The following is a 55,076-nucleotide window of genomic DNA, read 5'->3' as shown; positions in this document are numbered from 1 at the left end:
TGCTTGTACAGGTTGCGGTTGTCGTACAGCACCTCGCCCTCGTTGGCCGGGCGGTAGCCGGTCAGCGCCTTGAGCAGGGTCGACTTGCCGGATCCGGACGGGCCGATGACCGCGATCACGGACTTCTCCGGGACACCGAAGGAGACGTCCTTGAGGATCTGCTTGCCGCCGTCGACCGTGACGGTCAAGTGACGTGCGGAGAAGGAGACTTCACCGGTGTCGACGAACTCCTCGAGCCGGTCGCCGACGATCCGGAAGGTGGAGTGGCCGACGCCCACGATGTCGTCCGCGTCGAGCAGCGCGCTGCCGCCCTTGGCGATCGGCATGCCGTTGACGTACGTGCCGTTGTGCGAGCCGAGGTCGCGGATCTCCATGCGGCCGTCGGGCATGGAGTGGAACTCGGCGTGATGCCGCGAGACCTGCAGGTCGGAGACGACCAGCTCGTTGTCCAGGGCACGGCCGATGCGCATCACGCGGCCGATCGAGAACTGGTGGAACGTGGTCGGGCTGCGGTCGCCGTAGACCGGCGGCGCCCCCGCGCCACCACCGGAGGCCATGGCCGGAGCGCCCTGCTGCTGCGGGATCACCGACGGGGCCTGCTGCCAGCCCTGGTGCGGAGCCGGCTGCTGCACGGCCGACGGCTGCGGCGCGGGCGGCTGGGACCAGCCGGCGCCGCCCGCACCCTGCGCGGCGAACGGCTGCTGCCGGGGCTGCGGTTGGGCGACGGCGGCCGCGGCGCCGGAGAGGCCCAGGCGCGGTCCGTCGTTCGCGTTGCCGAGATGGACGGCCGAGCCCGGGCCGATCTCCGAGCGCTGGACCCGGCTGCTCTGCACGAAGGTGCCGTTGGTACTGCCGTGGTCCTCGATGACCCAACTACGGCCGTCGAAGCTGATCGTGGCATGCCGCCAGGAGACCCTGGCGTCGTCGAACACGATGTCCCCCTGCGGATCCCGTCCGAGGGTGTATGACCTGGACGGATCGAGCGTCCAGGTACGTCCGTTTGATTCCAGTACGAGTTCCGGCACTCCAAGCCCCATGAGTAGTCCCCCGAGTTACCCCCATCACGGGGAGTCTAGGGATGTCGAACATCGTCGGGAACTATTTCAGGCTCGGCCCTCTGACCGAAAGCCGGACCTTGTGGCGGCCTCGGTCGAGCGCTTCAACTCTTTCCGTTGACGGGGTTGAAACCGGGCCGGAGAGTGGTAATCCACGCGAGGGGGACAAGCGCGGCGGAGTGGTCCGGCGCGGCTGCGGATCGGGGGGCTGCCATGAGTACGGGTGCGTCCGGTACGGGAATCGAGCACGGGAGGCACGGCGGGCGGCTGCCGTGGGCCGACATCCTGCTGTCCTCGACAGCCGCCGTGAGCTGGGCGCTGATCGGTATGGCGGGTACGGCGGCGCTGGGCCTGCATCTGCTGCGGGCCGACGCGGCGGGCTCACTGGGCCCGATGACCGCGGCCGTTGTGGCGCTCGGGGCGGGTGGTTCGGTCACCCCTGACGGAGATCTGTCCGCTTTCGGCCTGAAGGGGGCCGAGGCCACCACCGCCATCGAGATCACGCCACTCGGGGTGAGCCTGGTCGGTGCGCTCCTTTTGTCATGGTTCTTCCTACGGTCCCTGCGCACGGCCGGAGTTGTGATCTCCCCGGCCGAACTGCTGGCCCGCGCGGGCTCGGTGGTGGTGCTGTTCGTGGCGGTCCTGGGCGGACTGGCCTGGGCGGGGCACTCCGTCGTGACGATCGACGGCGGTGCGCTCGGCCTGGACAGGCTGACGGGCGGCGGGAGCGGCGGCGGTGGCGGTAGCGGCGGCGGGCTGAAGATCCCCGGCATCGGTGACATCGGCGGGCTGCTGCCGGACCGCCTCGGCGACCTCGTGCACGCGAACGCGGCGGTCGGCTTCAGCGTGGACACGACGGCGACCCTGCTCGGTGGACTCGGCTGGTCGGTGGGCATCCTGCTGATCGCCCTGCTGGCCTCGCGCCGCACTCCGCTGCCACCCGGCTGGACGGCGGTGCACCGGGTGGTGCGGCCGGCGGCCTCGGCGCTGGTGACGGTGCTGCTGGTGGCCGTGGCGGCCGGCTGGGCGGCGGCGGCCTACGCGGCGATCGGCGATCCGCACCCGGCCCGGATCATGGGCGCGGCCCTGCTCGGCGCCCCGAACGGCGTCTGGCTCGGCATACCGATCGGGCTCTTCGTCCCCTTCGACGGCAGGGCCACGGGCGTCCTGACCATGTTCCTGCCGCACCCCCTGGACGAGCTCCTGAACTCCGGGTCCGACCAGTCGGTGACGCTGGGCCACCTGGCCGGCCTGGACGGACGGGTGTGGCTGCTGGGGGTCGCGGCGGCCCTGCTCATGCTGCTGGCCGGGGTGTTCACGGCGGTCCGGACGCCGGTGGGGCGGACTGCGCCCGGTTTCGCCGGGCGGTGTGCCGTGCGGCTGGGCATCGCCACCGCGCTCACGCTGCCGCTGCTGGCCTGGCTGACGGACGTGTCGGTGGACGCCTCGCTGTCGGTGCTGGGCTTCGACGCGTTCGGGGCGGGGATCCAGCTGCACGGGGAGCTGGGCATGGCGCTGCTGCTCGGCGCGGTCTGGGGTGCGGCGGCGGGAGCCCTTGGGGCGCTGCTGGCGTGGGTGACCGGGGCGGCGGGGTCACGGGCGGCTCCGTTGGCACTGGGTCACGGCGCGGCGGGCGGCGGGCCTGCCCGTCAGGGGGCCGACCGGGCTCCGGGGCTGGTCGGGAGCCGGACGGCGGGGCCGTACGTGCCGGGTACGCCGTACCGGCCGCCGAATCCGAACACGAACCCCTATCTCCGGGTGCCGGAGGAGCTGCGGGAGTCGGGGGGCGGCCGAGGGGCCCGGCCTGGCGAAGTGCCGGGGGCGGGGACGGCGCCGCCGGGCGGTTCCGCGGTCCCGGGCCGTCGTGCGCCGGGCACACCGCCCCCGGCGGACGACGGCCGCCGGGCCCCGGAGGAGAGCCGGGCGGGCGGCGGCCCCTCCGACGCGCCGCCGTCCGGCTCGGGCGATGTGTACGGCGCCCCCACCGTGGCGCGCCCCTTCGATCCGCCACCCCGCTCCGCGCGGCCCCGGCCGGGAACACGGCGGCCCGACGGCCCCCAGAGCGGTCCGGGCGCCGGACCCCCGCCGCCGCCCCCTCCCCCGCCGCCACCACCACCGCCCGGACGGCCCCGGAGGTGAGGCCGGCGCCTGGTTCGCGTCCTCCCCGCGGAACACGGAGTGTCCGCCGCGTGCGTGTCGGGGCGCTGAACCGTGCGTGAAGGCTCGGCGGGGTATGCCGCGGTCCCGGCCGCGGACATCGCACGCACGTGCGCTCGTAGGGCGGCGGCAAGGCGTCCGACACCGGCCCGACATCTATTGTTCCGTGTCCGTCAGGCGGACCACCTGCGCCGTAGGCACTGGGTGCCGGTTACCTTGGTTACACCATGAGCGATCCGCAGACCTCCGAGGTCCCCACTCTCCTCGTCAAGATTTTCGGCAAGGACAGGCCGGGCATCACGGCCGGCCTCTTCGACACTCTTGCCGCCTACATGGTCGACGTGGTCGACATCGAGCAGGTCGTCACGCGTGGCCGCCTGGTGCTGTGCGCGCTCGTGACCCAGCCCCCGGCGGGGCTCGAGGGCGACCTCAGGGCTACCGTGCACAGCTGGGCCGAGTCGATGAAGATGCAGGCGGAGATCATCTCCGGCCACGGCGACAACCGCCCGCGCGGCCTCGGCCGTTCCCTGGTCACCGTCCTCGGGCACCCGCTGACCGCCGAGTCGACGGCCGCCATCGCCGCCCGGATCGCCAAGACCGGCGGCAACATCGACCGTATCTTCCGGCTCGCCAAGTACCCGGTGACCGCCGTCGAGTTCGCGGTGTCCGGCGTGGAGACCGAACCACTGCGCACCGCCCTGGCCTCCGACGCGGCCGAGCTCGGCGTGGACATCGCGGTGGTCTCGGCGGGCCTGCACCGACGGGCCCAGCGGCTGGTCGTCATGGACGTGGACTCGACGCTGATCCAGGACGAGGTGATCGAGCTCTTCGCGGCGCACGCCGGCTGCGAGGACCAGGTCGCCGCGGTGACGGCGGCCGCGATGCGCGGTGAGCTGGACTTCGAGCAGTCGCTGCACGCGCGCGTGGCACTGCTGAAGGGGCTGGACGAGTCGGTCGTGCAGAAGGTGCGCGCGGAGGTCCGGCTGACGCCGGGCGCGCGGACCCTGATCCGTACGCTGAAGCGGCTCGGCTACCAAGTCGGCGTCGTCTCGGGCGGTTTCACCCAGGTCACCGACGACCTGAAGGAGCGGCTGGGCCTTGACTTCGCCCAGGCCAACACGCTGGAGATCGTCGACGGGAAGCTGACCGGCCGGGTGACCGGCGAGATCGTGGACCGGGCGGGCAAGGCGCGACTGCTGCGCCGGTTCGCCGCCGAGGCGGGCGTGCCGCTGGTGCAGACGGTGGCCGTCGGTGACGGGGCCAACGACCTCGACATGCTGAACGCGGCCGGTCTCGGGGTCGCCTTCAACGCCAAGCCGGTGGTCCGCGAGGCCGCGCACACGGCGGTGAACTTCCCGTTCCTGGACACGGTCCTGTATCTGCTGGGCGTCACCCGCGAAGAGGTCGAGGCGGCGGACACCCACGACGAGAGCTGAGCGCCGTCCGGCCGGTCCGGACATGCGGGCCCGGCACCGGTCTCCACGGTGCCGGGCCCGCGTCGTCTCACGGTGGCGGTGCGGTGGTCCGAGGTCTCACTCGGACGGTGCCCAGTAGTCCGCGAGCGTGGCCACACCGGGTTCCAGGGCCTTCCAGGAGCCCTCGTACGTCAGGACGGCGAAGGCGGCGGCGGGAAAGCCCCGGCGGTCCATCCGCTCACGGGCGTCGGCATCCGCGCCGCCGGCGAGGATCTCGGCCAGGCCGTGCACGCCGGGGTTGTGGCCGATGAGGATGACGGTCTGTACGTCGTCCGGCACCTCGTTGAGCACAGCGATCAGCTCGCCCGGCGAGGCCTCGTACACCCGCTCCTCGTAGACGGTTTTCGGCCGGTGCGCGAGCTCGTGGACCGCGAGCTTCCAGGTCTCCCGGGTACGCACGGAGGTGGAGCACAGTGCCAGGTCGAAGGTGATGCCGCTGTCCGCGAGCTTGCGTCCGGCGACGGCGGCGTCCATTCGGCCCCGCTCAGCGAGCGGTCGCTCGTGATCGGTCACCTGTGGCCAGTCGGCTTTCGCATGGCGGAAGAGGACAATCCTGCGGGGTTCTGCGACGCTCATGGCACCCAGCTTCGCATGAAACAGGCCATCGGGCTCAGGGAGTTGACATGCTCCTTCGCCCGGTCCGCGGAGGCCGCGCCGCCGGCCGGGCCAGTGCGTGCACGGCGTCGCGGGGCAGACGGGAATGTGACGGCAGGGCCTAGCGGGAGACGAGCTGCTGGGCCCGCTCGAAGAGGTGGGTGACGGCGGGGTCCCCGCCGGCCGCCTGGGCGTCCGCCGGGTTGAGTATCAGGATCAGCAGGGCGACGAAAGCGAGCGCCGGAAGGGCCAGCGCCCACCACGGGAGCCGGATGTCGACGCTGCCCGGGGTCGCCGGGTGGGACCGGGTGTGCGCTGGGGCCGGCATGATCGCCTCCGATGGATCCGGGGTCTGTCGGCCGCCCTCGCGGCCACACCTCGAAACTACGGAATCCGCGGTCGCCGCCCCATCCGGTGACCCACCCACTTGACCCTGACCCTCACCCCCTAGGGGATGGTGGTGCTAGCCCCACCATGCCCGCCGCGGGGGCGGTGGCCGGCCGTGGTCAGGGGGACGCGAGGGTCGCGATGACGGCGATGACGATGAAGATGGCGAAGAACGAGCCGAAGACGATCAGCATCTTCTTCTGACCGTTCTGGGGGTTCGGGTCGAGCACTGGCATGGGGTCAGTCTGGCACCTCCGGGAGGGGACGGACCGCGCGGGGTGGCCAGGACACGGCCGCCATCGGCCGACAGGGGCCGTCAGGGGCCGTCAGGCGGACGCGGCCGCCTCGTCCTCCACGATGCGGTCACGGCCGGCCAGGACGCCGACGGCCATCTGCGGGATCATCAGGCCGACCATGAGGGCGATCGGCAGGCCCCAGCCGCCGCTGTGCTGGTAGAGCACGCCCACCAGCAGCGGGCCGGGGATGGAGATCAGGTAGCCGGTGCTCTGGGCGAAGGCGGAGAGCTGGGCGACGCCCGCGCCGGTCCTGGCCCGCATCCCGACCATGGTGAGTGCCAGCGGAAAGGCGCAGTTCGAGACGCCCAGCAGGACGGCCCAGGCCCAGGCGCCGCCGGCGGGCGCGAGGTACAGGCCGGCGTATCCGGCAAGGCCGCAGACACCGAGTGCGATCACGATCGGGCCCTGGTGCGGCAGCCGGGTGGCCACCCGCGGGATGACGAAGGCCAGCGGCACGCCCATCACCATGGTGACGGCCAGCAGCAGTCCGGCCGTGCTCGCGGAGACGCCGGCGTCCCGGAAGATCTGCGCCATCCAGCCCATCGTGATGTAGGCGGCCGTGGCCTGGAGCCCGAAGAACACGGCGAGCGCCCAGGCGGTACGGCTGCGGGTGATCCGCAGGGCGGGCTGCTGCCGCTCCGTACGCGCGGGTGCCTCGGCCTCGGGTGCCGGTGCCGTTCCGCGGTCGCGGACCAGCGGAACCCACGGCAGCACCGCGACCGCCGCGAGCCCGGCCCAGACCGCCAGCCCGGTCTGCCAGCTGCCGCCGAGGGCGTCGGCCAGGGGCACGGTCACCGCGGCGGCCACCGAGGTGCCGGCGGCGAGGGCCATCGAGTACAGGCCGGTCATGGAGCCGACCCGGTCGGGGAACCAGCGCTTGACGATGACCGGCATCAGCACGTTGCTGACCGCGATGCCCATGAGCGCGAGCGCGCTGCCGGCCAGGAAACCGGCGGTGCTCCCGGCGTACGGCCGTATCAGCAGGCCGGCCGTGACGGCCGCCATGCCCGCGCAGACCACGGCCGCCGGGCCGAAGCGGCGGGCGAGGCGGGGGGCCATGACACCGAAGACGGCGAAGCAGAGCGGGGGCACGGAGGTGAGCAGTCCGGCCACGCTGCCGCTCATGCCGAGGCCGTCGCGGACCTCCGCCAGGAGCGCGCCGAGGCTGGTGATGGCGGGCCGGAGGTTGACGGCGGACAGCACGATGCCGACGACGACCAGCCGGGCCGCCCACGCGCGCGTGGCGGTCACGGGGCTCCTTTCGGGTGCCGCCGTCCGTGCTGTCGTCGGGGTCGCGGTCTCGGTTTCCTTGCCTGCCATGAGGCTCATCATAGAATCATGGGATGAATGGTTGTCCATCCCCGGGCGGACCCGGCCGCTCCCGCCGGGCCCTCGCGTGCGAAGGTGTGTCATGCCTCTGAGCCATCCGCGTCGCTCGGCGCTGTCCGAGCAGGTCATCGCCGCGCTGCGGAACCAGATCACCTCGGGTGAGTGGCCGGTCGGCTCCCGCATCCCCACCGAGCCGGAGCTGGTCGAGCAGCTCGGGGTGGCCCGCAACACCGTCCGGGAGGCCGTCCGGGCGCTGGCGCACAACGGCCTGCTGGACATCCGCCAGGGCTCGGGAACGTACGTCTCGGCCACCAGTGAGCTGGCCGGAGTGATGCACCGCCGGTTCGCCGGCGCCGACCCCCGGCACATCGCCGAGCTGCGCTCCACGCTGGAGTCGTCGGCCGCCCGGCTGGCCGCGGCCCGCCGCACGGAGAAGGACCTCAGGCAGCTCGACGCCCTCCTGGCGCGCCGCGAGCAGGCCTGGCGGTCGGGCGACGCGGAGGCCTTCGTGACGGCGGACGCGACCCTGCACCTGGCCGTGGTGGCCGCCTCGCACAACGACGTGCTGACGGCGATGTACGCCGACCTGGGCGAGGTGCTGCGGGAGTGGCTGCGCGCGGACGTCGGCGCCGAGCTGACGCCACAGTCGTACATGGACCACACCCGGCTGGTCGAGGCGATCCGCGCGGGTGACGCGGACGCGGCCGCCAAGGAGGCGGCGAGCTACCCGTTCCTGTGCCGTCCGGACCGGTTCAGCTCACCTTCTGGTGACTGATCCACACCGCGCGGACGTCCTTCCAGCAGCGGCCGGAGAGCCGTACGGTCATCGCCGGGCCGGTGTCGGCCGGGGAGCCGTCGGTGTCGATGTCCCACCACTGGGCGCACTCGATGTGCAGCCGGACCCGGTCGGTGTCGACGTAGGGGTTGTGGCAGTAGGCCACCACGTGCGAGCCGCGGACGGTGGTCCGGCACGAGGCGCCGAACAGCTGCGGGGCCGGCTCGTGTCCGTTCGGCACGCGCGCGTGGGACTCCGCGGCGCAGGGCAGCGACACCACGAGGGCGAGGGCCAGTGTCACCGGGGCCAGGCTGCGGGAAAGGCGCACAAGGGGGACCTCCTCGGCCGGGCTGGGGAGGGACATCGCGCGGTGCACGCGCAACCAGGGTGTGCCGCCGCGTCTCCAGGGTGCGCCGCCCGGCGGGTGATCACCCGGCCGGTGGGCCGAACGGGTGAGGCCCGTACCCCTCGCGGGACACGGGCCTCGACGCGCCTGTGCGGGTCAGGCGCCGATGGCGTGCAGACCGCCGTCCACGTGGACGATCTCGCCGGTGGTCTTCGGGAACCAGTCGCTCAGCAGGGCGACGATGCCCTTGCCGGCCGGCTCCGGGTCCTTGAGGTCCCACTCCAGCGGGGAGCGGTGGTCCCAGACGGAGGCCAGCTCGCCGAAGCCCGGGATGGACTTGGCGGCCATGGAGCCGATGGGGCCGGCGGCGATGAGGTTGCAGCGGATGTTCTGCTTGCCCAGGTCGCGCGCGAGGTAGCGGCTGGTGGCCTCCAGGGCGGCCTTGGCCGGGCCCATCCAGTCGTACTGCGGCCAGGCGTACCGGGCGTCGAACGTGAGGCCGACGACCGAGCCGCCGTTCTGCATCAGCGGCAGGCAGGCCATGGTCAGCGACTTCAGGGAGTAAGCCGAGACGTGCATGGCGGTGGCGACGGACTCGAACGGCGTGTTGAGGAAGTTGCCGCCGAGGGCGTCCTGGGGGGCGAAGCCGATGGAGTGGACGACGCCGTCGAGACCGCCGAGCTCCTCGCCGACGACGTCGGCAAGCCGCCCGAGGTGCTCGTCGTTGGTGACGTCGAGCTCGATGACCTTGGTGGGCTTCGGCAGCTTCTTGGCGATGCGCTCGGTCAGCGTGGGCCGCGGGAACGCGGTGAGGATGATCTCGGCACCCTGCTCCTGGGCCAGCTTGGCCGCGTGGAAGGCGATGGAGGACTCCATCAGCACACCCGTGATCAGGATGCGCTTGCCCTCAAGGATTCCACTCATGGTGATCAGTGACCCATTCCCAGTCCGCCGTCAACAGGGATGACGGCTCCAGTGATGTACGAGGCGTCGTCCGAGGCGAGGAACCGCACCGTCGCGGCGACCTCCTCGGGCTCCGCGTACCGGCCGAGCGGCACCTGAGACACGATGGTGGCGCGCTGCTCGTCGGTGAGCACCTTGGTCATGTCGGTGTCGACGAAGCCGGGCGCCACGACGTTGAAGGTGATGTTGCGCGAGCCCAGCTCACGGGCGAGGGACCGCGCGAAGCCGACCAGGGCGGCCTTGGAGGCGGCGTAGTTGGCCTGGCCGGGGCCGCCGTAGAGGCCGACGACCGACGAGATGAGGACGACCCGGCCCTTCTTGGCGCGCAGCATGCCGCGGTTGGCACGCTTGACGACCCGGAAGGTGCCGGTGAGGTTGGTGTCGACGACCGAGGTGAAGTCCTCCTCGGACATGCGCATCAGGAGGGTGTCCTTGGTGATGCCGGCGTTGGCGATCAGGACCTCGACCGGGCCGTGCGCGTCCTCGATCTCCTTGTAGGCCTGCTCCACCTGCTCGGAGTCGGTGATGTCGCACTTGACGGCCAGGACGCCCAGTTCCTTGAGCAGGGCCGGCGGCTCACCGGAGCGGTACGTGACGGCAACCTTGTCGCCGTTGTCGGCGAAAGCGCGGGCGATGGCGAGGCCGATGCCCCGGTTGCCTCCAGTGACGAGAACCGAGCGGCTCAACGGATCACCCTTTCGATCGGTGTGACAACCCGCCCGAACAGCTGGCATGACAGGCGGCTTCATCGAAAACCTATCGGTCCCGCCATCGCCGCGGGCAAGCGGGCACCGACAGTGGCTCGGGGGTGTCGCTGTCGGGTCCCTACAGAAAGGCCCGGTGCCGGGCCGAAACCTGTGGTCCACGGGCACGCGGGCGCGACATGATCGGACGGACAGGCCACGACAGCAGGGAGACCTCCGTGCCTCATTCCATCGACGAAGCCTTCACGGCGCTTCCGCTACGGGCCCTGGCCGACGCCGCGCTGGCACGCGCGCGTGCGCTGGGGGCCGAGCACGCGGACTTCCGGTTCGAGCGGGTGCGCAGCGCGTCCTGGCGGCTGCGGGACGCCAAGCCCGCCGGATCCTCGGACACCACCGACCTCGGATACGCGGTCCGGGTCGTGCACGGCGGTACCTGGGGCTTCGCTTCCGGGGTGGACCTGACCCTGGACGCGGCCGCCAAGGTCGCCTCCCAGGCGGTGGCGATGGCCAAGCTCTCGGCGCAGGTCATCAAGGCCGCCGGGTCCGACGAGCGGGTGGAGCTGGCCGGCGAGCCGGTGCACGCGGAGAAGACGTGGGTCTCGGCGTACGAGATCGACCCGTTCACCGTGCCGGACGAGGAGAAGTCGGCGCTGCTCGCGGAGTGGAGCGCGCGGCTGCTGGCGGCGAACGGCGTCAACCACGTCGACGCCTCGTTGCTCACCGTCCACGAGAACAAGTTCTACGCGGACACGGCCGGGACCGTGACCACCCAGCAGCGGGTGCGGCTGCATCCGCAGCTGACGGCCGTGTCGGTCGACGAGTCCAGCGGCGAGTTCGACTCGATGCGGACCATCGCGCCGCCGGTCGGCCGCGGCTGGGAGTACCTCACCGGCACCGGCTGGGACTGGGACGCCGAGCTGGAGCAGATCCCGGAGCTGCTGGCCGAGAAGATGCGGGCGCCGAGCGTCGAGGCGGGTCTGTACGACCTGGTGGTCGATCCCTCCAACCTGTGGCTGACCATCCACGAGTCCATCGGCCACGCCACCGAGCTGGACCGCGCGCTCGGCTACGAGGCCGCCTACGCCGGCACCTCCTTCGCCACCTTCGACCAGCTCGGCAAGCTGAAGTACGGCTCCGAAATGATGAACGTCACCGGCGACCGCACCGCCGAGCACGGCCTGGCGACCATCGGGTACGACGACGAGGGCGTCGCGGCCCAGTCCTGGGACCTGGTCAAGGACGGCACGCTGGTCGGCTACCAGCTGGACCGCAGGATCGCGCGGCTGACCGGCTTCGACCGCTCCAACGGGTGCGCGTACGCCGACTCCCCCGGGCACGTCCCCGTGCAGCGCATGGCCAACGTGTCCCTGCAGCCGGACCCGGCCGGGCTGGCGACGGAGGACCTGATCGGCGGGGTCGACCGCGGGATCTACGTGGTCGGCGACCGCTCCTGGTCGATCGACATGCAGCGCTACAACTTCCAGTTCACCGGACAGCGGTTCTTCAGGATCGAGAACGGCCGGATCACCGGGCAGTTGCGCGACGTCGCCTACCAGGCGACGACCACCGACTTCTGGGGCTCCATGACGGCCGTCGGCGGCCCCCAGACGTACGTCCTCGGCGGCGCCTTCAACTGCGGCAAGGCCCAGCCGGGACAGGTCGCCGCGGTGTCGCACGGCTGCCCCGCGGCCCTCTTCAAGGGCGTCAACATCCTCAACACCACGCAGGAGGCCGGTCGATGAGCGCCCGCAACAACAAGCCGCACGAGATCGTCGAGCGCGCTCTGGAGCTGTCCCGGGCCGACGGCTGCGTGGTCATCGCCGACGAGCACTCCACCGCCAACCTGCGCTGGGCCGGCAACGCGCTCACCACCAACGGCGTCACCCGCGGCCGTTCGCTCACCGTCGTCGCCACCGTGGACGGCAAGGAGGGCACGGCCTCGGGCGTCGTCTCCCGGTCGGCCGTGACCGCCGACGACCTGGAGCCGCTGGTGCGGGCCGCCGAGGCCGCCGCGCGCGGTGCCGGGCCCGCCGAGGACGCCCAGCCGCTGGTCACCGGCGTACCGGAGGCGCCGGACTTCACCGACGCGCCCGCCGAGACCTCATCCGCCGTGTTCGCCGACTTCGCCCCGGCGCTCGGCGAGGCCTTCGCACGCGCGCGTGCGGGCGGCCGCGAGCTGTACGGCTTCGCCAACCACGAGCTGGTGTCGACGTACGTGGGCACCTCGACCGGGCTGCGCCTCAGGCACGACCAGCCCACCGGCACGCTGGAGCTGAACGCCAAGTCGCCGGACCGTACCCGCTCGGCCTGGGCCGGACGCTCCACGCGGGACTTCAAGGACGTCGACCCCGGCGCGCTCGACGCCGAGCTCGCGGTACGGCTCGGCTGGGCCGAGCGGCGGGTGGACCTGCCGGCCGGCCGGTACGAGACGCTGCTGCCGCCGACCGCCGTCGCCGACCTGCTGATCTACCAGCTGTGGTCGGCGTCCGGGCGGGACGCGGCCGAGGGCCGGACGGTGTTCTCCAAGCCGGGCGGCGGCACCCGCGTCGGCGAGAAGCTGACCGACCTGCCGCTCACCCTGCGCAGCGACCCGAACGAGCCGGGCCTGGAGTCCGCGCCCTTCGTCGTCGCGCACTCCTCCGGCGGCGACCAGTCCGTCTTCGACAACGGGCTGCCCGTCGGTGCCACCGAGTGGGTGTCGGAGGGCGAGCTGAAGCACCTGACGACCACCCGGCACACCGCCGGACTGACGGGGCTCCCGGTCGCCCCGGCGGGCGGGAACCTGATCCTGGACGGCGGCCGGGACCGGTCCCTGGAGGACATGGTCGCCGCCACCGAGCGCGGGCTGCTGCTGACCTGCCTCTGGTACATCCGCGAGGTCGACCCGGCGACGCTGCTGCTCACGGGCCTGACCAGGGACGGCGTCTACCTGGTGGAGAACGGCCAGGTCACCGGGCAGGTGAACAACTTCAGGTTCAACGAGTCGCCGGTGGACCTGCTGGGGCGGGCGACCGAGGCCGGGCGCACGGAAAAGACGCTGCCGCGGGAGTGGAGCGACTGGTTCACTAGGGCTGCGATGCCCGCGCTGCGGGTGCCCGACTTCAATATGAGCTCTGTCAGCCAGGGCGTATAACCTCGTACCTGCTGACAAGACCACCCAAGGAGATACGAGAACCGTGACGGACATCGTCGACGAGCTGAAGTGGCGGGGGCTCATCGCCCTCTCCACGGACGAGGACGCATTGCGCAAGGCGTTCGCGGACGGTCCCGTCACGTTCTATTGCGGTTTCGACCCGACCGCGCCCAGCCTGCACCTCGGCAACCTCGTGCAGATCCTGACGATGCGCCGGATCCAGCAGGCGGGGAACCGCCCGCTGGGCCTGGTCGGGGGTGCCACCGGCCTGATCGGTGACCCGAAGCCGAACTCCGAGCGCACGCTCAACGCGCCCGAGGTCGTCGCCCAGTGGGTGGAGCGGCTGCGCGCCCAGATCGCTCCGCTGCTGGACTTCGAGGGTCCGAACGCGGCGGTCATGGTCAACAACCTGGACTGGACGCAGGGCCTGTCGGCCATCGAGTTCCTGCGTGACATCGGCAAGCACTTCCGCGTGAACAAGATGATCGCGAAGGAGGCCGTGGCCCGGCGCCTGGAGTCCCAGGAGGGCATCAGCTACACGGAGTTCAGCTACCAGATCCTCCAGGGCATGGACTTCCTCCAGCTGTACCGGCGCTACGGCTGCACGCTGCAGACCGGCGGCAGCGACCAGTGGGGCAACCTCACCTCGGGCACCGACCTGATCCACAAGGTCGAGCCCGACGCCGTGGTGCACGCGCTGGGCACACCGCTGATCACCAAGGCCGACGGCACCAAGTTCGGCAAGACGGAGTCCGGCACGGTCTGGCTCGACCCGGAGATGACCACTCCGTACGCCTTCTACCAGTTCTGGCTGAACGCCGACGACCGGGACGTCTCCAAGTTCCTGCGGATCTTCAGCTTCAGGTCCCACGAGGAGATCGAGGAGCTGGAGAAGCAGACCGAGGAGCGTCCGCAGGCGCGGGCGGCGCAGCGGGCGCTGGCCGAGGAGCTGACGACGCTCGTCCACGGAGCCGACCAGACCGCGGCGGTGATCGCCGCGTCCAAGGCGCTGTTCGGGCAGGGCGAGCTGGCGGAGCTGGACGACCGGACGCTGGCGGCGGCGCTGTCCGAGGTGCCGCACGTCAAGGTCGCCGAGCTGGGTCCGGTGGTCGACCTGTTCGCCGAGGTCGGGCTGGTGGCGTCCAAGTCCGCCGCGCGGCGGACCGTGAAGGAGGGCGGGGCCTACGTGAACAACGTGAAGGTGACCGCCGAGGACGCGGTGCCGGCCGCGGACGAGCTGCTGCACGGGCGGTGGCTGGTGCTGCGACGGGGCAAGAAGAATCTGGCGGCCGTGGAGGTCGCCGGTTCGTAGGCGCCGTAGGGGTGCGGGGCGCGTTGTCGGCCGCGGGTTCGATGTGGCTGGTCGCGCAGTTCCCCGCGCCCCTTTCGGGGCGCGTCAGATGCGCTGTTTGCGCTTTCCCAAGGTCGCCGTGTACGCCATGTCGCCCAGGAAGACGATGATGATCGCCGCCACCAGCTGGAACAGGTGACGGGTCCAGTCGATGCCCGGTGTCGCCGCCACGCCGACCGCGCGGGCGACCGCGTTGCCTGCGATGGCGCCGAGGATGCCGAAGATGGTCGTCAGCCACAGAGGGCTGTGCTGCTTGCCCGGGATGACCGCCTTCGCGATGAGGCCCAGCACGAAACCCACGATGATCGCCCACAACCAGCCCATGACTGCCTCCTCGTACGGCTCGACGTGAGCATTACGCCAAGTCTCGGCCCGTACGCCGTACGGCGCATGTCGGTACCGCCGTACGCGCTACGGCGCAGGCCGTTCGCGCAGGCGGGAGGGCGACCCGGTCTCGAAGGCGGCGCAGGCGCGGCGTAACGTGGGAAGGGTCCTGACCCGGTTCCCCGAGCGGGTGCGGACCGGGTACGGGCCGGGGAGAGTCCGATGCGGGCGGATGGTGGAATGTGATGCGGAAGCAGCGCGGTGACGGCAACGTCCAGGTGTTCCGGATCACCGGAGCCCGTACCGGCCTGGCGGAGGACGTACGCGGCCGGCAGCGGCGGTACGTCATCTCGATGGGCATCCGGACCATGTCGGTGATCCTCGCGGTGACGTTGTGGAACGTCGAACGGTACGTCGCCGTCGTGGCCCTGGTGCTGGGGGCGCTGCTCCCCTACGTCGCCGTCGTCATCGCCAACGCCGGCCGGGAGCAGCCGAAGTCCCTCCCGTCGACCTTCGGGATCGCGCCGACGCGGCTGATGATCGCGCCGCCGCGGGCGGAGGGGACGCAGCCGGAACCCGTCCCGGAGGACGTGGTGGCGGACCCGGCGGCGGGGACCGTGAGCGGCGAGCAGGCGGAGCCGGTCTGAGCTCGGGGAGGCGGCGCGGACGGGCGGCGACGCCGCCCGAAGCTCAAGAAATGCTCAGATCTATCGTGCTGTTCCAGTGCCGGGCCAAGGGTGACCCGTGACATACTGCGTACGCGCTCCGCATCCCCCGTCGGAGCGACGGACCGACGCCGGGCAGCTCCCCCCGTGGCTGCTCGGCGTCGCCTTGTTTACGGGGCTTTTTTGCGAGACGAAGCAGTGCGAGACGAAGCAATGAGTGACGTTGTCTGTTCAGCGAAGGGCTGTCGCGCCGCCGCGGTGTGGGTGCTGGCGTGGAACAACCCGAAGATCCACACGCCGGAGCGGCGCAAGACCTGGCTCGCCTGTGAGGAGCACCGGGAACATCTCTCCCAATTCCTGGGCGTGCGCGGGTTCCTGAAGGACGTCGTGCTGCTGCGGGAGTGGGAATCGCCCGAGCAGGAAGGGTAGGCCGGGTACGCCGGGCTAGCCGCCGATCGCCGACATCGGCCGGTCCGGCTGCACGAATTTCGGATCGTCCAGTCCCGCACCCGCCTTCTTTCCCCACATCGCCAGCCGCCACCTGCGGGCGATCTCCTCGTCCGGCGCGCCCGAGCGGAGCGCGCCGCGCAGGTCCGTCTCCTCGCGTGCGAACAGGCAGGTCCGTATCTGGCCGTCGGCCGTGAGGCGGGTGCGGTCGCAGGCCGCGCAGAACGGGCGGGTGACCGAGGCGATGACGCCGACGCGGTGCGGGCCACCGTCGACCAGCCAGCGCTCCGCCGGGGCCGAGCCGCGGTCGTCGGCGCCCTCGGGGGTGAGATCGAAGCGGCTGCGGAGGGAGGCGAGGATGTCCCCGGCCGTCACCATGCTGTCGCGTTTCCAGCCGTGCTGGGCGTCGAGCGGCATCTGCTCGATGAAGCGCAGCTCGTAGCCGTGGGCCACCGCCCAGGCGAGGAGGTCGGGGGCCTCGTCCTCGTTCAGGCCGGGCATCAGGACCGTGTTGACCTTGACCGGGGTGAGGCCGGCGTCGTGGGCGGCCCGGAGGCCGTCCAGGACGTCCTGGTGGCGGTCGCGGCGGGTGAGGGTCTTGAAGACCTCCGGGCGGAGGGTGTCCAGGGAGACGTTGACCCGGTCAAGGCCGGCCGCCTTGAGGGCCGTCGCGGTGCGGCGCAGGCCGATGCCGTTGGTCGTCAGGGACATCCGGGGGCGGGGGGCCAGGTCCGCCACGCGCTCGACGATGCCGACCAGGCCCGGGCGCAGCAGCGGCTCGCCGCCGGTGAAGCGGACCTCCTCGACACCCAGCAGCCGGACGGCGATGTCGACCAGCCGGACGATCTCGTCGTCCGTGAGCAGGTCGGGCTTGGCCAGCCACTGCAGGCCCTCCTCGGGCATGCAGTACGTACAGCGCAGGTTGCACCGGTCGGTCAGCGAGACTCTCAGGTCGGTGGCCACCCGGCCATAGGTGTCGATGAGCACGTGGGCCCCCTCCCTCGTCGCGGATCGGATCTCTGCCGTCACTTGTGAGCCTACGTGACGGCACTGACATCGGGAGAGGCCTGATACCACGAGGAACGACGCGGCCGCGCCGTAGGATCCTACGGTCCCGTCGACGCGGCCAGTCGTACGAAGCTCAGTGCGCTCCGGTGCCGGTCAGGGACCGCACCTCCAGTTCCGCGTACTTTGCGGCGTCCGGGGCCTCCTTGGAGAGGAGAGTGCCCACGACGCCGAGGAGGAATCCGACCGGGATCGAGATGATGCCCGGGTTCTCCAGCGGGAACCAGTGGAAGTCGACGCCCGGGAACATCGACGTCTCCTTTCCGGACACCACCGGTGAGAACAGGACCAGGCCGACCGCGGTGACCAGGCCGCCGTAGATCGACCAGAGGGCTCCGGCGGTGGTGAACCGCTTCCAGAAGAGGCTGTAGAGGATGGTCGGCAGGTTGGCGGAGGCGGCGACCGCGAAGGCGAGCGCGACCAGGCCGGCGACGTTGAGGTCGCGGGCCAGGGCGCCGAGCACGATCGACACCGCGCCGATGCCGACGGTGGCGTAGCGGGCCGCGTTGATCTCCTGCTTCTCGGTGGCCTGGCCCTTCTTGATGACGTTGGCGTAGATGTCGTGCGCGAAGGACGACGAGGATGCCAGGGTGAGGCCCGCGACCACGGCGAGGATGGTCGCGAAGGCCACCGCGGAGATGGTGGCCAGCAGGATCGCGCCCCAGTTGGAGTCGACGCCGCCCAGGTGGAGGGCGAGGAGGGGGGCCGCGGTGTTGCCCGACTTGTTGGAGGCGATGATCTCGTCGGGTTTGATCAGTGCGGCCGCGCCGAAGCCGAGGGCGAGGGTCATCAGGTAGAAGGCGCCGATCAGGCCGATCGCCCAGAGGACGGACTTCCGGGCGGCCTTGGCGGTGGGCACGGTGTAGAACCGGATCAGGATGTGCGGCAGTCCGGCGGTGCCGAGGACCAGGGCGATGCCGAGGGAGAGGAAGTCCAGCTTGCTGGTGCCGGTGGCACCGTACTTCAGGCCGGGCTCCAGGAAGGCGGCACCCTTGCCGCTGTTGTCGGCGGCCTTGCCGAGCAGGTCGGAGACGTTGAAGTGGAACTTGGCCAGGACCATGAAGGTCAGCAGCAGGGCGCCCGCGATGAGCAGCACGGCCTTGACCATCTGGACCCAGGTGGTGCCCTTCATGCCGCCGATGGTGACGTAGACGATCATCAGGACGCCGACCAGGGCGACGATGCCGATCTTGCCGCCGTCGCTGGTGATGCCGAGGAGCAGGGAGACGAGGACGCCCGCTCCCGCCATCTGGGCCAGCAGGTAGAAGATCGAGACGACGATCGTGGAGGTGCCGGCGGCGGTGCGGACCGGGCGCTGGCGCATGCGGTAGGCCAGCACGTCGCCCATGGTGTAGCGGCCGGAGTTGCGCAGCGGCTCGGCGACCAGGAGCAGGGCGACCAGCCAGGCGACCAGGAAGCCGATGGAGTAGAGGAAGCCGTCGTAGCCGAACAGGGCGATGGCGCCGGCGATGCCCAGGAAGGACGCGGCGGACATGTAGTCGCCGGAGACGGCGAGGCCGTTCTGGAAGCCGGTGAACTGGCGGCCGCCCGCGTAGAAGTCGGCGGCGTCCTTGGTCTGGCGGCCCGCCCAGACGGTGATGACGAGGGTCGCGGCGACGAACACCGCGAACAGGGTGATGATCAGCGTCCGGTGCTCACTGGCCTCGCCGGCCGCCATCGTGATCGCGGGGTTCATGCGCCGCCCTCCATCCGGGACTTGATGGCCTCGGCCTTGGGGTCGAGCTTGGCGGCGGCGTGCCGGGCGTACCACCAGGCGATGAGGAACGTGGTGAGGAACTGGGCGAGGCCGAGGACCAGGGCCACGTTGATGTTGCCGACGACCTTGGTGCCCATGAAGTCGTCCGCGTAGTTGGAGAGCAGGACGTACAGCAGGTACCAGGCGATGAAGGCGAGGGTCAGCGGGAAGGCGAAGGAGCGGTGGGAGTGCCGCAGTTCGGCGAACTCCGGACTCTGCTGCACCTCGGCGAACTCCTCGCCGGAGGGGTGCCGGGTCTGCGTGTTCGAGGGCGGTGGTGTCTCGGTGGCCACGGAGTCTCCTCGCGATACGGACATGCGGATTCTGACCTCACAGACATGTGGACCACACACGTGGAGTGGTGGTGCGACTCCGGTGCGTGATTCCGACGGGGGGCCTCGATCCTGCTGTGGCTCCCTCCCCGAGGTCACGGCGCCACGCGTGGTCAGGTTCAACTCGCCCGGGTTCTTTCGGAAGTCGTCGGTGCAAGTCACCTCCGGTCATTGCTGGCCGGTGAGTGCGGGAGATAGCTTCGGCCCTGCACCACCCGTCATGTACCTGCCCAAGCGCCACTCGCGCCTTGGGCGGGCCCGTTTTCGGTTGATGTTCCGGATGATGTGGAGACCCCATGGCTCATCTGCGTTCCGGACGCGGGCTTGCGCTCGCCGTCCCGGTCGTCCTGTCGCTGACCGCCTCGCTCGGCCTCCTGCCGACGGCGGCCTCGGCGGCCCCGCAGTCCGCCCCGGCGGCCCGGGCTGCGGACGGCCCGAACCTGGCCTACGTCGTCAACACCACGACGGACCATCGCACGATCGAGTCGGTGCAGCGGGCGGTCGCCCGCAACGGCGGCACGATCATCGCGACGTACGACAAGATCGGCGTGATCGTCGTGCACTCGGCGAACCCGGACTTCGGCGCGGCGCTGCGGGCGGTGCGCGGGGTGCAGTCGGCGGGTGCCACCCGGACGGCCGCGCTGAGCGCGGCGGGGACCACGGACGAGGGCGCCGTACAGGTGCTTTCGAAGGCGGCGGCCGCGCAGGTCGAGCAGCGGGCGACGGCGGGCCAGGAGCCTCTTGAGGCCGACCAGTGGGACCTGCGGACGATCGGCGCCGACAAGGCCGCCGCGGTCAACCCGGGGAGCCGCTCGGTGACCGTCGGCATCATCGACACCGGCGTCGACGACACCCACCCGGACATCGCCCCGAACTTCTCCGCCTCGCAGTCCGCCAACTGCGTGAGCGGCAAGGCGGACACGACGTACGGCGCCTGGCGGCCGGCGGACGCCGACCACTACCACGGCACCCACGTCGCCGGTGAGATAGCCGCGGCCCGCAACGGGATCGGCGTGGCCGGCGTGGCACCGGGCGTGAAGGTCGCGAGCATCACGGTGGCCCAGCCCGATGCGACGCAGCTGTTCTACCCGGAGAGCGTGGTCTGCGCCTTCGTCTTCGCCGCCGACCACGGCATCGAGATCACCAACAACAGCTACTACGTTGACCCATGGCTGTACAACTGCATGGACGACCCCGATCAACGTGCCATCGTTGACGCGGTCAACAGGGCGCAGCTGTACGCCCAGCGCAAGGGCACGCTCAACGTGGCCTCGGCGGGCAACTCGAACGACGACCTCGACTCGCACGCCCTCACGGACACCTCGAGCCCGGACGACTCGACGGCCGGCACCCGGACGGTCGACCCGCACGAGTGCTTCGACATACCGACCCAGCTGCCCGGCGTGGTCACCGTGAGCGCGGTCGGCGTCAACGACACGAAGTCGTACTACTCCAGCTACGGCCGGGGCGTCGTCGACGTGGCCGGCCCGGGCGGCGACAAGTACCAGATCCCGGCCACCCCGTCGAAGAACGGCCGCATCCTGTCCACCCTGCCGAACGACCAGTACGGCTTCCTCCAGGGCACCTCGATGGCCTCCCCGCACGTGGCCGCGGTGGCCGCGCTGCTGAAGTCGGCGCACCCGCATGCCACTCCGGCCCAGCTGCTGGCCCTCCTGAAGGCCGAGGCGCACAACCCGGGCTGCCCGGCGGGCCCGTACGACGGGAACGGCGACGGCGTCGTCGACGCCACCTGCGTGGGCGGCAAGCACGTCAACGGCTTCTACGGATCCGGTGTCGTCGACGCGCTCCGCGCGGTCAAGTAGGCATCCCAGAGCAGGACTTCCCGCACGGCACGCCCGCTCAGCGAACGAACTGGAGAACTCAGATGACCGCGCCACAGCCGCGCCACCGTCGCGTCCTCGCCTTCCCGCTCGGCATGGCCATGGCCACGGCCCTCGCCTTCCTGCCCAACGTCCCGGCGTCCGCCGCCGACACCGGCGCGGCCACGTCCGCGGCCGCCGGTGATGACACCACGTCCCTCAGCTACGTCGTCAACGTCCGTCCCGGACACGGCACTTCCGAACGCGTACAGAAGGCGATCGCACGGGCCGGCGGTTCGGTGGTGATCGCGTACGACGAGATCGGCGTGATAGTCGTCCATTCGTCGAACGCCGGCTTCGCCGAGACCATACGGAAGGTGCCCGGCGTGGACTCGGCCGGGAACACCCGCAACGCGCCGCTGCCCGCCCAGTCGACCACCGACGTCGGCACACCGGAGGTGCTCAGCTCCGAGCAGGTCGCGGAGGCGGACGCCCAGGCGGCCGCCGGGCAGGACCCGCTGGAGCCGCTGCAGTGGGACCTGCCCGCCATCAAGGCGGACAAGGCGCACGAGAAGACCCTGGGCAGTTCCAAGGTCACCGTCGCCGTCATCGACACGGGCGTGGACGACACCCACCCGGACATCGCCCCGAACTTCTCCGCCACGCAGTCCACCAACTGCGTCTCGGGCAAGCCGGACACGACGTACGGCGCCTGGCGGCCCACCGCGGCGGAGAGCCCGCACGGCACGCACGTCGCGGGCGAGATCGCGGGCGCCAGGAACGGGGTCGGCATCACCGGTGTGGCACCGGGCGTCAAGGTGGCCGGCATCAAGGTCGCCACCACCGCCGGGTACTTCTACACGGAGGCCGTGGTCTGCGGCTTCGTGTGGGCGGCCGAGCACCACATCGACGTCACCAACAACAGCTATTACACCGACCCCTGGTACTTCAACTGCACCGACGACCCGAACCAGAAGGCGCTCGTCGACGCGATCACCCGGGCCTCGCAGTTCGCGGAGCGCAAAGGCACGGTCAACGTCGCGGCGGCCGGCAACGAGAGCTACGACCTGGCCTCCCACTCGATCACCGACCCGGTCTCGCCGAACGACGGCACGCCCGTCGACCGGGTGATCGACCCGCACAAGTGCTTCGACATCCCGACCCAGCTGCCCGGTGTGGTCACGGTCGCGGCGACCGGCGCGAAGGGCCTGAAGTCATCGTTCTCCAACTACGGTCTCGGGGTCATCGACATCGCCGCACCCGGCGGCGACTCGACGGCCTACCAGGCGCCGGAGCCCCCTGCCACCAGCGGCCTGATCCTCGGCCCGCTGCCGGGCGGCAAGTGGGGCTACATGGCCGGTACGTCGATGGCGACCCCGCACGTCGTCGGCGTCGCCGCACTGATCAAGTCGACCCACCCGCACGCCTCCGCGGCCCTGGTGAAGGCCCTCCTGTACGCCGAGGCGACCGCCACGCCGTGCACCGACCCGTACGACATCAACGGCGACGGCAAGATCGACGCGGTGTGCGAGGGCTCCAGGAACCACAACGGCTTCTACGGCTGGGGCACGGCCGACGCCCTGGCGGCGGTGACCAGGTAGCACGGGGGCACCGAGGTACATACATTGATCCAGTCAATAATGCATAGTGCAGTCATGACTGGAATCAATTGGGCGTGGTCCGCCCTGGGCGGCAATCCGGCACTGCTCTCGCGTGTCACGACCGTGACACGCGAGAGCACCCTCCCGGCGCGCCTTCCGGTGCGCCGGCTCGCCCGCGCCTGCGTCGGCGCCTGCGCGCTGGCCGCCGCCGAGCTGGCGGCACGGCGGACCGGGGCCGCGGAGGTGCCCCGGGTCCGGGTGGACGACGGGGCCGTGGCGGCGGCGTTCACCAGCGAGCGGCACCTGCTGCTCGACGGGCGCGCACCCGTGCAGTTCGCCCCGTTGTCCCGGTTCTGGCGCGCGGCGGACGGATGGGTGCGCACCCATGCCAACTACCCCCACCACGGCGCTCGGCTGCTGCGTGCGCTCGGCCTGCCGGAACACGCCTCCCCGGAGGAGGCCGCCGCCCGGATCGCCGGGCGGCCCGCGCTGGACGTGGAGAACACGGTCTACTCCGCCGGCGGACTCGCCGTGGCGCTGCGCTCCCCTGGGGAGTGGGCCCGGCACGAGCAGGCAGTCGCCGTGGCCAAGCAGCCCCTCGTCGAGCGCGACCGCCTGGACACGGCACATCCGCGCGTGCTCCCGCCGCTCGACGCCGGCGCCGCTCCCCTGCTGCCCGCCGCCGGGCTGCGCGTCCTGGACCTGACCCGGGTCCTCGCCGGACCGGTCGCCACCCGCACCCTCGGGCTGCTGGGCGCCGACGTCCTGCGCCTGGACGCGCCCTGGCTGCCCGAACTCCCCGACCAGCACGCCGACACGGGCTTCGGGAAGCGCTCGGCGACGCTGGACCTGGCGACGGACCGGGCCGCCTTCGAGGAGCTGCTGGGCTCGGCGGACGTCGTGGTCACCGGCTACCGGCCGGGCGCCCTGGACCGGTTCGGGCTCTCCCCCGAGGCGCTGGCCGAGCGGCGGCCGGGGCTGGTCGTGGCCCAGGTGTCGGCGTGGGGCGCGGACGGGCCGTGGGGCGGCCGGCGCGGCTTCGACAGCCTGGTGCAGGTCGCCACCGGCATCGCGGAGACCGAGGGCCGGGCGGACCGGCCCGGCACGCTGCCCGCGCAGGCCCTGGACCACGGCACCGGCTACCTGCTGGCGGCAGGCGTGCTGAGGGCCCTGACCGAGCAGTCGTACGACGGGGGCAGCAGATCCGTACGGCTGGCGCTGGCGCGGACCGCGCGGTGGCTCACGGAGGAACTGGAGCCGGGACCCGCGGCCGGCGAGCCGTACGAGGGGCCGGACGCGTGGCTCGCCGGGACGGACAGCCCGCTGGGGCGGCTGCGGTACGCGCGTCCGCCGTTGTCCTTCGAGGGCGGCCCGGCCGACTGGGCCCGGCCGCCGGTGCCGTGGGGGTCGAGCCCGGCCCGTTGGGCATGAGCGCGGGGCCCCGGGTGAGGACGGACCCGGCTCGCCAGGGGTGAGCGTGCGCGCAAGGACGGCCGGAAACGTATGAACGGGTGGTATGCCGTTCCGTCAGCTGTTTTCCTGTACTTGCCCGCTTCTGTCATGGCTGGTGGAGATCAGGGGGGCCGTTGACACGACCGACCGCCGAGGTGGCCGCGAGCGGCTCCGCTGGACGCCCCGGGACTTGGCGGGCCGTCGCCGTCCTGGTCCTGGTGGCCCTGGCCGCGCTGGTACCGCTGCTCGGGCCGTCCGCCGCGCTGCGGGGCACCGGGGAGGCCGCGGCGCCCGGGGTGGGCGGTATCGCCCTGCTGCGGGGGGTGCTGTTCGCCGCCCTGTGCGTGCCGGCAGGTGAGCTGTTCGTGGACCGGCTGGTTCGCCGGCTGCCGGACGCGCCGCCCGAACGTCCCGCCAACTGGGCGGTGTTCGCGGCCGCCGCCGGGTTCGTCGCCGCCCTGGGGCTCGCGTCGGTCGTGTCGACGGGCAACCTGGTGCCGCGCTCGCTCGCCGACATCGACGTGGGCGGCCTGTACGGGTCGCGCGACGGCAGGCTGGCGCTGGTCGAGGTGAACGCCTTTCTGCTGGCCGGTCTGTGTGCCCGCTCGCGCCGCCCGGCGACCCAGGTGTGGCCGCTGGTGGCGGTGGCCGGCGCCGAGGCGTTGCGCGCCCATCCCGCGCCCGAGCACAGCCCGTTGCTCGGTTCCGCCCTGACTCTGGCGCATCTGACGTGCGCGACGCTGTGGGCGGGCGGTCTGCTGCACGCGCTGCGCATGCTGCGCCGGTGGCGCGGCCGGGAGGCCGGGGCGGCGCTGCTCGGGCTCTACGCGCGCGTGGCCGCCGTGCTGCTCGCGGCCGTCACCGCGACGGGCGTGTGGAGTTCACTGCGGCGGATGCCCGCGAGCACGGTCCTGGACCAGCTGACGACGACGGCGTACGGGCGCACCCTGCTGGCCAAGGTGATCCTCGTCGCCGCCGTCGCGCTGCTCGCGCTGTGGGCCCGTTACCGGCTGCGCCGGGCGGCCGACCCGCTGACCGCGTACGTCCCCGCGCGGGCCGAGGTGGCCGTGCTGGGGGTGGTGGTCGCGGTGTCGGGGGTGCTGACGGCGCTGCCGCTGCCGATCAGATGGACTTGATCAGGAGGACTTGATCAGAGGAGCTTGACCAGATGGGCTTGACCAGATGGGCTTGACCAACTGGATCCGAGCCACGATCGTCCGCCGGTCAACATGGGCCACGGCAGGCGTCCGTCCTTGATTCAGCCGTTCGTGACGAGCACCTTCAGGGCGGTGCGCTCGTCCATCGCCTTGTAGCCGTCGGGCACGCCCTCGATGCCGACGGTGAGGTCGAAGACCGGCGACGGGTCGATCGTGCCGTCGAGGACGTCGGGGAGCAGGTCGGGGATGTAGGCGCGGACCGGGGCGACACCGCCGCGCAGGGCGATGTTCCGGTCGAACATGACGTTGAGGTCCAGTCCGGTGCCGCTGCCGTGCGGGACGCCGACGAAGCCGATCGCGCCGCCGTCACGGGTGATCTCGACGGCCGTCCGCATGGACTGCTCGGTGCCCACGGCCTCGACGACGGCGTGCGCGCCCTGGCCCCGGGTGAGTGCGCGCACGGCGTCCACGGCGGCGTCCCCGCGTTCGGCGACGACGTCGGTGGCGCCGAAGCGGCGCGCGATGTCGGTGCGCACCTCGTGCCGGCCCAGCGCGATGATCCGCTCGGCGCCCAGCCGCTTGGCGGCCAGCACGGCGCACAGGCCGACCGCGCCGTCCCCGACGACGGCGACCGTGGCGCCGGGCCGCGCGCCCGCGCCGAGGGCCGCGTGGTGGCCGGTGCCGAGGACGTCGGAGAGGGTCAGCAGGGCGGAGAGCAGGTGGTCGTCGGAGGCGGCGTCCTTGGGCAGCTGGACCAGGGTGCCGTCGGCGAACGGGACCCGCACGGCCTCGCCCTGGCCGCCGTCGTACCCGACGGAGCCCCAGAAGCCGCCGTGCTCGCAGGACGTGGTCAGGCCCTCGCGGCAGTAGTCGCAGACGCCGTCGGACCACATGAAGGGGGCGACCACGAGGTCGCCGCGCCGCACGGTGCCCACCTCGGAGCCGGTCTCCTCGACCACGCCGAGGAACTCGTGACCGATGCGCTGCCCCGGCTGCCGGGCCGCCTCGCCCCGGTAGGCCCACAGGTCGCTGCCGCAGATGCAGGCGCGCAGTACCCGTACGACGGCGTCGGTGGGCAGCTGCACCACGGGCTCGGGCACGTCCTCCACGCGCATGTCGAACGGGGCGTGGATGGTGGTGGCGCGCATGGCGAGGGTCCTTCTCGTGCGGTGGCGTGGGTGCGCTCAGGGGGTGGTCGAGCGCACTTCACGGTACGCCGCGGCCGGGACCCGGCGCGCGTCGAGGGTGCCACGGACCAGCAGGAACTGTGCCGCCGCATAGGTGAGCATGATCCAGAAGTCGGAGCGCGGCAGCTGCGGCCAGTCGGCGACACCGGTCGCGATCAGCGTGTCGGAGACCATGAAGAGCGCGCCGCCGAGGGCGGCCGCCGGGCCGAGCCGGCCGGCGGCGGTGTACGCCATGGCGGTGAGCAGGGTGCTGTAGCCGGCCACGGGGACGCGCAGGCCGGCCGGCAGGTCGGGCCAGAGCAGGGCGACCAGGGTGACGAGGGCGGCCGCGTAGGCGAGGCCGAGCAGACGCGCACGCGCGTGTGGCGGGCCCTGGCGGCGGAAGAGGACGAGGTAGCAGACGTGCCCGGCGGCGAAGGAGGCCATGCCCGCCATGAAGGCGGGTTCGGCGCCGGAGAGGAGCAGGACGTCGCCGCCCCAGCCGCACAGCAGGGCGGCGACGAGGAGCCGCGGGGCGCCCGCGCGGGCGGCGGACGCGGCGAGCAGGGGCATCAGGAGCACCTTGGCGACGACGTGCCCGGTGCGGAAGCCGACGGCCAGGAAGGCGAGGTCGAGGAAGACGGCGAGGGCGAAGGCGGCGAGCAGCTCCCGGGACGCCCTCACGCGGCCACGGACTCCTCGGTCTGCGCCACGGCGGGCGCCGGCGCCCAGCCCGGCCCCCGGAACACCCGCCCGGCCCGCTCCCGCCAGTTGCGGGCGGCCCTGATGTCCTTGGCGATGGCGACGTACTCGTGGGTGGCCACCTTGACGGGGTTGAACGTGTTGATGTTCTTGGTCAACCCGTACACGGGCCGTTCGGTCTCCGCCACCCAGGACCCGAACAGCCGGTCCCAGACGATCAGGATCCCGCCGAAGTTGCGGTCCAGGTAGCCGCCCTGGGAGGCGTGGTGCACGCGGTGGTGGGACGGCGTGTTGAACACGAACTCGAACCACCGGGGCATCTTGTCGATGCGTTCGGTGTGGATCCAGAACTGGTAGACCAGGTTGGCGGAGGAGCAGAAGGCGAGCGCGGCCGGGTGCACCCCCACGGCCACCAGCGGGACGTAGAACGGCCAGACGGTCAGCGAGGTCCACGGCTGGCGCAACGCGGTGGAGAGGTTGAACTTCTTGCTGGAGTGGTGGACGACGTGGCAGGCCCACAGGATGCGGATGACGTGGTGACCGCGGTGGGACCAGTAGTAGAAGAAGTCCTGCGCGAGCAGCATCAGCGGGACCGTCCACCACAGGACGGGGACGCGCAGCGGGGTCAGTTCGTACACCGCCGTGTAGATCATGACGATCGGGATCTTCCACACGAAGTCGAAGACGAGCGAGCCCAGTCCCATGCCGATGCTGGTGGCCGCGTCCTTGGCCTCGTACCCGGCCTCGTCGTCGTCGGGATGGATGCGGTAGCTGATCACCTCGATCACGGTGAGCAGCACGAAGGCGGGTATCGACCACGTCACGACATCGGGCAGGTTCGGCATGTGGGCACCGTAGAACCGTAGGTCGACCGCGGCTAGACGTTGTTACCCACAAGTATTACCGTCGGTATGCGCTTGCTTGTTGGCGATCTCCGCCAACGGGCTAGACCCCGGCCGCCCCCAGCAGCCTGCCCGCCGCGTACGTGACCCCCATGGCCAGCGCTCCGCCCAGGACGTTGCGCAGCACCGCCGGGCCTACCGCGGCCGCTCCCAGGCGGGCACTGGCCCAGCCGGTCAGCACCAGCGCCGCCAGCACCGAGCCCACCGTCACCGGGAGCCGCCAGTCGGAGGGCGGCAGGACGATCGCGAGCAGCGGGAGCAGTGCCCCCACGGTGAACGCCAGGAAGCTGGCGAGGGCCGCGGTCCAGGGGTTGGTCAGCTCGTCGGGGTCGATGCCCAGTTCCACCCTCGCGTGGGCCCTCAGGGCGTCGCGTTCCGTCAGCTGGACCGCCGCCTCGCGGGCCACCTCCCGGGACAGGCCGCGGCGCTCCAGCAGTTCGGTCAGCTCCTCCAGTTCCGCCTCGGGCTGCTCCTTCAGCTCCCGCTTCTCCAGCGCCAGCGCGGCGAGCTCGGAGTCACGCTGGGTGGACACCGAGACGTACTCCCCCGCCGCCATCGACATGGATCCGGCGAGCAGGCCCGCGAGCCCCGCCGTCAGCAGGGCGTTGCGGTCGGCCGTGGCGCCCGCGACGCCGACGACGATGCCCGCCGTCGACACGATGCCGTCGTTCGCGCCCAGGACGGCCGCCCGCAGCCAGTTAAGCCGGGAGCCGAGCGCTCCCCCGTGGGCCTCGTCGTCGTGCGTAGGTTCGGTCACAGCAGGGAGGATCGCACCCCGGGGCCGATCGGCGCCGCACCGACGTCACCAGACCCGGACCGAGGCCCCTCGCGCGAACACCGGGCTGGTCGCGTCCGCCGGCGGGTCCGGCAGCGGTTCGGCGATCTCCGCCACCGTCGGTCCCACCTTCGCCGCGATCGGGTCCAGGAGATCCAGGTCGAAGCCGTACACGCGGGCCGCGTTGCCGCCGAGCATCGCGGCGAGCTCGTCCTGCGGGACGCCGGCGAAGGCGAAGCGCAGGCCCTCCCGGGTGTACGGGTACGTGCCCTCGTCGTGCGGGTAGTCGCTGCCCCACATGATCTTGTCCAGGCCGATGCGGTCGCGCAGCGGCACCTCGTGCGGGCGCATGAAGCTGGCGCCGACGAAGCAGTTCTCGTGCCACACCTCGGAGGGCGGCCTGCCCGTCGCCTCCGCGAGGCCCACCCCGAACTTCGCCTCCGCGGTCGTCGCCCGCGCCGCCGCCAGCAGGCGGCCGTGGTAGTAGTCCAGCATGGCCAGGACCCCGGGGATCCAGCCGGAGCCCTGTTCGGTCAGGACCAGTTTCAGCTCCGGGTGGCGGCGGAAGGCGCCGCCGAAGACCAGGTGCCACAGCGCGCGGTGCGAGAACCAGGTCGTCTCGACCATGAAGACCGCGCGGGCCGCCGGTTCGTCGCCGAGCGGCGGGGATGCGGAACCCGCGTGGTGGTTGACGGGGACGCCGAGTTCCGCGCAGACGGCCCAGATCGGGTCGTACACGCGCGCGTGCAGTTCGGGCAGGCCCGAGCCGGGCGGGGTGCCGGGGAGCATCGGGCCGCCTTTCAGGCCCGCCCCGGCCGCCCACCGGATCTCCTTCACCGCCTCCTCGACGTCGTTGAGGAGGATCTGGAAGACGCCCGCCCGGCGCCCCGGTGCCGCGTCGCAGAAGTCGGCGAGCCAGCGGTTGTGGGCGCGCAGGCCCGCCCAGCGGCGCTCGAACTCCGCCGCCGTCGGCGCGGGGGCCATGAGGGAACCGGACGGGAAGAACGGCGGGATGGTGTTCGGGAAGATCACCTCCGCGACGATCCCGTCCTCCTCCAGCTCCGCGAGCCGCCGCGCGGAGTTCCAGTTCCGGTCCGCCGAGTCGGCGAGCAGGTCCTCGTACGGGTTGACGTACGTCGCCGCCCACCCGTCGAAGTCGTCGTGGTACCGCTTCTCCAGGTAGGGGCGGTAGTCGAGGAGGTCGGCCCCCGCGTGGCAGTCCGCCGAGATCACCGTGTAGCGGTCGTCGCTCACGACGTCACCCCCAGAGCCGGGAAGTCGTTGCCGGTCAGCCAGTGGCGGCCCACCTCGCGCGAGCGCGCCCAGGACGCCGCCACGGCCGGCTGGTCGGCCGGCTGGCCGAGGTCCGACGGAGTGGGGCCGATGCGCCGGGCCAGCGGTGTCAGGCGGTCCACGTCGAAGCCGAAGGCCTCGGCGGCCGCGAGACCGAGCATCCGGCGGGTCTCGGTCACCGGGATGTCGTGGAAGGTGCGGCGCAGCCACGCGCGCGTGTCGGGCCAGGTGCCCTCGGGGTGCGGGAAGTCGCTGCCCCAGAGGATGTTGCCGACGCCGATCTCGTAGCGCTGGGCGAGTTCCCGGCGCTTGGTGTTGGTGGCGCAGACGAAGACCTGCCGGTCCAGGTACTCGTGCGGCGGGCGTTTCATCTCCTCGAAGGGGGAGAGCTTCTTGCCGCCGTGCGCGCCGAGGTAGAGGCGGTCCATGAACCACAGCAGGTTCGGCAGCCACCAGCAGCCCGACTCCGCGATGCCGAAGCGCAGTCCGGGATGGCGTTCGAAGACGCCGGACCAGAGCAGGAACCACAGCGGGCGGGCCGGCCACCACGTCACCTCGCTGACGTAGATGCCGAGATGGTCGCCGTACTCGTGGCGCGGAGCCGCGCCGGAGTGGGTGAGGACCGGCATCCCGCACTCGGCGGCGGCCGCCCAGACGGGGTCGTAACGGCGGTCGTGGTACGGCTCCCTGTCGACCCACATGGCGGGGATCATCAGGGCGCCGAGGCCGGACTCCTTCGCACGGTGCACCTCGGCGACCACACGGTCCACCGGGGCCGTGACGGGCAGCAGGGCCACCCCGCAGTGCCGTTCGGGGTGCTCGGACACGAAGTCGGCCAGCCAGCGGTTGTGGGCCTGCGCACCGGCCATGCCGAGCTCCGGGTCGTGGTCCCCGGACAGGCCGAGGCCGACCCCGAAGGGCGCGGCGGTCCGGCTGTCGACCGCGTCGGCGTCCGGGAAGACCACCTCGGCGGCCACCCCGTCGCCGTCCAGCTCCTTCACCCGCTGCCCGGCGTCCCAGCCCCCGCGCAGCCCCTCCTCGTGGTCCTGGAACCACTTGGCCGCGAACGCCTCGTTGCGGATGCCGAGCCGGGTCATCTCCTCCCGGCGGCGCTCGCGCCCGGCGAGGAACTCGTCGAAGTCCCGGTGGAGCCGGGCGTCCAGATAGGGCCGGTACTCCTCCGTGGGCAGCCCGGCGTGGCAGTCGGAGGAGATGATCAGGTATGGGTCGTCGTACGCGGTCACCACTGCCCCCTGTTCAGTCCAGGATGAAGCTTTCGAGGTACGAGGGGTTCGTCCGGTCCAGCATCGAGCGCGCCCTGGCCCGGATCTGGGCGTCGCTGTGCCCGCTCTCCGGCAGCAGCCAGAAGCGGTCCGCGCGGATGCCCGCCACGACGAACCCGGCGACCTCCTCGACGGGCGTGAAGGCGACCTCCTTGCCCGCCGCCCGCATCGCCGCCTCCCACTGGTCGAGGCTGCGGTACGGCGTCCGGCGCGGCCGTTGCTTGGCGTAGCGGTCGGGGCGGTTGCGATGCGACTCCCACAGGCCGGTGCGCAGCATGTGCGGCCCCGGGAAGAGCACCGAGGCGCCCACGCGCGCGTGCTCCGCCCTGAGGTGGGCGTACAGGGACTCGGTCATCGTGACGACGGCCGCCTTCGTGACCGCGTACACGGAAGCCGTGGGCAGCGGGGCGATACCGCCGTCACCGGAGGATGTATTGACCACGTGACCGGGTTGACCCGACTTGATCATCCTGGGCAGGAAAGCCTGGACGCCGTGGAAGACGCCCCACACGTTGACCTCGAACGCCCACTTCCAGTCGTTCGGTTCGTGCTCCCACATGCGGCCCTCGGCGCCCGAGCCGACCCCGGCGTTGTTGCACAGGACGTGCACCGCGCCGTAGGTGTCGTAGGCCGTCTCGGCCAGCTCCAGGACCTGTTCGCGGACGCCGACGTCGACCACGCGCGCGTGCACGTCGGCGCCCTCCACGCGCAGTCCGGCGGCGGCCTTCTCCAGGGCGGCCGGCTCCACGTCGGCGAGGACCACCTTCAGCCCCTCGGCGGCGAACCTCCTGGCCATCGCGAGTCCGATGCCGCTCGCCGCGCCGGTGACGACGGCGACCTGTCCTTCGCGCAGCTCCATCAGGACCCGCTCCCCTCGCTGTCCCGCGGGGGCGCGTCGTGGACCTGGCCCGGGTCGTCGTAGCGCTGGTGGACGTACGGCAACAGGGCCTGGGGGTCGACCCGTTCGGCGATCCGGCCGCGCTGGCCGCTGGTCTTCTCGCCGAGGGTGAGGTCCAGCAGGCGCAGCACCGGCAGGTCGGCGACCGGGTCGTACGCCGACTCGCGGAGGATCACCTCGCCGGTGACGCGGTCCAGCCTGCGGACCTTCTCCTCGCGGACGCAGTGCACCAGCAGCGGGTCGCCGTCGAAGCCCGAACCGTCCACCGCCGGGAGGAACTTGAAGTAGAAGTCGGTCTTCGGGGCGGGCTCGGGCAGCGGCAGCGGGCCGTCGACCGTGCCGCGCACCTCGACGAAGGCGACGCCGTGCCGGGCGAGTGCCGCGCGGACCCGCGAGCCCTCCCGCTCGACGGTCACCTCGCCGAGCTTCTTGGGCTCGCCGAAGACCTCGCGGCCGCCGGTGAGGGCGCGCTCGTGGGTCATCGGCATGACCAGCGGGTACCAGCCCTCGACCGTGCCGTGCGCGGCGGCGACCGCGAACGAGCCCGCGCCGAGCGGGTATCCGGGCAGTTCGACCTTGCTGATGCTGACCCGGGCCAGCGGTCGGCCGGTCGGTTTGAGCGGTGGCGGCAGCACGGCCGCGACCGCGTCCGGGTCGGTCTCCCAGACGGCCACCACCCCGGTGGACCAGACGTCCGGGAGCTTCGTGGGGCGCGCGGCCGCGATCTCCGCCCCGGTCCGAGCGCCGTACCGTACGCGTGCCATCCGCCGTACCGCCCTTCCGCCGGCCGTCCGTGCTCATGGCGGGGTGCACGTTTGCACCGGGCGGCGAAAAGGTCCATAGCCGCGCGAAGGGCGATCAGGACAAAATCCGCAGCCGTGCGACGGGCCGTCAGCTCGGACGAGGCATCAGGGCATGCGAACGGGCGGCCACGGCGGGCGCCCTGACGGTCCGGGCTGTCGGTGCGGGCCCGTATCCTCAATGACCATGCTCGAAGACCGCACGACCACAGTGTCCCCCGGCACCCCGTGGCCCGCCGCATACCCCAAGGGGTACGCCGTCGTCGACGTGGAGACCACCGGACTGGCCCGGGACGACCGGATAATCAGCGCGGCCGTCTACCGGCTGGACGAGCGCGGCGAGGTCGAGGACCACTGGTACACGCTGGTCAACCCCGAGCGCGACCCGGGTCCCGTGTGGATCCACGGCCTGACGAGCGAGGTGCTCGAAGGCGCGCCGCTCTTCACCGACATCGCGGAGGAGTTCTCGGCCCGGCTGGACGGGCGGGTGCTGGTCGCGCACAACGCGGTCTTCGACTGGCAGATGATCGCACGGGAGTACGCGCGCGCGAAGGCCGAGGCCCCGGTGCGGCAGCGGCTGTGCACGATCGCGCTCGCCAAGGAGCTGGACCTGCCGCTGCCCAACCACAAACTGGAGACCCTGGCGGCGCACTTCGGTGTCGTGCAGCGGCGGGCGCACCACGCACTGGACGACGCGCGCGTGCTCGCGGAGGCGTTCCGGCCCAGTCTGCGGGCCGCGGCGGCGGGCAACGTACGGCTGCCGCTCCTGGAGTGCCGCCCCCTGACCGAGTGGTCGGACACGCCCCGGATCGGGCCCCAGGCGAGCGGCGGGTACGGCGGCTACCGGCCCGGCGGCTGGCGGCCGTCCCGCAAGCGCCCGGCGTGCCCCTACCCGAACCCGGGCCGGTACGAGGACGGCAGACCGCTGAAGCAGGGCATGCGGGTGGCGTTCTCCGGGGACACCTCGATCGAGCGGGAGCTCCTCGAGGACCGGGCCGTCGAGGCCGGTCTGCACGTCTCGACGAGCATCTCCCGGCTCACCAGCCTGCTCGTCACCAACGACCCGGACTCGGGCACCTCGAAGGTCCTCAAGGCCCGCCAGTTCGGGACGCCCGTGGTCGACGAGGCGGCCTTCGGGCAGCTGCTGCGGGACGTGGCGCCGGCCACGGAGCAGTGACCGCCCGCGCGGGCCGTACACCCGTCCGCAGGGGCCGTACGCCCGTCCACACGGGCCGTACGGACGGGTGATTGCCGCACGACTCGCCCGGCGCCCGCTCGCCCGCGCGCGGCCGACCGCCCACCCTGTGGCGCATGGCGAAATGTGAAGTTTGCGGCAATGACTACGGAATGACCTTCGAGGTGCACGCGCAGGGCGCGGTCCATGTCTTCGACTGCTTCTCCTGTGCGATCCACCGCATGGCCCCGGTCTGCGAGCACTGCAAGGTCTCGATCATCGGCCAGGGCGTGGAGGCGGACAACCAGTGGTTCTGCGGCGCCCACTGCGCCCGGGAGGCCGGGAAGGCGGGCATCGTCGACCGCGTCTGACCCGGTACCCGCCCGAACGCGCCCCACGACCGAGTTGTACGGTCGTGGGGTGTACCGCTTCCTGTTGACTCGGCAGTGGGTGATCCTCACCCTCATCTCGCTGCTTCTGATCCCGACGATGATCCGGCTCGGGATCTGGCAGAAGCACCGGTACGAGGAGCGCAGCGCCCGCAACCAGCTGGTCGCCGACGCCCTCGGCGCCAAGCCGGTGCCGGTGGAACAGGTGACCGAGCCGGGGCACGCCGTGACCCGCAAGGAGCGGTACCACACCGTCACCGCGACCGGCACCTTCGACACCGCCGACGAGGTCGTCGTCCGCCGCCGTACCAACTCGGACGACGAGGTCGGCTACCACGTTCTCACCCCCTTCGTGCTGACCGACGGCAAGGTGCTGCTGGTCAACCGGGGCTGGATCCCGTCCGACGCCCCGAGCCAGACCACCTTCCCGAAGGTCCCGGCGCCGCCGGCCGGCAAGGTCACCGTCCAGGGCCGGCTGATGCCCGACGAGACCACCGCGGCGAGCGGCATCAAGGACCTCAAGGGCCTGCCCGACCGGCAGATCATGCTGATCAACAGCGAGGAGCAGGCGCGCCGGCTCGGCAAGCAGGTGCTCGGCGGCTACATCCAGCAGACGGCGCCCGAGCCCAAGGGCGACACCCCGGAACAGATTTCCGACCCGGGCAAGGAAGACGCGCCGCTGAACTACGCGTACATGATCCAGTGGTGGCTGTTCGCGGCGGGCGTCCCCTACGGCTTCTTCGTGCTGGCCCGCCGGGAGGCACGCACGCGTACGGAGGCGGCGGAGCAGGAGACGGCCGAGGCGGCCGAACCGGCCGCCGTCTGAGCTCCGTACGGCGTCACTCCCCCGGCCCACCCCCTGATTGGCCCCCCGGTCGGCAGGGAAACCGGCACCCGTGGACCGACGCATCGAGGACTACGCGCTCATCGGCGACGAGCAGACCGCTGCCCTGGTCGGCCGGGACGGCTCCATCGACTGGCTGTGCCTGCCCCGCTTCGACTCGGCCGCCTGCTTCGCCAGGCTCCTGGGCGACGAGGACCACGGCCACTGGCGGATCGCTCCCAGCGGCGCCACGACCTGCACCCGGCGCGGCTACCGGCCCGACACCCTGGTCCTGGACACCGAGTGGGAGACCGCCGAGGGCACGGTCCGCGTCACCGACCTGATGCCCCAGCGCGAGCACGCGCCCGACGTCGTTCGCGTCGTCGAGGGCGTCAGCGGTCGCGTCACCGTGCACAGCACGCTCCGGCTCCGCTTCGACTACGGCTCGGTCATCCCGTGGATGCGCCGCTCCGGCGCTCACCGGGTCGCGGTCGCCGGTCCCGACTCGGTGTGGCTGCGCAGCGAACCGTCCGTACGGACCTGGGGCGAGGACTTCGGCACGCACTCGGAGTTCACCGTCGCGGCGGGCGAGCGGGTCGCGTTCGTGCTCACCTGGCACCCCTCGCACCAGCAGCGGCCGCCGCTCGTCGACCCCTACGAGGCGCTGCGGTCCAGCGTCACCGGCTGGCGGCGCTGGACCGCCCGCTGCACCTACCGCGGCCCGCACCGGGACACCGTCATACGCTCCCTGATCACCCTCAAGGCGCTCAGCTACGAGCCGACCGGCGGCATCGTCGCCGCGGCGACCAGCTCACTGCCCGAGGAGCCGGGCGGGGTGCGCAACTGGGACTACCGGTTCTGCTGGCTGCGCGACTCCACCCTCACCCTCGGCGCCCTGCTCGCGGCCGGCTACCACAAGGAGGCCGAGCGCTGGCGCGACTGGCTGGTGCGAGCGGTCGCCGGCGACCCGGCGGACCTGCAGATCATGTACGGCCTCGCGGGCGAGCGCCGGCTGCCCGAGTTCGAGCTGCCCTGGCTGCCCGGCTTCGCCGACTCGAAGCCGGTACGCGTCGGCAACGGTGCCGTCGACCAGCTCCAGCTGGACGTGTACGGCGAGGTGATGGACTCGCTGTCGCTGGCCCGCACCGCCGGCCTGCCCACCAAGCCGCACATGTGGGCCATCCAGTGCGCGCTGATGAAGTTCCTGGAGAAGGCCTGGCGGCAGCCGGACGAGGGGCTGTGGGAGGTACGCGGCGGCCGTCGCCACTTCGTGCACTCCAAGGTGCTGGTGTGGGTGGCCGCGGACCGGGCGGTACGGACCCTGGAGGAGCACGCGGAGCTCAAGGGCGAGTTGACGAGATGGCGCGCGCTGCGCGACGAGGTGCACCGGGAGGTGTGCGAGAAGGGCTACGACCCGAAGCGCAACACCTTCACGCAGTACTACGGCTCGCGCGAACTCGACGCCGCCCTGCTGCTGATCCCGCGCGTCGGCTTCCTGCCTCCGGACGACCCCCGGGTGGTCGGCACGGTGGACGCCATCCGCGACGACCTGGGCCAGAGCGGGTTCCTGCGCCGCTACGACACCGACGCGATCGGCGTCGACGGGATGCCCGGCGGCGAGGGCGCCTTCCTCGCCTGCTCGTTCTGGCTCGCCGACGCGCTGCACATGACGGGCCGCACCGACGACGCGAAGGAACTTTTCGAACGGCTGGTGGGGCTCGTCAACGACGTGGGTCTGCTGTCCGAGGAGTACGACCCGGAGACCGGGCGTCAGCTGGGCAACTTCCCGCAGGCGTTCAGTCACATCGGACTGGTGAACACCGCTCTCACGCTCTTCGGCGGCGAGCAGGCAGGATAGGGGCCATGGATCTTGGACTGAAGGACCGGGTGTACGTCGTCACCGGAGCGACCCGCGGGCTGGGGCACGCGGCCGCGCGCGAGCTGGTCGCGGACGGGGCGAAGGTCGTGGTGACCGGCCGCGACGAGAAGCGGGCCGCCGACGTGGCGGCCGAACTGGGGCCGAACGCGGTGGGCATGGGCGTCGACAACGCGGACCCGGCGGCGCCGGAGCGGCTGATCGCGGCCGCGCGTGAGCGTTTCGGAGGGTTCGACGGGATCCTCGTGAGCGTGGGCGGCCCGCCGGCCGGGTTCGTCGCCGACAACACGGACGAGCACTGGCAGGCCGCGTTCGAGTCGGTGTTCCTGGGGGCCGTACGGCTCGCCCGCGCGGCCGCGGCCGAGCTGGGGGACGGCGGCGTCATCGGGTTCGTGCTGTCCGCGTCGGTGTACGAGCCGATTCCCGGGCTGACGATCTCCAACGGGCTGCGGCCGGGTCTCGCCGGGTTCGCCAAGTCCCTGGCGGACGAACTGGGGCCGCGCGGGATCCGGGTGGTGGGGTTGCTGCCGTCCCGGATCGACACGGACCGGGTACGGGAGCTGGACACGATGTCCGCCGACCCGGAGGCGACGCGAGCCGAGCACGAGTCGCGGATTCCGTTGCGGCGGTACGGGACGCCGGAGGAGTTCGGGCGGGTGGCGGCGTTCCTGTTGTCTCCGGCCGCGTCCTATCTGACGGGGATCATGGTGCCCGTGGACGGGGGGATGCGGCACGGGTTCTGACCTTGCCGCGGGTCGACCGGACGCGGGCCGCGGACTGTTCACGAGCAGGCCGGGGGCGAACTCGAAGCGGTCCGGCAACGCCTCGCGTCTGAGCACCCGGTCCTGGTCCCCGGTCCCGGCGCTGCCGCCGGGCCAGGGACTGCTCCAGCGCGTAGGCGCTGACGCAGAAGGACAGCGCGTCGCGGGACCGTCCGGCCGACCTCGGTTCGGTGCCGCCCGCGAGCAGGGCGCGCAAACCCACGGAACGGGCGGCAAGCCGGCCGCCGCGCGCGCGTCCCCGGACGGCCTGTCAGGTCACCCTTTCCGCACGGTGCTTCACCGAGGTCAGCCGGACCTCCGCGGGAAGTTTCCGCAGGGCCGCCGAGTCCCGGGCGCGGGTCAGGGCCTGAGCCGTCAGGGCGTCCAGGGCCTCCCCCGGGGCCACGTCCGGCTCCAGCTGGAGCCACACCCGTACCTCCGGGGCCGTGCGCGTGCCCCTCAGGACCGCCTGGGCGTGGGAGACGCCCTCCTGGCGAGCTGCGTCCGTCGCCAGGACGGTCTCCAGGGCCCGGCCGCGCAGCAGCGCGTTCTCACCGTCTCCGGTGTCCACCAGGACCTCGGTCAGGCGGCGCCGGCGCAGTTGGGCGGTCAGCCACCAGAGCGAGAGCAGGAACAGCACGGCCAGTGCGGCCAGGACCGTCGGCCACCACCAGCCCTCGGCGCGCCAGCGGGTGCGCTCGGCCGTGGTGAGCAGGACGTCGTGGCGGCCGTGGTGAATCCACCAGGACGGGGAGGGGGCGCCGAGGCCGACGGCCAGGACGGAGCCGCCGAGGGCGAGGAGCAGGAGGCCCGCGAGGGCGAGCAGTACGCGGTTGACGGTGCCGAGCACGACGTCACCCCTTCCGGCCGGGGCGGATCACCTGCAGGTTCAGGGCGGGTGCGTGGGCCAGCCCCATGGCGCGGATCGCGTCGGTCAGGGCCGCATCCAGGTCGTCCCGCACCTCGTCGAGTTCGCGGAAGTGGGAGACGGCGAGGACGTGGGCGCGGGACCGGTGCAGCCGTACCCGCACCCGGCGCACGCCGGAGATCTCCATGGCCCGGTCGCGCAGCAGCAGCTCGGCCGCGTCACGGCGCAGCCCGGCGCGGACGTCGGGGTGGGTGCGCCGCATGGGCAGCAGGTCCCGCAGGCCGGGCGTGACGGCCAGGGCGAGCAGCCACAGGCCGAGGACCGCGGCGATGCCCGCGCCCACCAGGACCCAGGTGGCGTCGAGCGGCTGCGTCGCGAGCTGACGGGCCAGTTCGCGACGCCAGTGCATGGCGGGGTGGCGGGCCCGTACGGCGCCGATGTCGTACAGGAAGGCGCCCGCGGTCACCAGGACGAGCACCGCGACCAGGGTGGCGGGGGCGCGGCGCGGGGACCAGAAGCGGGGCTCGCGGCCGGCCGGCGGTGCGGCGGCCGGTGCCGGTGGCTTCTCGATGACCGGTGTCTGCTCCGTGCTCATCACGCCCTCCCCTGCGTCCGGTCCGGGTGCAGCCGTTCGACCTGGACGGCGACCTCCCGGACGTCCATGTCCACCAACGCGCCTACCCGCTCGACCACATGTCGACGCACGGCCGCGCACCGGGCACCGATGTCGGACGGGTAGTCCAGTTCGAGGTGGATGCGGACGCGGGCCGTGTCGTGGTGCGTGACCACGGTGGCGTGCGGAGGCACGGCGTCCTTCGGGAGGGGACCGAGCGCCTCGCGGGCCGCCTGCGCGGCGATCTTCGCCACCACCCGGTCGGCGATCCGGACGGCGCCCCGCTCGCCGGGCGCCACGGCCGTCGGGCCGCCACGCGTCCCACCGCTCGCGGGGGTCATCGCCTGCGGTCGCGCCGGTCGTCACGGGTGCGGAAGAAGTCGCCGAGTTCGAGGTCCCCCTCCGCGAACCGCCCGACGACGAACCCGATGGCCCCGAGCGCCGCCACCAGCAGAAAGGCGCCGAACCCGCCGAAGTACCCGGCGAAGCCCAGCGCCATGCCGGCGATCATGCCTACGACGGCCGTACTCATGGTGCGCTCCCCTCAGCGGTCCCGGTCGACAGTTCCGGGTCGGCGGTCCCGGTCGGCGGTCCCGGTCGGCGGTCACTGGAGCCGGGACTCCGGCTCTTCTTCCTCTTCCTCCGGAAGCTTCACATCACTCACCGCGATGTTGACCTCCACCACTTCGAGACCGGTCATGCGCTCCACGGCGGCGATCACGTTCTCCCGGACCGCGCGGGCCACGTCGGCGATCGACACGCCGTAGTCCACGACGATCTCCAGGTCCAGCGCGGTCTGCACCTCGCCGACCTCGGCCTTCACGCCCCGGCTCACGGACTTGGAGCCGCCGGGCACCCGGTCGCGCACCACGCCGAAGGTGCGGGCGAGGCCGCTGCCCATCGCGTGCACCCCGACCACGTCCCTGGCCGCCAGTCCGGCGATCTTCTCCACGACTCCGTCGGCGATCGTCGTCCGTCCGCGGGTCGCCGGGTCGCCGCCGCCGCGTTTGACGGTCTTCCGGGTCTGTACCGTCGGGTCCTTCTCGGGCTCCGCCGCCATCTCCGTCATCGCCGTGCGTCCCTTCCCGTCGTCGTCCTGCGACCACGGTACGTGCGGATGTCCTGTCCTGCCCCGGAGATGCGGCAGGCTGGAGCAATGACGGCGGAGCGACGGACAGACACGCTGCGGCACCTGCTGGACCTGGGCAGGCTTCTCCCGTTGGGCGGGCCGCAGGACGGGGCGTGGCTCACGGAGCCGGCGGCGGACGCGGTCCTGCGGCGGGCGGCGGCCGGGGTGGCGGGGGTGCGGCTCGGTGCGGTGCGGATCGCTCTGGCCGATCCGGCGGAGGTGGCGGAGGCCGTCGTACCGGCGCCGCCCGGGGCGGTGCCGCCGGGGCCGCTGCGGCTGTCGGCGGAGTTCGCGGCGACGGCCGCAGAGCCGCTGCCCGCGACCGCGTCCCGGCTGCGCCGGGCACTGGCGGCGGCCGCGGAGCGGTTGGGGCTGTCGGTCGTCGAGACGGACCTGCGGGTGACCGACCTGCTGACGGAGGAGCCGGCGAAACCGGAGACCGTATCCGCGCCCCGGCCGCCGTCGGTCCGCGAGGGAGCGGATCCGGAGGGGGCCCGGGTGACGGCGGCGGCGCTGGCGGTGCCGGGGGTGGCCCGGGTGACGGGAGCACTGAGCCGGGAGGTCCACTTCGACACCGCGCTGCCGCGCCGGCACGTGCGGGTGGAAGTGGCCCTGACCGACGACGGCCCGCGAGCCGTGGAGGTGGCCCGCCGGGTCCGTACGGCGGTCGGCGAGGCGCTCGCCGACCGGCCGACGGTGGCCGTGCTGGTGACGAGCGTCGCCTGAAACAGGCCCCGTAAGGGGGCGCGGGGGCTGAGGCCCTCCGTAAGGGGCGCGGGGCTGCAGCGCCCCGTCGGGGGCGCGGGGCTGCAGCGCCCCGTCGGGGGCGCGGGGAACTGCGCGACCAGCCCCCACCGGCCCGCGGGGAACTGCGCACCTGCCCCACCGGCCCGCGGGGAACTGCGCACCTGCCCCACCGGCCCCCGGTGACCTACTCGCCCACCCCGGCCAGGTCCCGCAGCCGCCGAGCCTGCGCCTGCCGCTCCGCGGCCCGCTGCTCGTCGTACGTGCGGCCACTCGCGCCCCGCAGCAACGCCTTGGTCTCCACGACGGCATCCCGCGGCGCGGCCAGCAGCGCCCCGGCCAGGTCCCGTACCGCCGCGTCGAGTTCGCCCACCGGCACCGCGACGTTCGCCAGCCCGGAGGCCACCGCCTCCTCGGCCTGGACGTAGCGTCCGGTCGCGCAGATCTCCAGCGCACGGGCGTAGCCCACCAGGGAGACGAGCGGGTGCGTGCCGGTCAGGTCGGGCACCAGCCCGAGGCTCGTCTCGCGCATGGCGAACTGCACGTCGTCCGCGACGACGCGCAGGTCACACGCGAGGGCCAGCTGGAAGCCGGCCCCGATGGCGTGCCCCTGCACGGCGGCGACCGACACGATGTCGCTCTGCCGCCACCAGGTGAACGCCTCCTGGAACTCGGCGATGGACGCGTCGAGTTCGGCGTCGTCACGGCGCGCGAGCTCGATGAAGGTCGGCTCGCCGGGGATCCCCTCCGGCGTGAACATCTGCCGGTCGAGGCCCGCGGAGAAGGACTGTCCCTCACCGCGCAGCACGACCACCCGGACCGACCCTGGCAGCGACCGCCCGGCCTCGGCCAACGCCCGCCACAGTGCGGGGCTCTGGGCGTTGCGCTTGGCCGGGTTGGTCAGCGTCACCGTGGCGAGTGCGTCGTCGACGGTGAGCCGTACGCCGTCCTTGTCGAGTACAGGAGCGAGGTCCTGGTCGGGCGAAGCCATGGGGCGCCTCCGATGTGTGCGGTCATCACGCATTGCCGTACGGCATGCTAAGTGACTGCACAGTAACCACCCGGCCGATCACTCGACCGACCGGGTGGCCACCATCGAAGCCGATGGGCCGCCCGGGGTCAGGACGCGGCTTTCTTGCCCCGCGTCGCCCCGCCACGCCCACGCAGCGTGACACCCGACTCGCTGAGCATCCGGTGGACGAAGCCATACGAGCGGCCGGTTTCCTCGGCCAGTGCCCGAATGCTCGCACCGGAGTCGTACTTCTTCTTCAGGTCTGCCGCGAGCTTGTCGCGCGCGGCGCCGGTCACCCGGCTGCCCTTCTTCAGAGTCTCGGCCACCCGTGCCTCCTCATGGGAAGTGCGCTCTGGTCCCCTCATGATCACCCCTCCGGGGCGTGATGGCCACCCATTCGGCAAGGTCCGTGAGACATCGTTGTGACGACAGGAGTGCATCCCCACATGCGGAATACGCGATTCCGCCACGGGTCGTCCGTGAGCCCGAACGGGTTCTTCCGTGAAGTGCCAGGTCAGGCGCGCAGAACGGCCGATCCCCTGTCGACAAAGGGATCGGCCGCGAAATCGATGTAGGACACACCTCGATACGAGGAGATCTCACACAGATGATGGATCACCGATAGGCCGAATGATCCATAGCCAGTGGATCAGGCATTCGATCACAGCACGGCGACGGGATCGGTTCTCAGGCGAGGGCGACCAGATCCGCGTAGTCGGCGCCCCACAGGTCCTCGACGCCGTCGGGCAGCAGGATGATCCGCTCGGGCTGCAGCGCCTCGACGGCACCCTCGTCGTGGGTGACGAGGACGACGGCGCCCTTGTAGGTGCGCAGGGCGCCGAGGATCTCCTCGCGGCTGGCGGGGTCGAGGTTGTTGGTCGGTTCGTCCAGGAGCAGGACGTTCGCGGCGGAGACGACCAGGGTGGCGAGGGCGAGGCGGGTCTTCTCGCCGCCGGAGAGGACCCCGGCCGGCTTGTCGACGTCGTCGCCGGAGAACAGGAACGAGCCCAGCACCTTGCGGACCTCGACGAGGTCCATGTCGGGCGCCGACGAGCGCATGTTCTCCAGGACCGTGCGGTCCGGGTCGAGGGTCTCGTGCTCCTGCGCGTAGTAGCCGAGCTTGAGGCCGTGCCCCTCGATGACCTCGCCGGTGTCGGGCTGCTCGACGCCGCCGAGGAGACGCAGCAGGGTGGTCTTGCCGGCGCCGTTGAGGCCCAGGATGACGACCCGGGAGCCCTTGTCGATGGCCAGGTCGACGTCGGTGAAGATCTCCAGCGAGCCGTACGACTTCGACAGTCCCTCGGCGGTCAGCGGGGTCTTGCCGCAGGGCGCGGGCTCCGGGAAGCGCAGCTTGGCGACCTTGTCGGAGACACGGACGGCGTCCAGGCCCGCCAGCAGCTTGTCGGCGCGGCGGGCCATGTTCTGCGCGGCGACCGTCTTGGTGGCCTTGGCGCGCATCTTGTCGGCCTGGGAGTGCAGTGCGGCGGCCTTCTTCTCGGCGTTGGCACGCTCGCGCTTGCGGCGCTTCTCGTCGGCCTCGCGCTGCTGCTGGTAGAGCTTCCAGCCCATGTTGTAGACGTCGATCTGGGAGCGGTTGGCGTCCAGGTAGAAGACCTTGTTGACGACCGTCTCGACCAGGTCGACGTCGTGGGAGATCACGATGAAGCCGCCGCGGTAGGTCTTCAGGTAGTCGCGCAGCCAGACGATCGAGTCCGCGTCGAGGTGGTTGGTCGGCTCGTCGAGCAGGAGCGTGTCCGCGTCGGAGAAGAGGATGCGGGCCAGCTCGATACGGCGGCGCTGACCGCCGGAGAGCGTGTGCAGGGGCTGGCCGAGCACCCGGTCGGGCAGGTTGAGCGCGGCGGCGATGGTGGCGGCCTCGGCCTCGGCGGAGTACCCGCCCTTGGTGAGGAACTCGGTCTCCTGGCGCTCGTACTGCCTGAGCGCCTTCTCGCGGGTGGCGCCCTGGCCGTTGGCGATGCGCTGCTCGTTCTCGCGCATCTTGCGGATCAGGACGTCCAGGCCGCGGGCGGAGAGGATGCGGTCGCGGGCGAGGACGTCGAGGTCGCCGGTGCGGGGGTCCTGCGGGAGGTAGCCGACCTCGCCGGAGCGGGTGACGGTGCCCGCGGCGGGGATGCCGTCGCCGGCCAGCACCTTGGTGAGGGTCGTCTTGCCGGCGCCGTTGCGGCCGACCAGACCGATGCGGTCGCCCTTGGCGACACGGAACGTGGCGTTCTCGATGAGGACGCGCGCACCGGCGCGCAACTCGATACCGGAGGCGGAGATCACGGACAGACTCCAGAGCGTACGGATACTGACGGGTGGACGGCTGAGGACGTTCCCGCCGTCTAATGCGCGAGGAGAATGGCCATGGGCCAAGTCTAACGGGGCGGCGCAAGCGCTTTTTCGGTGCGCGGGTGTTCGGGGCGCCCCGCGCGGGGCGGCTCGTTGCCCAGCGGGGTGCGGTGCGGGGCGATTCCGCCCAGGTCGTCCACGGCGACGAGCTGCGCGGTCCAGGCGCCCCGCGCACACGGCTGGGCGACGAGCAGGGCGTGGCCGTGACGTACGGCACGTTCGGGGCGGAAGGCGCAGCCCGCGCGGGCGGGCAGCACCCAGCGCAGGTCGCCGTCGGCGGTGCGGTACGCGGCGATCCGGGACGGGGTGACGACCGCGAGGATGCCGCGGCCCAGGGGTCGCAGGACGCCGGCGCCGCCCCGGGCGCGCAGCCAGTCGGTCGCCGCGGGCAGGGCGCGGTGCCAGCGCACGGAGCGGCCGTCGGTGTCGGTGACGAGTCCGTCGTCCCAGACGGTGATCGCCTGCCCGCGCGTGGGCAGCACGGTGAGCGGGCGCCGGCCCGGGCGCGCGTACCGCCAGCGCAGGGTCCGCCCGTCGTACGCCTCGACGACGCCGCCACGCGCGCGTGCGGTGTGCGCGGGCGGGCCGGAGGTGAGGTGGTCGCCGTAGGGGGCGGGGCGGATCTGGTGGGCGACGGCGAGCATCCCGGCCGCCAGGAACAGGGCGAGGGCGAGAAGGCGCTTGACGGGCCGGCGGGCGGAGGGCGTCCTCGGGAGGGCGCTCGCGGGCCGGTGCGGGAAGGTGGCCGGGGGCCGCTCCCGGCGGGCCGTGGCGGACTGCTCCAGGAGGGCTCCGGTCTCGGGTGGCGCGGTTCTCCTGTGCCGCAGAACGGCCGCTCCTTCCCACATCGGTGCCCGGCCGGGCGCCCCTGTGCCACGGGTCAGGCGCAGAGCGTAGCCACGCCCGCGGCGGACGGGCGTGCGTGACGCGGGGGGCGGGGCGGGACGTCGCCCGTTCGGGCGGCGGTCCGGTCATCGGCACGTAGTGGCGGCGCGGCTGCCGCAAGGTGGTGGCGGGGGACGGTGCGAGCAGAAGGCGGTGCCCCGTGCAGTTCGACGACGACGCGAACCTGGACACCTCCGAGGTGCAGGACGTGCCGGGCAGCCGGATCCCGGGCGGCAGGAAGACCGTGGGCGGTGGGGCCGTTCTACTGCCCCGGCGACCGGACGGTCTATCCGGACCTCGGTTTCTTCGACGAACTGCGGTCCGAGTCGGCGCGAGCGGCGGCCGTTCGCGCAGGCGTACGTCGTGGCGCACGAGTACGGGCACCATGTGCAGGACCTGATGGGCACGTTACGCAGGTCGCAGTCCAACCTGACGGGTGTGAAGAGCAATTCGGTGCGGCTGGAGCTGCAGTCCGACTGCTACGCCGGGGTGTGGGCGCACCTCGCCACGGCCACGAAGGACGAGTAGACCGGCCGCCCGCTGATCACCAGCCTGACGACCGCGGACATCCGGGACGGTCTTGACGCGGCGGGGGCCGTGGGCGACGACCGGATCCAGGAGCGGTTCCAGGGCCGGGTGACGCCTGAGACCTGGACCCACGGGTCGGCCGAGCAGCGGCAGCAGTGGTTCTGCCAGGGCTACCGGAGCGGCGACATGGCGCGCCGCGACACCTTCGGGTGAGCTGCTGACCTGCAACGACGGTACGAGCCGGGGGCGTTGTCAGTGCCGGGTGCAAGACTGGGGACCAGGCCGGAACGACGGCTTTCGGGGGACCGACGCACGAGGGAGTGATCGGGATGGCGGGCACGAGTGGCGGGCGGCCGAGCATCTATCCGTCGCTGCTTTACACGGACGCGAAGGCGGCGATCAAGCAGCTGACGGAGGCTTTCGGCTTCACCGAACTGTCGGTGTACGAGGGTGAGGACGGGATGGTGCTCCACGCCGAGCTGATGCAGGGCAACGGCGCGGTCATGCTCGGCTCCAGGGGCCGCGGCGGCCGGTTCGACGCGGCGATGGAGGGCGGCGGTCCGACCGGCGTGTACATCGTCGTGGACGACGTCGACGCACACCACCAACGCGCCGTCGACCACGGCGCCGAGATCCTGATGCCCCCGACCGATCAGGACTACGGTTCGCGCGACTACATGGCACGGGACGTCGAGGGCAACATCTGGAGCTTCGGCACGTACGCCCCGGAGATAGCCGGCTGAACTGTTCGGGCAGCGGCCCGTAGGGGGCGCCGGGGGCAGCTCGCGGCGCTTCCGAGGCCGCGCTCAGCCTCCGGTGTGCACCTGGAAGGCGGCCCGGCGGACGGCCTTGGCCAGCGCCGGGTCGGGGTGGGCGGCGGCGAGCGCGACCAGGACCTGCACGGTGCGCGGATGGCCGACGGCACGGACCTCGTCGAGCAGCGCCGGGACGGTGGGCTGCAGCGCCGCCTCCAGGTGGCGGACGAGCAGCGGTGCCTCGCCGTGGTCGGCGACCGCGGCGGCCGTGTCCACCCAGAGCCAGGTGGCCTCCTCCCGGGTGAGCACCTCGTGGGCGTCCTCGGGGTCGACCCCGTCGTGCTCGGCCAGCCACAGCAGGGCGTACGGCCGCAGGGTCGGCTCGTCGACGACCGCGCGGACGTCGGGTTCGGCGGGGGCGCCGACGACGCGCAGCGCCTCGAAGGCGAGGCCGCGCAGCAGGGCGTCCTCGCCGCGGGCGGCGTCCACGAGTTCGGTGACGGCGCTGCCGACGGGGCGGGCGGCGAGCCAGGCGCGGTACTCGGCGCGGGCCGCGTTGGGGCGCAGCTGGGCGCAGCCGCGCAGCATCTCCTCGGCGGCGACCTCGATGTTGCCCGCAGGGCTCTGCGCGGCGACGCAGATCTGCTCCAGCTTGACCCAGACCGCCCAGCTGCCCAGCGGGGTGAGGGTGGCCTGGCCGTCGCCGTAGGTCAGCGCGCCGACGGAGGCGAGGGCGTGCAGGGCCCAGTCGAGGAGGGGGGCGAGCTCGGCCTCGTCGGCGGGGGCCGGGTCCTCGGCCGGGGCGTGCTCCGCCGGGTCGGCGTCGGCGGAGCGCACGGCGGCGAGGGGGCGGGCGGTCCCGGTGCCGTGCTCCGTGTCGTAGGGGACCTCGCAGCGCTCGGTGCGCAGTTCGGTGACCCGCTGTCCCAGCAGGTCCAGGAGCTGCTCGACCGGGACGGGACCGGCGGACAGCTGGAGGAAGGAGAGCACCTGGGGCATGGCCGAGACGACCTCGGCGACGGCGGCGGGCTCGAACGCGGCGGGCTCCGGGTACGCGAGCGACCAGGCGTCGAACAGGGCGACCCAGCCGCGCAGCACGGCGCTGTCGTCGCGGTCCCAGGCGCGCAGACGCCAGCCGGGGCGAGCGCTGTCCCCGTGCACCTCGACCAGTCCTGCGAGGCGGGCGGTGTCCCAGTCGGCGCGGACCTGAGCGGTGGTCAGGCCCAGGTCGTCGGACGCGCGTTCGGCGGACGCGTCGGAGAGCGTGGCCTTGCCGTCGGCGGTCGCACCGTCGCTGCCCGGCCCGAGGGCCGCGTCGGCCCAGCGGGCGACGCGGGCCGCGCCGGCCAGGCCGGAGCGTGCCATTCTGGCCAGCTCGGCGGGGGCCGGGGTGCCCTCCGGCGGGCGTGGTGCGGGGCGGCGCGCGGGCCGCTGGTTCATCGCTCGGGGGGCGGCGGCCAGGGGTCGCGTTCGGACGAGTCGAAGCCTTGAGTCGCGCGGGATACGGGACGTCACGGGTGCAGTCTTCCGGTTGACGGTCCGAAAACCCAAACGGAATGTCACGGCGGGCGACGGGGCTGGCCAACGCACGCGGTGCGAGGGGAGGCGAGGAGACACGTTCAGGCCAGTGGTACGGCGTTAAACGGAACCTCCGGAACCGGCCGGAACCAGGGTTGCCGGCTCGGGGCGGGGAGCGGGCGGGGACGCGGAGGGGAAGGACCGGCGGGTGCGGGAAGAATCACATCGGGGGCGCCACAGGATGCCAGGGGACTCTCGCCCCGGCGCGCGCTCCCCCGGCGCGCGCCCGTGGAGCGCGCGCCGGGGCGCATCACATCAGGGGCGTGAGGAATCGGCGCAGCCGTTCCTCGTACTCCTCCGGGTCGGCGTTCCACATGGCGCCGTGCGGGGCGTCCGGGACGGTGTGCAGGGCCACCAGGTCGGGGCGCCGCTCGGCGAGCCAGCGGGAGTACACCCAGGGGGCAACCGCGTCGTCCGGGCCGTGCACGATCAGGGTGGGCACCGTGAGCTGGTCCGGGTCGACGGGGTCGGCGGCGTGGTCGGCGTGCAGGCCGGCGCGGCCCTGGGCGGCGCGTACCGCGAGCGGCAGCAGGGGCTCGGGGGTGTGCCGGGCCTGGGCGAGGGCGCGCAGGGTGGCCTCCCAGCTGAGTACCGGGGAGTCCAGGACGAGGCCGGAGATCCGCTCGCGCAGTGCCGAGTGGGCGGCGGCGCGCAGCGCCATGGTGGCGCCGGTGGACCAGCCGTGCAGGACGACGCGGCGGGCGCCGTAGCGGACGGCGTAGCGGATCGCCGCGTCCAGGTCGCGCCACTCGCTCTCACCGAGGTGGTTCAGCCCGTCCGGCGGGCGCGGGGCGCCGAGGTCGCCGCGGTAGGCGAGGGCGAGCACCGGCAGGTGCCGGGCGTGCAGGAACGCCATGACGTTCATGGCGAGCTCGCGGGTGGTGCCGAGGCCGTGCACCGCGATCACCCAGGTGTCCCGCTGGCCGGGCACGAACCAGGCGGGCAGCGGGCCGAGTTCGCCGGGCAGGTCGATGTCGGCGTACTCCAGGCCCAGAGCCGTGCCCGGGTTGCCGACGTGGACGTTGGCGGTGAGCCAGGCCCGGTCGCCGGTCTCGAAGGTGCCGTGGGTCACCCGCTCCAGTCGCCGCACGACAGTGTCGGCGGTGTTCGCGGCGGATTCCAGGACGGCACCGACCACCGCGTGCGAGCCGTCGCCGGCCAGCCCGTAGGTGCCGGGGCGCAGCGAGGCGAGGTCGCGGGTGAGGGTGATGCGGCCGGCCGCGGTGCCGTGCACGGTGAGCCGGGGTTCGGTGGGCAGGGGCCGGCCGGGCGGTGCCTTCAGCGCGGCGTCACTCGCGAACCGCCCCGCGGCCACGCCGGCCGCACCGGCGGCGAGTACGGCACCGACGGCAGCGGCCGTGACTTTGACTGGGCGCACCTGTCCAGTGTCGGGGCGGACATCGGCGGCGGCCAGTGGAGGAGGGAGAAATCGACGAAGCCACTGGGTCCGCCTTCCCGCCCTGCCGGGGTTCACCCCTCCGTCTGCCCGTATCCCCTCAGCTTCTCCCCGGCCTCGGCCACCTGGTCCGGGGAGAGCAGGCTCGGGGTCAGGCCCGGTACCGCGGACGCCGTCAGCCACAGGCGGCACATCCACTCCAGCTGGGCGGTGCGGTCGTAGGCCTGGGTGAGGGTGGCGCCGTAGGTGATCGTGCCGTGGTTCTGGAGGAGGCAGCCGGAGCGGTCGGCCAGGGCGCGGAGCATGTTCTCGGCCAACTCGTCGGTGCCGTACGTCGCATAGGGGGCAACCCGGACCGCGCCGCCGAGGGCGGCGGACATGTAGTGGATCGCCGGCAGTTCGGCAACGAGCGTGGAGACGGCCGTCGCGTGGACGGCGTGGGTGTGGACGACGGCCCCGGCGTCGGTGCTGCCGTAGACCGCGAGGTGCATCGGCAGCTCGCTGGTCGGGACCCGGGTGCCGAGCACCCGGCGGCCGGCGAGGTCGACGCCCGTCACGTCGTGCGGACCGAGCCGGTCGTAGGGCACGCCCGACGGCGTGACCAGCACGGTGTCGCCGACGCGGACGGAGACGTTGCCGGAGGTGCCGACGACCAGCCCGTCGGAGACCGCGCGGCGGGCGGTGGCGACGAGTTCGAGCCAGGCGTCCGCCTCCTCCGCGCGCGCATCCCGCCTTCGCGGCTCCGACACACCTTGTGCGCCGGCCCGTCCGTCCCGTCCGCCACGCTGGTCCCGCCGCTGTTCAGCCATGGCCCGATCCTGTCAGGCGATGCCCCAACCAGCCCGCACGGCAGGGCACTTTAGGCCGGACGTCCCGAATCCTGTAGAGCGCAAACCATCACAGAGAGGGCGATTTCCCGGCTTGGCCAGGCTTGGCCGAAGATCGCCGAGGATACGCCGATCTTCCACTAATCTCTGGACGATTTTTCCTACACGTCGCCATTCCGGGGGGAAACATGGCCCGTGACCGTATTCCGTCGTCTCGCCACCGCGTCCGCGTCCTCGCGGCGTCCGTGGCGGCGCTCGCCCTCGCGGCCGCCGCGACCGCGTTCGCCGGGACGCCCGCGTCCGCGGCGAGCCCGCCGAAGGGGCACGACGTCTCCTCGCACCAGAAGAACGTCGACTGGCCGGGCGCCCGGGCGAAGGGCGCCAGGTTCGTATACATCAAGGCCACCGAGTCCACCACCTACCGCAACCCGTACTTCGACCAGCAGTACAACGGCTCGCGCGAGGCCGGAATCAGGCGGGGCGCGTACCATTTCGCCCTGCCGGACAAGTCGTCGGGCGCCCGGCAGGCCGCGTACTTCGTGAGCCACGGCGGCACCTGGACGGCGGACGGCTGGACGCTGCCGCCCGCGCTCGACGTCGAGTACAACCCGTACGACAAGAAGCACAGGTGCTACGGGCTGAGCAGCTCCCGGATGGTCGAGTGGATCAGGTCCTTCAGTGACGAGCTGGAGCGGGAGACCGGCCGGCGGCCGGTGATCTACACGACCACGAACTGGTGGAACCTCTGCACCGGCGGCAGCAGCGCCTTCGCCGCCGACCACGCGCTGTGGATCGCCCGCCACGGCGCGGCGGACGCCGGGACACTGCCGGCCGGATGGTCGTCGTGGACCTTCTGGCAGTACGACAACAACGGCAGCCTGCCGGGTGACCAGAATCTCTTCAACGGGTCGGCGGGCCGCCTGAAGGCGTTCGCCCTGGGCCGCTGAACCAAGGGGCGACCGGGTCGCCGGACCGGAACCGGGACGGCGGCCTCGCCCCACTCCGACCTCGTTCGCCTGGAAGTCGATTTCATACACCACCACGTCCGCCCCAGTTCACCTTCCGTTCATCCAGGTTGCCTACGGTCCAACGAACAATGACCTCGAAAGATTGTTTGGGTAAATGGAAAACTTCTCGCTGATCCTCGCGATTGTGGTAGTAACCGCACTCGCGTTTGATTTCACGAACGGTTTCCACGACACCGCCAACGCGATGGCCACGACCATCTCGACCGGTGCGCTCAAGCCCAAGATCGCGGTGGCCATGTCCGCCGCGCTCAACCTGGTGGGCGCCTTCCTCTCGGTGGAGGTCGCCAACACGATCTCCAAGGGTCTCGTCGACGAGAACGGCATTCGTCCCGAGGTCATCTTCGCCGCCCTCGTCGGCGCCATCCTCTGGAATCTGGTGACCTGGCTGGTGGGCCTGCCCTCCAGTTCCTCGCACGCCCTCATGGGCGGTCTGATCGGCGCCACCGTCGCCTCCGCCGGCTTCGGCGCGGTCCACGGCGACGTGCTCGTCACCAAGGTCCTGCTCCCTGCGGTCGCCGCCCCCGTGGTCGCCGGCCTCGCGGCGGCGCTCTCCACCCGCCTCTCCTACACGCTCTCGAAGAACGCCGAGGACGAGGCCACCCGCAAGGGCTACCGCGCCGGCCAGATCGCCTCCGCCGGCCTGGTCTCGCTCGCGCACGGCACCAACGACGCGCAGAAGACGATGGGCATCATCACCCTCGCGCTGATCGCGGGCGGCTCGATCGCCCCCGGCTCGAACCCTCCCACCTGGGTCATCCTCTCCGCCGGCCTCGCCATCGCGCTCGGCACCTACATCGGCGGCTGGCGGATCATCCGCACCATGGGCACGGGCCTGACCGACCTGCAGCCGCAGCAGGGCTTCGCCGCCCAGACCAGCGCGGCCACCGCCATCCTGGCCTCCTCCCACCTCGGCTTCTCGCTCTCCACCACGCACGTCGTCTCCGGTTCCGTGATGGGCGCGGGCCTCGGCCGCAAGGGCGGCGCGGTCCGCTGGTCCACCGCGACCCGCATGATGATCGCCTGGGTGCTCACCCTCCCCGCCGCCGCGGTGGTCGGCGCGCTCGCCGAGTCCGTGACGGACCTCGGCGACTGGGGCACGGCCGCCGTCGCCGTCTTCCTCGTGGCCGCCAGTGCCGCGATCTGGAAGCTCTCCCGCCGCGAGGTCGTGGACAGCAGCAACGTCGTCGGCACCGAGGAGCCGGCCGGCGTGGTGACCGCGGCGATCGCCGCCGTTACCCCGCCGCCCGCGGGCCCGGTCACGGTCACGGACGATCTGACCGCCACCATCCCCGCCCCCGCCTCCGCATCCGCCCCGGCCGCTCCCGCGACCGACCCGGCCGCCACCGTCTGACCCCGAGGAAGAACCGACATGAACATCGACTGGGCAGCCATCGGCTCCGTCTTCGGCGTCAGCCTCGTGGCCACCGTGGGCCTGGTGGCCCTCTTCACCCTCGGCATCAAGGGCCTCTCCGCCCGCGAACGCGCCACCGCCCAGGGCGACTCCGCGGCCCTGGCCGTGACGGCCGCCTGGCTCTGCTTCGCCGCCTGCGCGGCCGCGGTGGCGTACGGCATCCACCTGATCGTGGCGAAGGCCTGACACCCCAAGGCCCGCCGCAAAGAGCCTCGTCGGCGCTCCGAAGGCTCCTCTCCGTCCGCCCGGAGAGGAGCCTTCCGCATACCCCACAGGCCCCGCCGGCCACCCGGTGTGGGCCTTCCCACACACTCCCCTCGCAGGTCAAAGGCAAGTTGACGGGTCTTCCGGGGGCGTGGTGGACTTCCGGAGCCATGTACGGCGGCAAGGGAGGAAGCCGGTGTGAATCCGGCGCGGTCCCGCCACTGTCACCGGGGTAGCGATCCCCGGAAGCCAGGAACTCCCACCGCCGTTCTCGTCGAACCAGGGCGCGGACACCCTGAGTGAGGACATAACGCCATGCGCGGCTGCCGATCGAGGTTGAGTACCCGGCCCGTCCCCGACCCCACGGCCGGCTGAGCCGATGGGTGCCGACCGCGTCTTCGCGTACGGCGCCGCCGCCGGTCTTCTCGGTGATCTGCTGCTCGGCGATCCGCGCCGTGGGCATCCGGTCGCCGTGTTCGGACGGGCGGCCGGGGCCGTGGAACGGGTGCTGTGGCGGGACCACCGCGGGTGGGGCGCGCTGCACACCGCCGTGTGCGCCGGGGGCGCCGTGGCGCTGGGTGCCGCGGCGCAGCGGGTCGTACGCCCGTCCGCCGTCGCGTCCGTCGCGCTCACGGCCGCTGCCACCTGGGCCGTCGTCGGGGGCACTTCGCTCTCCCGTGAGGCCCGGACCATCGGGCGGGCCCTGCAGACGGGTGACGTCGAGGCGGCCCGTGCCCGGCTGCCGCATCTGTGCGGGCGGGATCCGCAGGTCCTGGACGCCGACGGGATCGCCCGTGCGGTCGTGGAGTCCGTCGCCGAGAACACCAGCGACGCGGTCGTGGGGGCGCTGGTGTGGGGAGCCGTGGGGGGCGTCCCCGGGCTGCTGGGGTTCCGGGCCGTCAACACCCTGGACGCGATGGTGGGGCACAGGTCGGCCAGGTACCGGCGGTACGGATGGGCTTCGGCGCGGCTGGACGACGTGGCGGGCTGGCCGGGGGCACGGCTCACCGCCGTGCTGGCCGCGGTGGCCGGAAGCGACGCCAAGGGAGCGGTGCGGGCCTGGCGGGCCGATGCGGCGAAGCATCCGAGTCCCAACGCGGGGCCCGTGGAGGCTTCGTTCGCGGGGGCGTTGGGGGTGCGGCTCGGGGGGACGCTGTCGTATGGCGGGCGGGTCGAGCACCGGCCGGTGCTGAACGGGGAGGGGCGGGCTGTGCAGGTCGCGGACATCGGGCGGGCGGTGCGGTTGTCACGGCGGGTGGGATGGCTGGCGCTGGGGGTGAGCGCGGCGGGTGCCCTGCTGCGCGGATCGCTCTCGGGACGGGCGTCATGAACAACGGCGGTCTCCTCGTGGCCGGTACCACCTCCGATGCCGGCAAGAGCGTCGTCACGGCCGGTATCTGCCGGTGGCTGGTGCGGCAGGGCGTGAAGGTGGCACCGTTCAAGGCGCAGAACATGTCCCTCAACTCCTTCGTCACGCGCGAGGGTGCCGAGATCGGGCGGGCACAGGCCATGCAGGCGCAGGCCTGCCGGGTGGAGCCGACCGCGCTGATGAACCCGGTGCTGCTCAAGCCAGGTGGCGAGCAGAGCAGTCAGGTCGTGCTGCTGGGCAAGCCCGTCGGCGAGCTGAGCGCGCGCGGGTATCACGGCGGGCGGCAGCAGAAGCTGCTCGGGACCGTGCTCGACTGTCTCGCCGAGTTGCGGGGCACGTATGACGCGGTGA

56 protein-coding genes, 1 pseudogene and 1 riboswitch (2 of these 58 running past the window's edge) are annotated in these 55,076 nt (G+C 72.3%); of the genes and pseudogenes, 25 read left to right on the top strand and 32 right to left on the bottom strand.

The genetic code is table 11. The features are described 5' to 3' along the window. Positions 1-1,037 carry the start of an FHA domain-containing protein gene (locus ACFY0K_RS10305; RefSeq protein WP_382732404.1) on the bottom strand. 1,510 nt of this gene lie to the left of the window's left edge, so only the first 1,037 of its 2,547 coding nucleotides appear in the window; the start codon lies at positions 1,035-1,037; the stop codon falls past the left edge of the window. Positions 1,038-1,268: 231 nt separating this feature from the next. Here ACFY0K_RS10305 and ACFY0K_RS10300 point away from each other — a divergent pair, with 231 nt between their 5' ends. Together ACFY0K_RS10300 and serB are read left to right on the top strand one after the other, a co-directional pair. After that, positions 1,269-3,194: a streptophobe family protein gene (locus ACFY0K_RS10300; protein WP_390639436.1), complete on the top strand. Its 1,926-nt coding sequence runs from the start codon at positions 1,269-1,271 to the stop codon at positions 3,192-3,194. Between the two features lie 245 nt (positions 3,195-3,439). Continuing rightward, a complete protein-coding gene (serB, locus tag ACFY0K_RS10295) occupies positions 3,440-4,648 on the top strand; it encodes a phosphoserine phosphatase SerB (RefSeq protein WP_351958531.1) in 1,209 nt (402 codons plus the stop codon). Positions 4,649-4,744: 96 nt separating this feature from the next. Here serB and ACFY0K_RS10290 read toward each other — a convergent pair whose 3' ends face one another. The 4 genes from ACFY0K_RS10290 to ACFY0K_RS10275 form a co-directional block, all read right to left on the bottom strand. After that, positions 4,745-5,263, bottom strand: coding sequence for a histidine phosphatase family protein (locus tag ACFY0K_RS10290; RefSeq protein ID WP_351958530.1), 519 nt, complete (start codon positions 5,261-5,263; stop codon positions 4,745-4,747). Between the two features lie 139 nt (positions 5,264-5,402). After that, complete coding sequence (locus tag ACFY0K_RS10285; RefSeq protein WP_351958529.1) at positions 5,403-5,609, bottom strand: hypothetical protein; 207 nt, start codon at positions 5,607-5,609, stop codon at positions 5,403-5,405. 178 nt (positions 5,610-5,787) lie between these two features. Further along, entirely contained in the window at positions 5,788-5,904 is a 117-nt protein-coding gene (locus tag ACFY0K_RS10280) for an SGM_5486 family transporter-associated protein (RefSeq protein WP_089107830.1), read from the bottom strand. 90 nt (positions 5,905-5,994) lie between these two features. Beyond that, positions 5,995-7,296 carry a CynX/NimT family MFS transporter gene (locus ACFY0K_RS10275; protein ID WP_390639435.1) on the bottom strand — a complete coding sequence of 434 codons (1,302 nt, stop codon included), beginning with the start codon at positions 7,294-7,296 and terminating at the stop codon, positions 5,995-5,997. A gap of 79 nt (positions 7,297-7,375) precedes the next feature. Between ACFY0K_RS10275 and ACFY0K_RS10270 the strand changes: the two genes are divergently transcribed. After that, complete coding sequence (locus ACFY0K_RS10270; protein ID WP_351958527.1) at positions 7,376-8,068, top strand: FCD domain-containing protein; 693 nt, start codon at positions 7,376-7,378, stop codon at positions 8,066-8,068. On the opposite strand, the gene ACFY0K_RS10265 is transcribed toward ACFY0K_RS10270, so the two are convergent. From ACFY0K_RS10265 to fabG, 3 genes are all read right to left on the bottom strand, one after another. Further along, entirely contained in the window at positions 8,046-8,396 is a 351-nt protein-coding gene (locus tag ACFY0K_RS10265) for a hypothetical protein (RefSeq protein ID WP_382732413.1), read from the bottom strand. The two genes, ACFY0K_RS10270 and ACFY0K_RS10265, sit on opposite strands and share 23 nt — an antisense overlap. 174 nt (positions 8,397-8,570) lie before the next feature. Further along, the gene (gene fabI, locus ACFY0K_RS10260; RefSeq protein WP_390639434.1) at positions 8,571-9,338 is read right to left on the bottom strand and encodes an enoyl-ACP reductase FabI; all 768 of its coding nucleotides are present in this window, start codon (positions 9,336-9,338) and stop codon (positions 8,571-8,573) included. 5 nt (positions 9,339-9,343) lie between these two features. Beyond that, positions 9,344-10,063: a 3-oxoacyl-[acyl-carrier-protein] reductase gene (gene fabG, locus ACFY0K_RS10255; protein WP_351705716.1), complete on the bottom strand. Its 720-nt coding sequence runs from the start codon at positions 10,061-10,063 to the stop codon at positions 9,344-9,346. 236 nt (positions 10,064-10,299) lie between these two features. Between fabG and ACFY0K_RS10250 the strand changes: the two genes are divergently transcribed. The 3 genes from ACFY0K_RS10250 to tyrS are packed head-to-tail and all read left to right on the top strand — an operon-like array spanning position 10,300 to position 14,526. Continuing rightward, positions 10,300-11,823 (top strand): TldD/PmbA family protein, encoded by a 1,524-nt coding sequence (locus ACFY0K_RS10250; RefSeq protein WP_390639433.1) that lies wholly within the window; start codon positions 10,300-10,302, stop codon positions 11,821-11,823. Then, on the top strand, positions 11,820-13,214 hold the full coding sequence (locus ACFY0K_RS10245; protein WP_390639432.1) for a metallopeptidase TldD-related protein: 1,395 nt from the start codon (positions 11,820-11,822) through the stop codon (positions 13,212-13,214). The genes ACFY0K_RS10250 and ACFY0K_RS10245 overlap by 4 nt, the downstream gene beginning before the upstream one ends. A 43-nt stretch (positions 13,215-13,257) precedes the next feature. After that, positions 13,258-14,526 carry a tyrosine--tRNA ligase gene (gene tyrS / locus ACFY0K_RS10240; RefSeq protein WP_390639431.1) on the top strand — a complete coding sequence of 423 codons (1,269 nt, stop codon included), beginning with the start codon at positions 13,258-13,260 and terminating at the stop codon, positions 14,524-14,526. 84 nt (positions 14,527-14,610) lie between these two features. On the opposite strand, the gene ACFY0K_RS10235 is transcribed toward tyrS, so the two are convergent. Then, the gene (locus tag ACFY0K_RS10235; RefSeq protein WP_390639430.1) at positions 14,611-14,889 is read right to left on the bottom strand and encodes a GlsB/YeaQ/YmgE family stress response membrane protein; all 279 of its coding nucleotides are present in this window, start codon (positions 14,887-14,889) and stop codon (positions 14,611-14,613) included. Positions 14,890-15,134: 245 nt separating this feature from the next. Here ACFY0K_RS10235 and ACFY0K_RS10230 point away from each other — a divergent pair, with 245 nt between their 5' ends. Further along, positions 15,135-15,536 (top strand): DUF3099 domain-containing protein, encoded by a 402-nt coding sequence (locus ACFY0K_RS10230; RefSeq protein ID WP_390639429.1) that lies wholly within the window; start codon positions 15,135-15,137, stop codon positions 15,534-15,536. Between the two features lie 231 nt (positions 15,537-15,767). Continuing rightward, positions 15,768-15,983 carry a hypothetical protein gene (locus ACFY0K_RS10225; RefSeq protein WP_390639428.1) on the top strand — a complete coding sequence of 72 codons (216 nt, stop codon included), beginning with the start codon at positions 15,768-15,770 and terminating at the stop codon, positions 15,981-15,983. A 15-nt stretch (positions 15,984-15,998) separates the two neighbouring features. Here the strand turns inward: ACFY0K_RS10225 and moaA are convergent, their stop codons facing one another. From moaA to ACFY0K_RS10210, 3 genes are all read right to left on the bottom strand, one after another. Beyond that, positions 15,999-16,988 (bottom strand): GTP 3',8-cyclase MoaA, encoded by a 990-nt coding sequence (gene moaA / locus ACFY0K_RS10220; protein WP_390639427.1) that lies wholly within the window; start codon positions 16,986-16,988, stop codon positions 15,999-16,001. Between the two features lie 154 nt (positions 16,989-17,142). After that, the gene (locus ACFY0K_RS10215; protein WP_390639426.1) at positions 17,143-18,762 is read right to left on the bottom strand and encodes a cation acetate symporter; all 1,620 of its coding nucleotides are present in this window, start codon (positions 18,760-18,762) and stop codon (positions 17,143-17,145) included. Beyond that, complete coding sequence (locus ACFY0K_RS10210) at positions 18,759-19,115, bottom strand: DUF485 domain-containing protein (protein ID WP_351958516.1); 357 nt, start codon at positions 19,113-19,115, stop codon at positions 18,759-18,761. Before ACFY0K_RS10210 ends, ACFY0K_RS10215 begins: the two co-directional genes overlap by 4 nt. A gap of 335 nt (positions 19,116-19,450) precedes the next feature. Between ACFY0K_RS10210 and ACFY0K_RS10205 the strand changes: the two genes are divergently transcribed. From ACFY0K_RS10205 to ACFY0K_RS10190, 4 genes are all read left to right on the top strand, one after another. After that, positions 19,451-20,977: a S8 family serine peptidase gene (locus tag ACFY0K_RS10205; RefSeq protein WP_390639425.1), complete on the top strand. Its 1,527-nt coding sequence runs from the start codon at positions 19,451-19,453 to the stop codon at positions 20,975-20,977. 62 nt (positions 20,978-21,039) lie between these two features. After that, a complete protein-coding gene (locus tag ACFY0K_RS10200) occupies positions 21,040-22,575 on the top strand; it encodes a S8 family serine peptidase (protein WP_390639424.1) in 1,536 nt (511 codons plus the stop codon). A 54-nt stretch (positions 22,576-22,629) separates the two neighbouring features. Beyond that, complete coding sequence (locus ACFY0K_RS10195; protein WP_390639423.1) at positions 22,630-24,006, top strand: CoA transferase; 1,377 nt, start codon at positions 22,630-22,632, stop codon at positions 24,004-24,006. A 155-nt stretch (positions 24,007-24,161) separates the two neighbouring features. Next, positions 24,162-25,163: a CopD family protein gene (locus ACFY0K_RS10190; protein ID WP_390639422.1), complete on the top strand. Its 1,002-nt coding sequence runs from the start codon at positions 24,162-24,164 to the stop codon at positions 25,161-25,163. A gap of 122 nt (positions 25,164-25,285) precedes the next feature. Here ACFY0K_RS10190 and ACFY0K_RS10185 read toward each other — a convergent pair whose 3' ends face one another. The 8 genes from ACFY0K_RS10185 to ACFY0K_RS10150 all read right to left on the bottom strand — a co-directional run bounded on the left by ACFY0K_RS10185 (position 25,286) and on the right by ACFY0K_RS10150 (position 32,967). Then, positions 25,286-26,332 carry a zinc-dependent alcohol dehydrogenase family protein gene (locus tag ACFY0K_RS10185; protein WP_351958511.1) on the bottom strand — a complete coding sequence of 349 codons (1,047 nt, stop codon included), beginning with the start codon at positions 26,330-26,332 and terminating at the stop codon, positions 25,286-25,288. 36 nt (positions 26,333-26,368) lie between these two features. Continuing rightward, on the bottom strand, positions 26,369-27,034 hold the full coding sequence (locus tag ACFY0K_RS10180; protein WP_390639421.1) for a lysoplasmalogenase: 666 nt from the start codon (positions 27,032-27,034) through the stop codon (positions 26,369-26,371). Then, a complete protein-coding gene (locus ACFY0K_RS10175) occupies positions 27,031-27,897 on the bottom strand; it encodes a sterol desaturase family protein (protein ID WP_351958509.1) in 867 nt (288 codons plus the stop codon). Before ACFY0K_RS10175 ends, ACFY0K_RS10180 begins: the two co-directional genes overlap by 4 nt. 100 nt (positions 27,898-27,997) lie before the next feature. Continuing rightward, the gene (locus ACFY0K_RS10170) at positions 27,998-28,711 is read right to left on the bottom strand and encodes a VIT family protein (RefSeq protein ID WP_351958508.1); all 714 of its coding nucleotides are present in this window, start codon (positions 28,709-28,711) and stop codon (positions 27,998-28,000) included. 45 nt (positions 28,712-28,756) lie between these two features. Beyond that, a complete protein-coding gene (locus tag ACFY0K_RS10165; RefSeq protein WP_390639420.1) occupies positions 28,757-29,983 on the bottom strand; it encodes an amidohydrolase family protein in 1,227 nt (408 codons plus the stop codon). Beyond that, a complete protein-coding gene (locus tag ACFY0K_RS10160; protein WP_390639419.1) occupies positions 29,980-31,266 on the bottom strand; it encodes an amidohydrolase family protein in 1,287 nt (428 codons plus the stop codon). The genes ACFY0K_RS10165 and ACFY0K_RS10160 overlap by 4 nt, the downstream gene beginning before the upstream one ends. A gap of 13 nt (positions 31,267-31,279) precedes the next feature. After that, positions 31,280-32,164 carry an SDR family NAD(P)-dependent oxidoreductase gene (locus tag ACFY0K_RS10155; RefSeq protein ID WP_390639418.1) on the bottom strand — a complete coding sequence of 295 codons (885 nt, stop codon included), beginning with the start codon at positions 32,162-32,164 and terminating at the stop codon, positions 31,280-31,282. Beyond that, the gene (locus tag ACFY0K_RS10150) at positions 32,164-32,967 is read right to left on the bottom strand and encodes an acetoacetate decarboxylase family protein (RefSeq protein WP_390639417.1); all 804 of its coding nucleotides are present in this window, start codon (positions 32,965-32,967) and stop codon (positions 32,164-32,166) included. The genes ACFY0K_RS10155 and ACFY0K_RS10150 overlap by 1 nt, the downstream gene beginning before the upstream one ends. 223 nt (positions 32,968-33,190) lie before the next feature. Between ACFY0K_RS10150 and ACFY0K_RS10145 the strand changes: the two genes are divergently transcribed. From ACFY0K_RS10145 to ACFY0K_RS10125, 5 genes are all read left to right on the top strand, one after another. Next, entirely contained in the window at positions 33,191-34,180 is a 990-nt protein-coding gene (locus tag ACFY0K_RS10145; protein WP_390639416.1) for a DEDDh family exonuclease, read from the top strand. Between the two features lie 134 nt (positions 34,181-34,314). Then, the gene (locus ACFY0K_RS10140) at positions 34,315-34,548 is read left to right on the top strand and encodes a hypothetical protein (protein WP_093508408.1); all 234 of its coding nucleotides are present in this window, start codon (positions 34,315-34,317) and stop codon (positions 34,546-34,548) included. Between the two features lie 49 nt (positions 34,549-34,597). Beyond that, entirely contained in the window at positions 34,598-35,392 is a 795-nt protein-coding gene (locus tag ACFY0K_RS10135) for an SURF1 family protein (RefSeq protein ID WP_390639415.1), read from the top strand. 70 nt (positions 35,393-35,462) lie between these two features. Then, positions 35,463-37,247 (top strand): glycoside hydrolase family 15 protein, encoded by a 1,785-nt coding sequence (locus ACFY0K_RS10130; protein ID WP_390639414.1) that lies wholly within the window; start codon positions 35,463-35,465, stop codon positions 37,245-37,247. 5 nt (positions 37,248-37,252) lie between these two features. Then, on the top strand, positions 37,253-38,008 hold the full coding sequence (locus tag ACFY0K_RS10125; RefSeq protein WP_390639413.1) for an SDR family oxidoreductase: 756 nt from the start codon (positions 37,253-37,255) through the stop codon (positions 38,006-38,008). Between the two features lie 289 nt (positions 38,009-38,297). Here ACFY0K_RS10125 and amaP read toward each other — a convergent pair whose 3' ends face one another. From amaP to ACFY0K_RS10100, 5 genes are all read right to left on the bottom strand, one after another. Continuing rightward, positions 38,298-38,876 carry an alkaline shock response membrane anchor protein AmaP gene (gene amaP, locus ACFY0K_RS10120; RefSeq protein ID WP_390639412.1) on the bottom strand — a complete coding sequence of 193 codons (579 nt, stop codon included), beginning with the start codon at positions 38,874-38,876 and terminating at the stop codon, positions 38,298-38,300. 4 nt (positions 38,877-38,880) lie between these two features. Next, entirely contained in the window at positions 38,881-39,489 is a 609-nt protein-coding gene (locus tag ACFY0K_RS10115) for a DUF6286 domain-containing protein (RefSeq protein WP_390639411.1), read from the bottom strand. Further along, positions 39,489-39,848: an Asp23/Gls24 family envelope stress response protein gene (locus tag ACFY0K_RS10110; RefSeq protein WP_382732464.1), complete on the bottom strand. Its 360-nt coding sequence runs from the start codon at positions 39,846-39,848 to the stop codon at positions 39,489-39,491. Before ACFY0K_RS10110 ends, ACFY0K_RS10115 begins: the two co-directional genes overlap by 1 nt. Beyond that, on the bottom strand, positions 39,845-40,039 hold the full coding sequence (locus ACFY0K_RS10105) for a hypothetical protein (RefSeq protein WP_390639410.1): 195 nt from the start codon (positions 40,037-40,039) through the stop codon (positions 39,845-39,847). The genes ACFY0K_RS10110 and ACFY0K_RS10105 overlap by 4 nt, the downstream gene beginning before the upstream one ends. Before the next feature lie 72 nt (positions 40,040-40,111). After that, the gene (locus ACFY0K_RS10100; RefSeq protein WP_388597418.1) at positions 40,112-40,576 is read right to left on the bottom strand and encodes an Asp23/Gls24 family envelope stress response protein; all 465 of its coding nucleotides are present in this window, start codon (positions 40,574-40,576) and stop codon (positions 40,112-40,114) included. Between the two features lie 87 nt (positions 40,577-40,663). On the opposite strand from ACFY0K_RS10100, the gene ACFY0K_RS10095 reads away from it, so the two are divergent. After that, entirely contained in the window at positions 40,664-41,362 is a 699-nt protein-coding gene (locus ACFY0K_RS10095) for a nucleopolyhedrovirus P10 family protein (protein ID WP_390639409.1), read from the top strand. Positions 41,363-41,567: 205 nt separating this feature from the next. On the opposite strand, the gene ACFY0K_RS10090 is transcribed toward ACFY0K_RS10095, so the two are convergent. The 4 genes from ACFY0K_RS10090 to ACFY0K_RS10075 all read right to left on the bottom strand — a co-directional run bounded on the left by ACFY0K_RS10090 (position 41,568) and on the right by ACFY0K_RS10075 (position 45,592). Continuing rightward, entirely contained in the window at positions 41,568-42,371 is an 804-nt protein-coding gene (locus ACFY0K_RS10090) for an enoyl-CoA hydratase/isomerase family protein (RefSeq protein ID WP_390639408.1), read from the bottom strand. A gap of 128 nt (positions 42,372-42,499) precedes the next feature. Then, positions 42,500-42,718 carry a helix-turn-helix domain-containing protein gene (locus tag ACFY0K_RS10085; RefSeq protein WP_046727957.1) on the bottom strand — a complete coding sequence of 73 codons (219 nt, stop codon included), beginning with the start codon at positions 42,716-42,718 and terminating at the stop codon, positions 42,500-42,502. 361 nt (positions 42,719-43,079) lie between these two features. Then, complete coding sequence (locus ACFY0K_RS10080; RefSeq protein ID WP_351958496.1) at positions 43,080-44,678, bottom strand: ABC-F family ATP-binding cassette domain-containing protein; 1,599 nt, start codon at positions 44,676-44,678, stop codon at positions 43,080-43,082. Between the two features lie 92 nt (positions 44,679-44,770). After that, on the bottom strand, positions 44,771-45,592 hold the full coding sequence (locus ACFY0K_RS10075; protein ID WP_390639407.1) for a hypothetical protein: 822 nt from the start codon (positions 45,590-45,592) through the stop codon (positions 44,771-44,773). Positions 45,593-45,874: 282 nt separating this feature from the next. On the opposite strand from ACFY0K_RS10075, the pseudogene ACFY0K_RS10070 reads away from it, so the two are divergent. Then, positions 45,875-46,370 (top strand): annotated as a pseudogene (locus tag ACFY0K_RS10070) (neutral zinc metallopeptidase); the annotation flags it as partial. A 116-nt stretch (positions 46,371-46,486) separates the two neighbouring features. Then, the gene (locus ACFY0K_RS10065; RefSeq protein WP_390639406.1) at positions 46,487-46,900 is read left to right on the top strand and encodes a VOC family protein; all 414 of its coding nucleotides are present in this window, start codon (positions 46,487-46,489) and stop codon (positions 46,898-46,900) included. Positions 46,901-46,963: 63 nt separating this feature from the next. On the opposite strand, the gene ACFY0K_RS10060 is transcribed toward ACFY0K_RS10065, so the two are convergent. The 3 genes from ACFY0K_RS10060 to ACFY0K_RS10050 form a co-directional block, all read right to left on the bottom strand. Next, positions 46,964-48,352 (bottom strand): hypothetical protein, encoded by a 1,389-nt coding sequence (locus ACFY0K_RS10060; RefSeq protein ID WP_390639405.1) that lies wholly within the window; start codon positions 48,350-48,352, stop codon positions 46,964-46,966. A gap of 388 nt (positions 48,353-48,740) precedes the next feature. Next, on the bottom strand, positions 48,741-49,868 hold the full coding sequence (locus ACFY0K_RS10055; RefSeq protein ID WP_390639404.1) for an alpha/beta hydrolase family protein: 1,128 nt from the start codon (positions 49,866-49,868) through the stop codon (positions 48,741-48,743). A 92-nt stretch (positions 49,869-49,960) separates the two neighbouring features. Then, complete coding sequence (locus ACFY0K_RS10050) at positions 49,961-50,695, bottom strand: class II aldolase/adducin family protein (RefSeq protein WP_390639403.1); 735 nt, start codon at positions 50,693-50,695, stop codon at positions 49,961-49,963. Between the two features lie 206 nt (positions 50,696-50,901). Between ACFY0K_RS10050 and ACFY0K_RS10045 the strand changes: the two genes are divergently transcribed. The 5 genes from ACFY0K_RS10045 to ACFY0K_RS10025 form a co-directional block, all read left to right on the top strand. Beyond that, positions 50,902-51,660, top strand: coding sequence for a lysozyme (locus tag ACFY0K_RS10045; protein WP_390639402.1), 759 nt, complete (start codon positions 50,902-50,904; stop codon positions 51,658-51,660). A gap of 175 nt (positions 51,661-51,835) precedes the next feature. Next, positions 51,836-53,092, top strand: coding sequence for an anion permease (locus ACFY0K_RS10040; RefSeq protein ID WP_390639401.1), 1,257 nt, complete (start codon positions 51,836-51,838; stop codon positions 53,090-53,092). Positions 53,093-53,110: 18 nt separating this feature from the next. After that, entirely contained in the window at positions 53,111-53,338 is a 228-nt protein-coding gene (locus ACFY0K_RS10035) for a hypothetical protein (RefSeq protein WP_351958489.1), read from the top strand. Between the two features lie 156 nt (positions 53,339-53,494). After that, positions 53,495-53,635, top strand: a riboswitch (cobalamin riboswitch). A gap of 100 nt (positions 53,636-53,735) precedes the next feature. Beyond that, complete coding sequence (locus tag ACFY0K_RS10030) at positions 53,736-54,686, top strand: cobalamin biosynthesis protein (protein WP_390639400.1); 951 nt, start codon at positions 53,736-53,738, stop codon at positions 54,684-54,686. Beyond that, positions 54,683-55,076 carry the 5' end (the start) of a cobyric acid synthase gene (locus ACFY0K_RS10025; protein ID WP_390639399.1) on the top strand. It continues 1,118 nt past the right edge of the window, so 394 of the gene's 1,512 nt are visible here — the first part of the coding sequence; its start codon is at positions 54,683-54,685; its stop codon lies beyond the right edge, outside the window. Before ACFY0K_RS10030 ends, ACFY0K_RS10025 begins: the two co-directional genes overlap by 4 nt.

The sequence above is a fragment of the Streptomyces sp. NPDC001507 genome (genome assembly GCF_042894765.1).
GTDB lineage: Bacteria > Actinomycetota > Actinomycetes > Streptomycetales > Streptomycetaceae > Streptomyces.
The sequence above is the reverse complement of the archived record's forward strand: the minus strand, read 5'-3'. Positions and strand labels throughout refer to the sequence as shown.

What these genes read in the sequence shown, in the direction of transcription:
- ACFY0K_RS10300 (WP_390639436.1), top strand. Translation starts at nt 1,269, where the DNA reads ATGAGTACGGGTGCGTCCGGTACGGGAATCGAGCACGGGAGGCACGGC.
- serB (WP_351958531.1), top strand. Translation starts at nt 3,440, where the DNA reads ATGAGCGATCCGCAGACCTCCGAGGTCCCCACTCTCCTCGTCAAGATT.
- ACFY0K_RS10290 (WP_351958530.1), bottom strand. Translation starts at nt 5,263, where the DNA reads ATGAGCGTCGCAGAACCCCGCAGGATTGTCCTCTTCCGCCATGCGAAA.
- ACFY0K_RS10285 (WP_351958529.1), bottom strand. Translation starts at nt 5,609, where the DNA reads ATGCCGGCCCCAGCGCACACCCGGTCCCACCCGGCGACCCCGGGCAGC.
- ACFY0K_RS10280 (WP_089107830.1), bottom strand. Translation starts at nt 5,904, where the DNA reads ATGCCAGTGCTCGACCCGAACCCCCAGAACGGTCAGAAGAAGATGCTG.
- ACFY0K_RS10275 (WP_390639435.1), bottom strand. Translation starts at nt 7,296, where the DNA reads ATGATGAGCCTCATGGCAGGCAAGGAAACCGAGACCGCGACCCCGACG.
- ACFY0K_RS10270 (WP_351958527.1), top strand. Translation starts at nt 7,376, where the DNA reads ATGCCTCTGAGCCATCCGCGTCGCTCGGCGCTGTCCGAGCAGGTCATC.
- fabI (WP_390639434.1), bottom strand. Translation starts at nt 9,338, where the DNA reads ATGAGTGGAATCCTTGAGGGCAAGCGCATCCTGATCACGGGTGTGCTG.
- ACFY0K_RS10245 (WP_390639432.1), top strand. Translation starts at nt 11,820, where the DNA reads ATGAGCGCCCGCAACAACAAGCCGCACGAGATCGTCGAGCGCGCTCTG.
- ACFY0K_RS10235 (WP_390639430.1), bottom strand. Translation starts at nt 14,889, where the DNA reads ATGGGCTGGTTGTGGGCGATCATCGTGGGTTTCGTGCTGGGCCTCATC.
- ACFY0K_RS10230 (WP_390639429.1), top strand. Translation starts at nt 15,135, where the DNA reads ATGCGGAAGCAGCGCGGTGACGGCAACGTCCAGGTGTTCCGGATCACC.
- ACFY0K_RS10225 (WP_390639428.1), top strand. Translation starts at nt 15,768, where the DNA reads ATGAGTGACGTTGTCTGTTCAGCGAAGGGCTGTCGCGCCGCCGCGGTG.
- ACFY0K_RS10215 (WP_390639426.1), bottom strand. Translation starts at nt 18,762, where the DNA reads ATGAACCCCGCGATCACGATGGCGGCCGGCGAGGCCAGTGAGCACCGG.
- ACFY0K_RS10205 (WP_390639425.1), top strand. Translation starts at nt 19,451, where the DNA reads ATGGCTCATCTGCGTTCCGGACGCGGGCTTGCGCTCGCCGTCCCGGTC.
- ACFY0K_RS10200 (WP_390639424.1), top strand. Translation starts at nt 21,040, where the DNA reads ATGACCGCGCCACAGCCGCGCCACCGTCGCGTCCTCGCCTTCCCGCTC.
- ACFY0K_RS10195 (WP_390639423.1), top strand. Translation starts at nt 22,630, where the DNA reads ATGACTGGAATCAATTGGGCGTGGTCCGCCCTGGGCGGCAATCCGGCA.
- ACFY0K_RS10185 (WP_351958511.1), bottom strand. Translation starts at nt 26,332, where the DNA reads ATGCGCGCCACCACCATCCACGCCCCGTTCGACATGCGCGTGGAGGAC.
- ACFY0K_RS10175 (WP_351958509.1), bottom strand. Translation starts at nt 27,897, where the DNA reads ATGCCGAACCTGCCCGATGTCGTGACGTGGTCGATACCCGCCTTCGTG.
- ACFY0K_RS10155 (WP_390639418.1), bottom strand. Translation starts at nt 32,164, where the DNA reads ATGGAGCTGCGCGAAGGACAGGTCGCCGTCGTCACCGGCGCGGCGAGC.
- ACFY0K_RS10150 (WP_390639417.1), bottom strand. Translation starts at nt 32,967, where the DNA reads ATGGCACGCGTACGGTACGGCGCTCGGACCGGGGCGGAGATCGCGGCC.
- ACFY0K_RS10145 (WP_390639416.1), top strand. Translation starts at nt 33,191, where the DNA reads ATGCTCGAAGACCGCACGACCACAGTGTCCCCCGGCACCCCGTGGCCC.
- ACFY0K_RS10140 (WP_093508408.1), top strand. Translation starts at nt 34,315, where the DNA reads ATGGCGAAATGTGAAGTTTGCGGCAATGACTACGGAATGACCTTCGAG.
- ACFY0K_RS10125 (WP_390639413.1), top strand. Translation starts at nt 37,253, where the DNA reads ATGGATCTTGGACTGAAGGACCGGGTGTACGTCGTCACCGGAGCGACC.
- ACFY0K_RS10115 (WP_390639411.1), bottom strand. Translation starts at nt 39,489, where the DNA reads ATGAGCACGGAGCAGACACCGGTCATCGAGAAGCCACCGGCACCGGCC.
- ACFY0K_RS10110 (WP_382732464.1), bottom strand. Translation starts at nt 39,848, where the DNA reads ATGACCCCCGCGAGCGGTGGGACGCGTGGCGGCCCGACGGCCGTGGCG.
- ACFY0K_RS10105 (WP_390639410.1), bottom strand. Translation starts at nt 40,039, where the DNA reads ATGAGTACGGCCGTCGTAGGCATGATCGCCGGCATGGCGCTGGGCTTC.
- ACFY0K_RS10100 (WP_388597418.1), bottom strand. Translation starts at nt 40,576, where the DNA reads ATGACGGAGATGGCGGCGGAGCCCGAGAAGGACCCGACGGTACAGACC.
- ACFY0K_RS10095 (WP_390639409.1), top strand. Translation starts at nt 40,664, where the DNA reads ATGACGGCGGAGCGACGGACAGACACGCTGCGGCACCTGCTGGACCTG.
- ACFY0K_RS10090 (WP_390639408.1), bottom strand. Translation starts at nt 42,371, where the DNA reads ATGGCTTCGCCCGACCAGGACCTCGCTCCTGTACTCGACAAGGACGGC.
- ACFY0K_RS10075 (WP_390639407.1), bottom strand. Translation starts at nt 45,592, where the DNA reads ATGTGGGAAGGAGCGGCCGTTCTGCGGCACAGGAGAACCGCGCCACCC.
- ACFY0K_RS10065 (WP_390639406.1), top strand. Translation starts at nt 46,487, where the DNA reads ATGGCGGGCACGAGTGGCGGGCGGCCGAGCATCTATCCGTCGCTGCTT.
- ACFY0K_RS10060 (WP_390639405.1), bottom strand. Translation starts at nt 48,352, where the DNA reads ATGAACCAGCGGCCCGCGCGCCGCCCCGCACCACGCCCGCCGGAGGGC.
- ACFY0K_RS10050 (WP_390639403.1), bottom strand. Translation starts at nt 50,695, where the DNA reads ATGGCTGAACAGCGGCGGGACCAGCGTGGCGGACGGGACGGACGGGCC.
- ACFY0K_RS10045 (WP_390639402.1), top strand. Translation starts at nt 50,902, where the DNA reads ATGGCCCGTGACCGTATTCCGTCGTCTCGCCACCGCGTCCGCGTCCTC.
- ACFY0K_RS10040 (WP_390639401.1), top strand. Translation starts at nt 51,836, where the DNA reads ATGGAAAACTTCTCGCTGATCCTCGCGATTGTGGTAGTAACCGCACTC.
- ACFY0K_RS10035 (WP_351958489.1), top strand. Translation starts at nt 53,111, where the DNA reads ATGAACATCGACTGGGCAGCCATCGGCTCCGTCTTCGGCGTCAGCCTC.
- ACFY0K_RS10030 (WP_390639400.1), top strand. Translation starts at nt 53,736, where the DNA reads ATGGGTGCCGACCGCGTCTTCGCGTACGGCGCCGCCGCCGGTCTTCTC.